The sequence below is a fragment of the Streptomyces sp. CNB091 genome (assembly GCF_000377965.1).
Window position 1 is genome coordinate 114,864 of sequence record NZ_KB899009.1, and the last position, 53,527, is coordinate 168,390.

Below are 53,527 nucleotides of genomic sequence, written 5' to 3' on the forward strand. Positions count from 1 at the left end.
CTGCGCGGCAGGCTGCGGGTCATGCTGGCGTGGGGCCAGCCGACTCCGGAGGCGCTGATGGCCCGTGTGCAGCAGGACCCCAGCCAGGAGAGCCTGCTCGTCGCGTACTTCGGCACCCTTTCCGCGCACGCCCGGACATTGCTGGCAGCGCTCAGTGTCGGCCGTCGGCCCATGGTGGTGCTGGACGACGCGGCCCTCGCCTATCTCGCAGCCCGGGGGAATCAGTTGCTCGACCCGGCGATGCGGGTGTTGCTGCCGTTCTCGGCCGTGAATCCGTACGTCAGTGAGAAACGCGGCCGGGTGGCCGAGGAAATGTTCTTCGGACGCCTGGAAGAACTCGGCTCCGTACAGGACCCGGTGGGCAACCAGGTGGTGTTCGGGGGCCGGGGGCTCGGCAAGTCGGCGCTGCTGAAGGAAGCGGGCCGGAAGTTCACCGCGCAGGCGCCCACGGCTCACATCAGCATGGCTATCAGCCTGGACTCCACCTACAACGGCACCAGTGCCCAGTCCTCGGCCGTGTGGAATCTCATCGGGCGCAGGCTGCTGGAGGAGGACGCCCTTCCGCTGCCCAAGCGTGTACGGGCCGACGCCACCCTCACCTACGACAACGTGCTGACCGGCATCAGGACCTGGCTGAAGGCCGACAGCAGCCGACGGATGCTCATCATGCTGGATGAGGCGGACGGATTCTTCGAGTCGGACTCGCCGAGGTTCACCGAGACCAGGCGGCTGCGTGATCTCAGTTCCGAGACCAACGACGGTGTCAAGATCGTCTTTGCCGGGCTCCACTCGGTGCAGCGATACGCCACCCTCGCGGCGAACAATCCGTTCAGCCACCTCTCGCAGCACCCGACGGTCATCGGCCCGCTCCAGCCCCAGGACGCGGCGAACCTGCTGCTCAAACCGCTGGCCGCCCTGGGATACCAGTTCCTGGAGCCGCAGTTGGTGCACCGCATCCTGGGCCACTGTTCGTACCAGCCGTTCCTGCTCCAGATGTTCGCGCACCGGCTGGTGCAGACCATGCACGCCAAGAGGCGGGAGGCGAAGTCGGGGCCGCTGCACTTCATCGCCCGCGACGACGTCGAACGCGTACAGTCCGACAAGGACCTCCAGCGGAGCATCACCGCAGCCTTCCATGACACCCTGCGGCTCGATTCCCGGTACAACATGATCGCCAACGTGGTGGCGCACCACGCTCATCACCACGGGATCGACGCCCGGATGACCCACGCCGAACTGCGCGACGAGTGCACCTATTGGTGGGCGGAGGGTTTCAGGGACCTGGACCCGGACCAGTTCCGCGCCTACCTCACGGAGATGGAGGGCCTCGGCGTCCTCGCCCCCGACCCGGACCACCGGGGCTGGCATCTGCGGAGCGCCAACGCCCTCAGCATGATCGGGACGTTGGAGGACGTGGACGCGCAGTTGGAGAACACCTCCAGTCGGCAGGTCACCGAGCGGCTGACAGCCCTGGAGACACGGCACAAGTCCGCGAAGTCGCACTCCCACTGTCCGCTGACCGCCGCACAGATCGCGGACATCCTGCCAGGCAGGCAGGTCTCCGGTTCGGAACCGGGACGCCGGAACCTGGCTCGGGTCGTACTCGGCTCTCCCGCCACCGGCGTGAACCGGGTCACCACCGCGCTGCGCGAGATCGCTGAGACCACCGGCTGGAAGATGCCGCATGTGGCCCGAAGGGCCGACTTCGAGCGTGAGCTCGTCGGCGGCGAGCCGGGGATGGGCAGGCTCGTGGTCTCCGACCTGACCGTCAAGTCCCCCGGCGAGCAGTCCTGCCTCATCTCCCCGGAGCTGGCGACCACCCGACTGCCGGACGGCCCGGGGGTCACTCGCTCCGCCGTGGTCGTGGCAGGTCTGGAGCAGCTCACCCTGTGGGCCTCGTTGCTGTCGGACGACCAGACGTCCGGCGTGGGAGTCGTCCCACTGCGACGCTTCACCCGACACGGGCTGCGCACCTGGTCCCTCGACCAGAACTCCTTCACGTCGGAGGCGGCGCTGCAGCGGGTGGCGGAGACCACGGGCGGCTGGCCGCTGCTCGTCGACCAACTCTCCGAACAGGTATCCCGCGGCGACTCGGAGGGCGCTGCCCTGAAGTCCGTCCGCGGTCGGCTGGAGAGTATCGAGGGCGCGGCCGACTTCCTGGCCCAGGTGGGTCTCGTACCGGAGACGTTCCGATCGTCGGCGTTCACCGCTGTGATGGAGTTCATGACAGAGCAGGGCCTGCCGTTCGAGGACCTGGAAGCAGCCGTCGGCGCCGCCGGCCTGGACCCTGGGCCGGAAGCCACCGATGCCATCCGGATCCTTCGCGCCCTCCAGGTCTTCGACGTGGACGCGACCGGTCTGCACAGCCCTGAACCGGTGCTGCTCTCCTGTTGGTCGAGGGTTACTAACTCCTAATTGGGTCTACACGACGATGAGGTCCCAGGCCGACGACCTGGGACCTCACATGAGAGCGGCTGACGAAAATCAAATTGGCGTTCTAAGCTTGGGAATCGACGCAATTCCAGCTAGTTGCACAGCTGTGGCGAGCAATTGACGGCGCCACCTCGGAGGCGCCGTGGTGACCCCGCGGGCTCAGTTCTCGGCTCATGCCCGTCTTGTCTACCGACTGCTGGCAGGTGTTGATGGCGGCAGCGCCGAGGGGACCGAAGGCAGGAGCCCGGGCCCAACCAGAGCCGGGTGCCTTCATGGAGTAGGGAAAGTTCTACCGCGCTGGGAGCACGTGCCTGCCGCAACTTGTGTGTCTGATGTGGCCGTCGACCGCGTTCACCGGGAGCGGTCGACGACCACGTCCGAAGGTCGTCAGGCCGCCGCAGCGGCCTCGCGGCCCCTGTGCGTCCGGCGGTGGAGGATCTCGTCGAAGGTGGCGCGGGCGCCTGTGGGGTCGATGTAGTGCATTGCCAGGAGGACTGCGATAACGGCGCCGACCAGGTCGTTCTGGACCTCGGACCAGGTGTGGTCGTCGCCGCAGGTGGTGAGGCCCTTCAAGCCGTGGAGGGCGTGCATGGCCTCGCCAGCTTCCTCGGCGACCTTGCCGACCTGGAGGGCTTTCAGCTCCTCGTCGGGGAGATGGGCGCCGGCCGCTCGGCAGACGGCAGAGAGCTTCTCGATGTTGTCCCACAGGGTGTCCACGTCGGACCTCCGGTCGATGGGTTCGGCTATTCCTGTGCGGGGCGTCCGAGCTGGCGTACGGTCCATCCGGCCATGCGCCAGGCGTCGGCGTCGATGAGGTTGCGGAGGTCGACGAGGACCTGGTCCGCGACCAGTGGGGCGAGGGCCTTGGGGTCGGCCTCGCGGAAGTGGGGCCATTCGGTGGCCAGGACGATCAGCTCGGCTGCCGCGAGGGAGTCTTCGAGGGTTTCGCAGTAGTCGAGTTCGGGGTGGCGGCGCAGTGCTGTGGGCACGGCGTGCGGGTCGTGGACGGTGACGGTCGCGCCGCGTTGGTGCATGAGCGCTGCGATCGCCAGGGCCGGGGATTCCCGGACGTCGTCGGTTCCGGCTTTGAAGGAAGCGCCCCAGACGGTGATGCGTACGCCGTCGACGGGTCGGCCGAGGGTCTGCTCGATGAGCTTCAGTGCGGCGGTGGGGCGGGATTCGTTGACCTCCTCCGCGCGCGCAGCATGGTCGCGGCCTCGGTGGCGCCGAGGGTGCGGGCGGAGGCGGTGAAGGCGCGGACGTCCTTCGGGAGGCAGCCGCCGCCGTAGCCGGGGCCGGCGTTCAGGCCGCCGCGGCCGATGCGGGGGTCCAGGCCGATGGCCTCGGTGAGCTGCTGGACGTCGGCTCCGGCGGCGGTGCACATGTCGGCGACGCCGTTGATGAAGGAGATCTTCATGCCGAGGTAGGCGTTGGCGGCGCCCTTGATGAGTTCGGCCGTGGCGGGATCGGTCACGAACAGCGGGATGCCGTTCGCGAGAAGTGGTGCGTAGACCTGGCGTACCGCGTCCTCAGCGCGGGCCGAGGGCACGCCCACGACGATGCGGTCGGGGCGCAGGGTGTCGTCGATGGCGTGGCCCTCGCGCAGGAACTCGGGGTTCCAGACGACCTCCACGTCCTCACCGGCCGGGGAGAGGCGGGCGAGCAGAGCACCGAGGTCGCGGGAGGTGCCAACGGTGACCGTGGACTTGCCGATGACGAGCGTGGGGCGGGTCAGGTGCGGGGCAAGGGCGCGGGCTGCGCCGAAGACCTGCCCGGTGTCGTAGCTCCGTCCGTCCGCGTCGATGGGCGTGCCCACGGCGAGGAAGTGGATGTCGGCGAACTCGGCCGCCTCTGCGAGGCTGGTGGTGAACCGCAGGCGTCCAGTGGCGGTGTGGGTGCTGAGGAATTCGGGCAGGCCGTCCTCGTAGATGGGGCACTCGCCGGTGTTGAGGCGGTCGATCTTCGCCTGGTCCAGGTCCACGCCGATGACCTCGTGGCCGATCTCGGCCATGGCAGCGGCGTGGGGGATGCCCAGGTGACCACAGCCGATGACGGATACGCGCATGGGTCGACGCTCCTTTCCTTGCCTCTCGCCCGCCCAGGGGAGTCCGGGCCGGCCGGGTGCGTCACGCTAGCGCCAACACCCGGCGCGGCCCTCTTCGTGCAGGTGGATCAACCGGCGCGCTGTTTCAGCAGATTGACGAGGGCGGGCAGTGACTCGGCGGCGGTCGCCCGGCACACCATGTCGCCGTCCTGGGGGCCTTCCAGCGGGTACGGCATGAACTGGCCGTCGTGCCAGAAGCCCTCCGGGTCCAGGTAGATGACCTGCATGCCGCGCGCGCGGGCGCGGGCCTGGACCTTGCGGCGGTCGGCGTGCAGGCCGACGACGAGGAGGGCCTTGGCGCCGTCGACCCACTCGACGTCGGGCACGGCCTGGTCGTAGCGGCGCATGAAGCACTCGTCGAGCCCGGCGCGCGCCGCGAGCACGTCGAAGTTGTTGGTGATGACCGGGCCGACGAGGTGACCGGCGTCCTTCAGTTCCTTCAGCGCCCACATGGCCGGGGTCGGTTCAGCCAGGAAGCAGGCGCGGAACATCTCCACGAATTCCGCCGTCTTTTTCTCCGGTTCCGTTAGTACCTCGTGGAGGAGCGTGTCCGCTGTCGGAGAGAGGGTGAAGCGGTGTTCCCGAGGCTCGTGGCCTTGGCGGTCGGTGACCCGGTAGATCTCGTGGAGCCGGTGCAGGGGCGGGATGCCCGCCTCCACCGACGTACCGCATCCGATCTCCACCTGGAACGGCAGCAGGTCCGCGAGGACGGACAGGTCCGGGACGCGGGTCGGCATACCAGGGCGGTCCTTGCACCTGATCCCGGTGGATAGGACGTTCCACGGCAGCTGTCGGACAGCGGGCGGCGGCGCGTAGGACACCGAGGCGATCTGCACGTCCAGGCTCCGGTAGCCGACGGGGAGGGTACGCCCCACTGCCGCGTCCTGGGGGTGGATGTCGTGCTCGGTGATCCGGCACTTCAGATCCCGACGTGTCCATAAGAATCCACCGGGAGCCTCCTTCCAGCCGCCGGTGGCCAGCGAGTCCCACAGGGCGTCGTGGTGCGCGTCGATCTCGGACGCGGGAGCGGTAGCGGAGTGGTAGAGGTACAGGTCGGTCAGGCCGATGGCCGGCGCGGCGGTGGTGGGGACCAGGCCGTACCGGTAGCGGTAGTGGATGATCCGCCGCCGGGCGTCGTCGGCGGCCGTCCAGCCGCTCTGGTCAGCCGTGGCCTTCTCCTGCGTACGGCGCCAGATACCTTCCTCGATGTAGCGGGGTCGGTCGGCGTCGCCGAAGTAGGTCTTCCAGACCTGCTGTTGGTCGGGGGTGAGCTGGTCGATGACGATGTACGGGATGTCCATGATCTCTCCCTGGAGAATCACGCCTGGATGCTCCGGGTGCATGGCGCAGGCTCCGTTGGCCGGGAAGGTGGGGGGGTGAACGACCCGGACAGCGGAGCGGAGTCAGCGGTCGGAGGGCGGGCTCGCGTCCGTTGAGACTGCGGCGGGCTGGTGACCGAGGCCGTTGAGGAGCGGGACGGCCTGGTCACGCAGTGCCCAGGCCGGGCCCACCAGGCCGGCGACCGCCAGAAGCGTGAGCGCGATGCCTCCGCCTTCGGGGCGTACGGAGCGCGGCGCGGCTTTTCGGGCGTGGCGTCGCCGAGGCCCGGTCACGGGGTGCCGCCGAGGGCCCGTCCGTGTGCGTCGACGAGGCGGCTGGTCTGCTGGTGCAGCCACTCCAGCTCGACAGAGGTGAGGATGAGCGCGCCATCGAGGGTCGAGCCGTCATCCAAGTGGAACTCGATGGGAACCGATCCCTGCCGGGCCCGCGGGTCGTAGACCGCGTCTCGTCCGGCCGAGAGCGTGGCGTGGGTGGCCCTCACCGGCACGGGCCTGAGCGTCGTCCCGTCGGCGGGCGCGGACCACGGGGCCCCGCCCCCGGGCGGACGCAGGTGGTACGTCGTAGCAGAGCCCTCACCAGGGAGAGCGACTACGACACCCACACGGCCATCGCGAGCGTTGTCCGTGGCGAGGTCGCCGAGCAGTGGGCGGAAGGGTGCTGCCGTACCTAACTCGGTTCCCTGCGAAGGAAGATGAGAAGAACGTCGTCGCGTCATGCCCCGAAGTTAGGGACAGGACGAGCCTCGAATATGAGCCGGAGGAATACGACCCCTATCCGTCCAGGTGAAAGCGGTCGGACATGTGCCGCAGCTTTTCCCTTGTGGCTGCTCGTTCGGCGTAGACGATGCTGCGGAGCGTTGAACGGGCGATGGGGTGGTTACGTACGAGCTGCGGCGCGATCCGTTCAGCCGCCTCCAGCTCGGCCAGGGCCTTTGCCCGGTTCCCGTCCCACAGCCAGGCCCGCGCCACGTCCATGTGGTGGTGTCCCTGACGGGAGTTGGGCAGTGAACCGATCAAGCTCGGGCTAGTGCGGCGGTTTATCTCCAGAGCTTTGCCCTGCTTGCCCATTTCCAGGGCCACGCTGATCGCGTGGATCTGCACGTTTCCGGCGGAGAACGTCAGCGAATGCCGGTCGTACACTGGTGCGCCGACGTACGCGTCCATGCGTTCCGCCGCGTCCTTCGCGTGTCCGATCCGGTCCTCCGCTTCCGATGGACGGTTGGCCCGAGCGGCGGAAATGGCCGCCCGAAGCTGAAGCGTGCCCCAAGCCCGCACGGCCAGCGGATCACCATGTTCGTACGGCTGTTGCACCGAGGCGATCGCCTTGTCCGAGAGGGTCAGAGCGTCGGTCCAGTCAGCGGTCGCCCACATGTCCCAGACGCGCATCCAGTCGGCGACGGCAGGCAGCACCGGATCTCCCGACAACCTGGCAGACCACGCCGCCCGCTCGCATGCCATGGCCACCAGCTCCGGGTGCCCGAGGGCGTGCGCGGCGGTGTGCGCGAACTTGCAGCACACGGCGTAGACGGCGTACGCCTCTTCCCGCTCGTGCCCGTCCGAGTCCTCCGCCAGGGCGCGCGCTTCCCGGAACAGGTCCGGGAGAACTCGGAGAATCGCGACGTTGGAGGCGGTGTCCCGCAGGCGGTGCAGCCGGGTCACCTCACGCCATAGCTGTGAGGCCGGTCGGGGATCCCCGTCGAAGACGGGAACGAGGTCGTAGCGACGCAGCTCGCGCAGGATCGACGAGGCGGCGATCTGCCACTGGCTGTCGTCGGGGGAACTGCTGTAAGGGCGTCCGATCAGGTCGTTCGGATGGACGTGCAGCTCTGCGGCGACCTGGTTGAGCAGGCCGACCCGGTCCAGCTCGATCAGGCCACGCTCCATCTTCGACACCCAGCCCTGCGACTTCCCGAGGGACGTCGCCAGGTCGGCCTGCGGCATGCCCAGTCGCAGCCTCGCCCTGCGAGCGCGCTTGCCGATCTCCTCGGCTTCCTCCAGCATCAGGACACCTCCCGGCCGCCGGACGATCCGGCGCGACCGCCGGTCTGTCCGTACAGAGTTCGTCTCCTGCACGGTACCCATGACGCGGCTTCAGCGTGAGACGAGCTGCAAGGACAGTCGGGGCCGCGGCCCGTGTACCGCTGTCCCGTCCTGAACGGCGAGTCCGAGACCGGAGACACTTCTGTCCGCCATCAGTGCCCGGACTGCCACCAGGCATTGATCCTGAAGCCGCCGGTGCCGAGCGACAGCGGATCATGGAGATGAGGAACACTCCACGTCGCACACCGCCGGAGGCAGCCAGTGATCACCGTGACCGTCCTCCACCCTGGAACCATGGGCGCGGCGATCACCGCCGAGCTCGTCGCCGGCGGCCATGAGGCGCTGTCGGTGACCAAGGGCCGCAGTGAGAACACCTTGCTCCGTGGGAGGGAAGCCGGTGCCACGGCGTACGACTCGCTCGCGGAAGCTCTGTCCCGAAGCGCGGTCGTTCTTTCAGTCTGCCCACCACAGGCGGCGGAGGACGTTGCGGCGGCGGTGGCCGCGCACGGCTTCGCGGGGGTGTATGCCGATGTCAACGCCATCAGCCCTCAACGCGTACGGCGCATCGCTGACGAGATCCGCCCCGGCTCCGCAGTCGTCGACGGTGCCGTATTCGGTCAGCCGCCAGGCGAGGGGCGTGCCACACGGCTCTATCTCGCAGGGGTCGGCTCTGCCGTCGAGCTGGTGGCGTCGCTGTTCACGGACTCTGCGCTGCACGTATGCCGCGTCGGGGACACAGTCGGTTCCGCTTCCGCTCTGAAGATGGCCTTCTCCAGCTACCAGAAGGCCGCCCGCACCCTCGCCGGCGTCGCTCACGCGCTCGCCGACGCCCATGGAGTCGGTGATCAGCTCACAGCCGAAGCCGAGGTCATGATCTCCGCGATCCTCTCCGATCCGGAGTATCTACCGAGCGTGGCAGCCCGAGCCTGGCGCTGGGCGCCCGAGATGGAAGAGGTCGCCGATACTCTCCGCGCGGCTGACCTGCCCACGGACATGGCCGAAGCCACGGCTCGGGTGCTCGCTTTCTGGGAGCAGGACAAGGACCAGTACGACTTGCCGGTCGCGCATGCCCTCTCCCAGCTCCGGTCGGGAAGAAGCAGTCGATTCCTCCAGGCTGGGAGCGTCGCTTGGTCGACGCCGCAGGCTCCGGCGAAGCCACGGGCACAGGAGGAGCAGACCAAGCAGCGATCGGGCACGGAAGGGGCACGCGACACCTAGGCCGGTCCAGACAACAAACAAGGCCCGGGTCGATGACCTGGGCCTTAGTCGTGGAGCGGGTGACGAGAATCGAACTCGCGCTCTGAGCTTGGGAAGCTCATGTTCTACCATTAAACTACACCCGCGAAGCGTGCCGATCACCGGCGCTGCATCGTTCCACACTCTACCCCATGCCAGGCCCTCGGCGGATGAGCCGTGGGGCCTCCATGTTGTGTGTCCGGTGGGGGAGGGAGTGTGGACGCGGGTGTGATGGGCGGGAGTTGGGGGCGTAGCGTGGGTGGTCGGAGTGCCGTGTGGAGTGGCGTCCCGTTCATCCCCTAATGTGGCTTTCTCGTCCATATGTGGTTGGGGAAGGGACTTGATGGATCCGATGGAGCGCACCGTCGTCCGCTGTGCCGAAGGGCATGTTTTCACTACCTCGTCGTTCCCGCTGCAGCAGCTCGGGGCCGGCCGGATCGGGCCCGGGCGGTTGATCCGCTGTCCTCGGTGTGCCCGGTTGCGGCAGGCCGTGCCGGTGGCGTTGGAGAAGTGGTAGGGCGCAGGGGTTCAGTAACGGTAGTGACAGCGGGGGAGTAAGCGGCGGTAGGTCGTGGCGGGTAGCACGTGGCGGTGGCAGTAGTCGCGGGACAGCCGGCTCGGGAAGTGGTGGCGGTAGCCGTTGTGGGCACGTGTGTCGTGGTCGGCAGCTGTGGCGGCGGGCGCGCGGGGGCGCGTAGGTAGCGGGGCGGTGGTGTTCTGCAGGCGCGCGGGTGGTCCGGTTGGGGCGGGCTCGCGCGTTCTGCGTATCCTCGGGACGTGCTTCTCTCAGACAAGGACATCCGGGCCGAGATCGACACCGGCCGAGTCCGTATTGATCCGTACGACCCTTCGATGGTGCAGCCGTCGAGCATCGACGTGCGGCTGGACCGCTACTTCCGGGTGTTCGAGAACCACCGGTACCCGCACATCGATCCGGCCGTCGAGCAGCCCGATCTGACCCGTACGGTCGAGCCGGAGGGCGACGAGGCGTTCATCCTGCACCCCGGGGAGTTCGTGCTGGCGTCCACGTACGAGGTGATCTCGCTCCCCGACGATCTGGCCTCGCGGCTGGAGGGCAAGAGTTCGCTCGGGCGGCTCGGGCTGGTGACGCACTCGACGGCCGGGTTCATCGACCCCGGGTTCTCCGGGCACGTGACCCTGGAGCTGTCGAATCTCGCGACCCTGCCGATAAAGCTCTGGCCGGGCATGAAGATCGGGCAGCTCTGCCTGTTCAAGCTGACCTCGTCCTCCGAGTTCCCGTACGGCTCCGAGCGGTACGAGTCGCGGTACCAGGGGCAGCGGGGGCCGACGGCCTCGCGGTCGTTCCAGAACTTCCATCGGACCCAGGTGTGATCAACCATGGCTAGTGATGTGCGGGAGAACCTGACCTACGAGGGCTTCGGGCGCGCCGTGCGCGAGTTGGCGCAGGCCGTCGCCGACGACGGGTACGAGCCCGACGTCGTCCTCAGCATCGCTCGGGGCGGCGTCTTCGTCGCCGGTGGGCTCGCCTACGCGCTCGACTGCAAGAACATCCATCTGGTCAACGTCGAGTTCTACACGGGGGTGGGCACCACTCTGGACATGCCCGTCATGCTGGCGCCCGTGCCCAACGCGATCGACTTCTCGAAGAAGAAGGTCCTGATCGCGGATGATGTCGCCGATACGGGCAAGACGCTCAAGCTCGTCCATGACTTCTGCGTCGACCATGTCGCCGAGGTGCGCAGCGCCGTCATCTACGAGAAGTCCCACTCCCTCGTGAAGTGCGAGTACGTGTGGAAGAAGACCGATCAGTGGATCAACTTCCCCTGGAGCGTGGAGAAGCCCGTCGTGCGGCGGGACGGGCAGGTTCTCGACGCGTAGGCCCCCCTAGGGTCCCCCCGGTGGGCCGGTGGGTAGGTGGGCCGGTGGTCATACAGGCCTGTGTATCCGTTTACGGAGAAGGCCCCCGAGTGCGTGTGCGTCCTGCGCCGCTCCGGGGGCCTTCTCGTGCGTGACGAGGCCTACTAGATCGTGCCCAGCTTGATGATCGACAGCAGCGCGATCAGCTGGATCGCCGATGCCCCCAGCGCCTTCGGCCACGGCAGGTCGTGCGACTTGCTGACCATCGACGTGAACAGCGCCCCGGCCGCCAGCCAGGTCAGCCAGCCCACGATCTGGACCAGGGAGTTCTCGCCGCCCAGGAAGAGGGCGAAGATGAGGCGCGGGGCGTCGGTCATCGACATGATCAGCATCGACAGGCCCACCGTCGGCTGCCACGAGCCCGTGCCGCCGAGCTGGCGGGCCAGGGTGTGGGTCACCGCGCCGAGGACCAGGCCGCCGATGACGAAGCCGACGCCGGTGAACAGGACGTACGGGATGGCCGTCGAGATCGTCGCGTTGATCGCTTCTTCGCGCGCCTGGTCGAAGCCGAACAGCGCCAGCAGGCCGTAGACGAACGTGACGACCAGCGCCGGGCCCCAGACCGGGTAGTCCCGCATCTGCCAGAACGTCGGCCCCGGGCGCGCCACGATGCCGGTCAGCAGTTCCTTCCAGCGCAGGCGCGGGCCCGGCGGCGGGACGGGGGCGGAGCCGGCCTGGTAGGTGTTGCCGCCGTTGTACGGGTCCTCGTCGACGCGGAACGCCTGCGTGTGACCCGGGTTGTTGGCGTACGGGTCATGGGGCGCGGGGTCCGCGTACGGGTCGCCGAAGTACTCCGGCTCGCCGTGTCCGCCGTGGCCGTGGGGGCCCCGGCCGTGTCCGGCCTGTCCGCCGTGTCCGCCCGGCCCGGGGCCCGCGTAGCCGCCGGCCGCGTTGTACGGGGCGCCTTGCGGCGGGCCGTACGGCGGTGGCGCTCCGCCGTTGCCGGGGGCTCCTGCCGTCGGCCACGGCTGAGCACCGTACGGCGGCTGTGGTGCCTGCCCTCCGTACGGCTGCTGCCGCTGCTGCTGCGGTTGTTGCGGGGTGCGGTTGTCCCGGCCGCGTCCGATCCTGAATCCAGCCACCCGTCGAACGTACCTGGTCCCCGGGGGCGGGGGGTGGGGGCCGGGGGAACACGTCCGCCTTTGCGGCCGAGCTGTGACATCCCCTAGGGGCCCCTGGGGGCCGTACCCCGGGCCCGGGGAGGGGGAGCTCAGGGGGAGTTCAGGGGAGGAACAGCGCCGTGGAGAAGGTGAGGACCGGCCTGTCCGTGTTACCCGCCGGGTAGAGGGCGATCAGGTCCTGGTGCTCGCCCCGGTACGTCCGCACCACCGTGTCCTGCTTCTTGTCGGCGTTGTAGTCGCCGTGGTCCAGGAGGGTGGTGCGGGTGGTGCCCGTCGCGTTCAGCGGCGCGCCGGGGAGTTCCTCCGCCCGGAACGCGTAGGCGCCGCCCGGCCGGGCCGGGCCCTTCGCGGAGCCGAGCAGCAGGGTGCCCCTGGCCGCCTGGCCGGGGGCGTGCGGGCGGGCGGCGGCGACGAGGTCGTCGTAGCCGTCCCCGTCGGTGTCGGGCCTGGGCTCGGGGGCGTAGAGGTACGGGCCGCCGTCGGGGAGCAGTTCCGCGCTGCGCGGGGCCCCGGTGCGGGTGAAGGGGCCGTGCAGGAAGGTGACCTGGCCGGCGCCGGCGGTGACCGCGAGGTCGGCCTTGCCGTCGCCGTCGAAGTCGCCGCAGACCGGCTGCTCGGGCCACTGGTCGCCGGACCGAGCCTGCTGCGGGATGCGTACCGTGACCGCCTTGCCCGTCAGGCCCTGCGGGGAGCCGAAGAGGATCTGGAGGGGGACGGGCGGGGCGCCGATGCCGTTGTACGGGGGGTCGGTGGAGACGATCAGGTCGGTGTAGCCGTCCCGGTCCAGGTCGCAGGCCGACTCGGCGTCGAACGCGGCGGGCAGGGTGTCGCCGGACTTCGCCGCGTTCGCCCGGGCGCTCAGCAGTTGCCGGGCGGCCGGGTCCAGGGGGCGGTCGGCGGAGCCGTAGACGACGCCGATGCCCGCGTCGTCGCCGTGGCTGTCCTCGGGGGCCTTCACCAGGTCGTCGATGACCAGGTCGCGGTGGCCGTCGCCGTTGAAGTCGTACGGGACTCGGCTGCCGGTGCCGTGCGGTACGGGGATGCGCGCCGTGCCCGCCCTGGTCCTGGACTGTGCCTTCGGCGGGGTGTCGCCGTTCTTGGCCCCGGTGCCGGCGGACGGGGGTGCGTCGGCGGCCGAAGGGCTCCCGCAGCCGGTGAGGGCGAGCAGCAGACCGGCGCAGCCCGCGGCGAGGGCGGCCGTCGCCCTGGTGGTGACCGCTGGCTTCGGGTGCGTGATGCGTGGGCGCACGGGGCCTCGTTCGTCGCTCGTTCGGTGTTCGTTGTCCGTCGTGTGCTGCTGCCCGCCGCCGCTGTCCGCTGCCGCTGTCCGCTGTCCGCCTTGGGCGTTCGTTGTCCGTCTTCGGTGTTCGCTGTCCGTCTTCGGCCGGCGCGCGGTCCCCGATCCGTTACCGGGCGGCTCCGGGGCACATGATGCTCCGGATACGTCGTCGCGTACATGTCCGAGTTCACAGTTCGCCTGCGGCGGTCGTCACGTCCGGCGGGCGGGGCCGCCGTGCCCCACGAAGAAGCGGCCGGTCCTGCCCCCGAGGCAGGTCCGGCCGCTCATCGCGTCGACGCGTTACGTCACTGTGCAGGTTCGGGCTCCGGCGCGTCCACCTGCTCCGACTCGCCGGCCGGATCGGCCGGGGTCTTCACGGACTCCAGGAGGAGCTGCGAGACGTCCACGACCTGGATGGACTCCTTGGCCTGGCCGTCGTTCTTCTTGCCGTTGACCGAGTCGGTCAGCATGACGAGGCAGAACGGGCAGGCGGTGGAGACGATGTCCGGGTTGAGGGCGAGGGCTTCCTCGACGCGCTCGTTGTTGACGCGCTTGCCGATCCGCTCCTCCATCCACATCCTGGCGCCACCGGCGCCGCAGCAGAAGCCGCGCTCCTTGTGGCGGTGCATCTCCTCGTTCCGCAGCCCCGGGACCTTCGCGATGATCTCGCGCGGCGGGGTGTAGATCTTGTTGTGACGGCCCAGGTAGCACGGGTCGTGGTACGTGATCAGGCCCTCGACGGGGGTCACCGGGATCAGCTTGCCCTCGTCGATGAGGTGCTGGAGCAGCTGCGTGTGGTGGATGACCTCGTACTCGCCGCCGAGCTGCGGGTACTCGTTCGCGATCGTGTTGAAGCAGTGCGGGCAGGTCGCGACGATCTTCTTCGACGACTTGGGCTTCTTCGTCGTCGTGTCACCTTCCTCGCCTTCGGCGGAGTCCTCGCCAAACGCCATGTTCAGCATGGCCACGTTCTCCTGGCCGAGCTGCTGGAACAGCGGCTCGTTGCCCAGGCGGCGGGCGGAGTCACCGGTGCACTTCTCGTCGCCGCCCATGATCGCGAACTTGACGCCCGCGATGTGCAGCAGCTCCGCGAAGGCCTTCGTCGTCTTCTTGGCCCGGTCCTCCAGGGCGCCCGCGCAGCCGACCCAGTACAGGTAGTCGACCTCGGTGAGGTCCTCGACGTCCTTCCCGACGATCGGGACCTCGAAGTCGACCTCCTTGGTCCACTCGACGCGCGCCTTCTTGGCCAGCCCCCAGGGGTTGCCCTTCTTCTCCAGGTTCTTGAGCATCGTGCCCGCCTCGGACGGGAACGCGGACTCGATCATCACCTGGTAGCGGCGCATGTCGACGATGTGGTCGATGTGCTCGATGTCGACCGGGCACTGCTCGACGCAGGCGCCGCAGGTGGTGCAGGACCACAGGACGTCCGGGTCGATGACGCCGTTCTCCTCGGCGGTGCCGATGAGGGGGCGCTCGGCCTCGGCGAGGGCGGCGGCGGGAACGTCCTTGAGCTGCTCCTCGGTGGCCTTCTCGTTGCCCTCCATGTCCTTGCCGCCGCCGGCCAGGAGGTAGGGGGCCTTGGCGTGCGCGTGGTCGCGCAGCGACATGATCAGGAGCTTGGGGGAGAGGGGCTTGCCGGTGTTCCACGCGGGGCACTGGGACTGGCAGCGGCCGCACTCGGTGCAGGTGGAGAAGTCGAGGATGCCCTTCCAGGAGAACTGCTCGACCTGGGAGACGCCGAAGACCGCGTCCTCGGCCGGGTCCTCCCAGTCGATCTCCTTGCCGCCCGACGTCATCGGCTGGAGCGCGCCGAGCGCGACGTCGCCGTCGGCGTTCCGCTTGAACCAGATGTTCGGGAAGCCGAGGAAGCGGTGCCAGGCGACACCCATGTTGGTGTTGAGCGAGACCGTGATCATCCAGATCAGCGAGGTGCCGATCTTGATCATCGCGGTGAAGTAGATGAGCGTCTGGAGCGTGCCGAGGCTCAGCCCCTCGAAGGCGAGGACCAGCGGGTACGACACGAAGTACGCGGCGTCGTAGCTCTCGACGTGGTGGATCGCGCCCTCTAGGCCGCGCAGCACCAGGATCGCGAGGCCGATGATCAGGATGATGTACTCGACGAAGTACGCCTGCCAGGCCTTCGAGCCCGCGAAGCGCGACTTGCGGCCGGCCCGGGAGGGCAGGTTCAGCAGCCGGATCGCCATCAGGGCCACGATGCCGACGACCGTCATCAGGCCGATGAACTCGATGTACATCTCGAACGGCAGCCAGCCGCCGATGATCGGCAGCACCCAGTCCGCCTGGAAGAGCTGTCCGTACGCCTGGAGCAGCGTCGGCGGCAGCGTCAGGAAGCCGATGGCGACGAACCAGTGGGCGAAGCCGACGATTCCCCACCGGTTCATCCGGGTGTGGCCGAGGAACTCCTTGACCAGGGTGATCGTCCGCTGCTTGGGGTCGTCGGTGCGGCTGCCTGCGGGTACCGGCTGTCCGAGACGGACGAAGCGGTAGATCTGCGCGACGGCTCGGGTGATGAGCGCAACGCCGACGACCGTCAGCACCAGCGACACAATGATCGCGGCGAGTTGCATTTCGGGGCTCCTCGGGCCTGCGAGAGCGGGGTCCAGTTACTACTGCCCACTACTACTAAGCAGTAACTTAATTAGTCTGTGCTGACACTATCCACTTATTCCACCGTGCTGTAGCCGGGTCGTCGGTGATCTGCGTCGCTCAGGTGTGCCTTGGTCCGACGGGCCTTCCGGAGCCGCGTCCGCAGGGGTCCGCGTGCGGCTTCGGCGAGGATCGCCAGGTCGAGCACCACTCCATGGTGCTCTGCGTAGTGCTGGTCCAGCAGAGCGGGGTCGTCCCACGGCATGCCGGAGCGGGCGCGCACCTGCGCGAGACCGGTCAGTCCCGGTCGCAGCTCCTGTCGCCACTGCCGGGCGCCGGATCTGGTGGCCCGTGGGTCGCCCGGGGCCAGTGGTGCGGGGCCGACCAGGGAGAGGTCGCCGCGTACGACGTGGGGCAGGCGGGAGAGCAGGTCCAGCCGGAGCCTCCGGGTGCGCAGGGTCCGCAGCTCGAAGACCCGGCCGCCCAGGCCGGTCCGGGGCCGGCGGTCCCAGGCGCCGCCCGGGGCGCGCCGCACGCTCAGGGCGAGGGCCGCCACGGCGACGGCGGGGGCGGTCAGGACCAGCAGGGCGGTGCCGAGGGTCAGGTCCAGGACGCGTTCGGCGGGTGTGCGCGGGAGGAAGCGGTCCGCGAGCCGCCCGGCCCGGTCGGCGAGGCCGGCCAGATGCGCCACGGGGGGCGAGGGGAACTGGCCCCTGGCCGTCCCCGTCACTGGCCGGTGCGGGGACGGGCGCGGGTGTGGGGGCGCGTGGGGCTGGGTGGGGAGGGGGAGCGGCTGTCGCCGTTGCTCGACCTGCTGGTCCTGCTCGGCCTGCCGGGCCTGCTGGTCCTGCTCGGCCTGCCGGGTCTGCTCGACCTGCTGGGCCTGGTTGCCTTGCTGGCTCTTCCGGCTCCGGCTCTGCTGGCTCTTCTCGCTTCTCTGGCTTCTCTGGTTCTTCCGCCGTACGCGCGGCTTCCTCGCGTTCTGCATCGCGCCCGCCCGGGGTTCGAGGTTCGATGGTGTGACGATCCACGGTGAAATCTGCCGGTTGGTGACGTTTGCATCCGTCTCACGGCAATTTGTGACAGAACGATCCCACGGTGAGACGGTGGGGCGGGTGGTGCGCGCGGGGTGTGGCGTGCGCGGGTGCGGTCGTGGGGTGGCTGAGGGGGCGGGCGGAGGGCGGACGTGCCCTGGGTGTGCTCTATGTGAGCACTTAAGTTGAGCGTAAGAGACTCAGGTCTGTTGACTCCGGCGTGGGCGTCATGCATTCTTGAGTCAGATCCACTCAAGTAGTCAGTTGGAGGAATTGAAATGGCACGTGCGGTCGGCATCGACCTGGGCACGACTAACTCCGTCGTCAGCGTTCTCGAAGGCGGCGAGCCCACCGTCATCACCAACGCCGAAGGCGCCAGGACCACGCCGTCCGTCGTCGCCTTCGCCAAGAACGGCGAGGTGCTCGTCGGCGAGGTCGCGAAGCGCCAGGCGGTCACCAACGTCGACAGGACCATCCGCTCCGTCAAGCGCCACATGGGCACTGACTGGAAGATCGACCTGGACGGCAAGAGCTTCAACCCGCAGCAGATGAGCGCCTTCATCCTGCAGAAGCTGAAGCGCGACGCCGAGTCCTACCTGGGCGAGAAGGTGACCGACGCGGTCATCACCGTCCCGGCGTACTTCAACGACTCCGAGCGTCAGGCGACGAAGGAGGCCGGCGAGATCGCGGGCCTGAACGTCCTGCGCATCGTCAACGAGCCGACCGCCGCCGCGCTGGCGTACGGCCTCGACAAGGACGACCAGACGATCCTCGTCTTCGACCTCGGTGGCGGCACCTTCGACGTGTCCCTCCTGGAGATCGGCGACGGCGTCGTCGAGGTGAAGGCCACCAACGGTGACAACCACCTCGGTGGTGACGACTGGGACCAGCGCGTCGTCGACTACCTGGTGAAGCAGTTCGCCAACGGGCACGGCGTGGACCTGTCCAAGGACAAGATGGCTCTCCAGCGTCTCCGCGAGGCCGCGGAGAAGGCGAAGATCGAGCTCTCGTCCTCGACCGAGACCACGATCAACCTGCCCTACATCACGGCCTCCGCCGAGGGCCCGCTGCACCTGGACGAGAAGCTCACGCGCTCGCAGTTCCAGCAGCTGACCTCGGATCTCCTGGACCGCTGCAAGACCCCGTTCCACAACGTCATCAAGGACGCGGGCATCCAGCTCTCCGAGATCGACCACGTCGTTCTCGTCGGTGGCTCCACCCGTATGCCCGCCGTCGCCGAGCTCGTCAAGGAGCTGACCGGCGGCCAGGACGCCAACAAGGGTGTGAACCCGGACGAGGTCGTCGCCATCGGCGCCTCGCTCCAGGCCGGTGTCCTCAAGGGCGAGGTCAAGGACGTCCTGCTCCTCGACGTCACCCCGCTCTCCCTCGGCATCGAGACCAAGGGAGGGATCATGACCAAGCTCATCGAGCGCAACACCACGATCCCGACCAAGCGTTCCGAGATCTTCACGACGGCCGAGGACAACCAGCCGTCCGTGCAGATCCAGGTCTACCAGGGCGAGCGCGAGATCGCGGCGTACAACAAGAAGCTCGGGATGTTCGAGCTGACCGGTCTGCCGCCGGCCCCGCGCGGCGTCCCGCAGATCGAGGTCGCCTTCGACATCGACGCCAACGGCATCATGCACGTCGCCGCCAAGGACCTCGGCACCGGCAAGGAGCAGAAGATGACCGTCACCGGCGGCTCCTCGCTGCCGAAGGACGAGGTCAACCGGATGCGCGAAGAGGCCGAGAAGTACGCGGAGGAGGACCACGCCCGCCGCGAGGCCGCCGAGTCGCGCAACCAGGGCGAGCAGCTCGTCTACCAGACGGAGAAGTTCCTCAAGGACAATGAGGACAAGGTCCCGGCTGACGTGAAGACGGAGGTGGAGACCGCCGTCGGCGAGCTGAAGGAGAAGCTCAAGGGCGAGGACTCCGCCGAGATCCGCACGGCCACCGAGAAGGTCGCGGCCGTCTCCCAGAAGCTGGGCCAGGCGATGTACGCCAACGCGCAGGCCGAGGGCGCGACCCCGGGCGCCGACGCCCCGGGCGACGGTCAGGCCAAGGCCGACGACGATGTCGTCGACGCCGAGATCGTGGACGACGAGAAGGACACCAAGGGCGGTGCGGCGTGACCGAGGAGACCCCGGGCTTCGAGGAGAAGCCCGACGTCCCCTCCGGCGCCACCCCTGATGACGCCGAGCCGAAGGCTGCCGCCTCCTCCGAGGAGGAGGCGGCAGCCCCGGCCGGGGACCTCGACCCGACCGTCGGTCTGACCGCAGAGCTGGACCAGGCACGCACCGCGCTCGGTGAGCGCACCGCGGACCTCCAGCGGCTCCAGGCCGAGTACCAGAACTACCGCCGCCGCGTCGAGCGGGACCGGGTCACGGTCAAGGAGATCGCTGTCGCGAACCTCCTGTCCGAGCTCCTGCCCGTCCTCGACGACGTCGGCCGCGCGCGGGAACACGGCGAGCTCGTCGGCGGCTTCAAGTCGGTGGCCGAATCGCTGGAGACCACCGTCGCGAAGCTGGGCCTTCAGCAGTTCGGCAAGGAGGGCGAGCCCTTCGACCCGACGATCCACGAGGCCCTGATGCACAGCTACGCGCCGGACGTCACCGAGACGACCTGCGTGGCGATCCTGCAGCCGGGGTATCGCATCGGCGAGCGCACCATCCGCCCCGCGCGGGTGGCCGTCGCCGAGCCGCAGCCGGGCGCCACGCCCGCCGCGGCCAAGGAAGAGAAGACAGACGACGAGGAGAGCGGTGGCACCGAGGAGGTCTGACGGCAACGCGTCTGACCACCACGGTGCCCACCGACCGGCCCGGCGGCCGGCCCACGGGCCGGCCGCTCGGCCGATCGTCCGGAAGGAGGGACGTCGATGAGCACGAAGGACTTCGTCGAGAAGGACTACTACAAGGTCCTCGGCGTCCCCAAGGACGCCACCGACGCCGAGGTCAAGAAGGCGTACCGGAAGCTCGCCCGCGAGTTCCACCCGGACGCCAACAAGAGCGACGCCAAGGCGGAGGAGCGGTTCAAGGAGATCTCCGAGGCGAACGACGTCCTCGGTGACCCCAAGAAGCGCAAGGAGTACGACGAGGCGCGCGCCCTCTTCGGCAACGGCGGCTTCCGCCCCGGCCCCGGTGGTGCCGGCGGCAACTTCAACTTCGACCTGGGCGACCTCTTCGGAGGCGGCGCCCCGGGCGGCGGCGGACAGGGCGGCGCGGGCGGCGGCTTCGGCGGCGGGGGCGGTCTCGGCGACGTCTTCGGCGGGCTGTTCAACCGCGGCGGCACGGGCACCCGTGTCCAGCCCAAGCGCGGCCAGGACATCGAGTCCGAGGTGACGCTCAGCTTCACCGAGGCGGTCGACGGGGCCACGGTCCCGCTGCGGATGTCCAGCCAGGCGCCCTGCAAGGCGTGCTCCGGCACCGGCGACAAGAACGGCACCCCCAGGGTCTGCCCGACCTGCGTCGGCACCGGCCAGGTCTCGCGCGGCAGCGGCGGCGGCTTCTCGCTCACCGACCCCTGTGTGGACTGCAAGGGCCGGGGCCTCATCGCCCAGGACCCCTGCGACGTCTGCAAGGGAAGCGGCCGGGCGAAGTCGGCGCACACCATGCAGGTGAGGATCCCGGCGGGCGTCTCCGACGGCCAGCGGATCCGGCTGCGCGGCAAGGGCGGCGCGGGCGAACGCGGCGGTCCGGCCGGTGATCTGTACGTCGTCGTCCACGTCGACGCCCACCCGGTCTTCGGCCGCAAGGGCGACAACCTCACGGTCACCGTGCCCGTCACCTATCCGGAGGCGACGCTCGGCGGCGAGGTGAAGGTCCCCACCCTCGGCGGCCCCCCGGTCACCCTTAAGCTTCCCGCCGGCACCCCCAACGGGCGTACGATGCGCGCCCGGGGCAAGGGCGCGGTGCGCAAGGACGGCACCCGCGGCGACCTGTTGGTCACCGTGGAGGTCGCGGTCCCCAGGGAGCTGGGCCAGGAGGCCAGGGACGCCCTGGAGGCCTACCGGAAGGCGACCGCGGACGAGGACCCGCGGGCGGAACTGTTCCAGGCTGCGAAGGGAGCTTGAGATGGACGGCCGTCGACGCAATCCGTACCAGCTGACCGATGAGACACCGGTGTACGTGATCTCGATCGCGGCCCAGCTCTCGGGCCTGCACCCGCAGACACTGCGCCAGTACGACCGTCTCGGCCTGGTCTCCCCGGACCGTACGGCCGGGCGCGGCCGGCGCTACTCGGCCCGCGACATCGAGCTGCTGCGCACCGTGCAGCAGCTGTCGCAGGACGAGGGCATCAACCTCGCGGGCATCAAGCGGATCATCGAGCTGGAGAACCAGGTCGCGGCCCTCCAGCAGCGCGTCGCCGAGCTCTCGGCGGCGGTCGACGGCGCGGCGGTCGCCCTCCAGCAGCGCGAGGCCCAGGTGCACGCCTCGTACCGCCGGGACCTCGTGCCGTACCAGGACGTGCAGCAGACCAGCGCGCTGGTGGTCTGGCGGCCTAAGCCGAAGCGGCCGACGGACTGAAGCGGCCGACGGACTGACGGACACGGCTGACGGACACGGCTGACGGACGCGGCTGACGGACGCGGCTGACGTGAGTCGGCCGGACCCTGTGAGTCATGGGGCCGGGAGAGCGGATGACGCTCTCCCGGCCCCGTCGTCGTGTGCCCCCGCGCCGTCTGGTCGCCGGGCAGGCTCAGGTGGCCGAAAACCTCCGGAGCGTTCCGGCGGAATACGGTTGGCACCAAGTAGCCCGGCATATGCAGCAAGTTGACAGTGATCACCCCTGTCATGGGCACGTGTCACTGGCAAGCTTATGGGCGTCGGCGAGGGAAGCCGGCAGGACACATGACGTACGGGGAGGAACACATGGGCGTCTGCGCGTTCACCGGGAGGATGGTCGGTACCGGGGGAATGATCCTGGGGCTGGTCGTCGGGGCGGCCGCGATCCCGGCCCACGCCGGTGCGGGGTCGGGGGGTGTGTCCCCGCACGGCGGGTCGGCCACGCTGACCGGTGCGATCTCGCAAGCGGCGGCGGACGGGAGCGCCGCGGTCTCCGGGCTTCTCTGCGGCGTACCGCTGCCGAAGGCGCACGGACCGGGCAGGGGCAAGGCCACGTGCGTCAACGGCTGGCAGTAGACGACCCCGTCGAGGTCGTGGTGGTCCGGGTCGCCGCGCACGCCGCGCCCGCCGGGACCGCGGTGCTCCGGCTCCTCGGGATGCTGCCCGCGCACTGGGAGTGCGCCCAGCGCATCGAGGAGGACCGGATCACGGTCCTGGTCCGGGGCGGCGGGGGGCAGGAGGTGCGGGAACGCTGCGCCGAGGCGTTGAGGGGCCGGACGCTGGAGGGGTGGACGCTGGAGGGACGGCAGGCCCTGTAGAGCGGCCTCCGGACCGACGGTCCCGTACTTTTCCGTGTGCCGGGCCTCAGATCCAGCCTCGCTCGCGGGCCAGCAGGGCCGCGTGCGGGCGGCTGGTCGCGTCCAGGATGCGGAGGACGTCGGCGACGTGACGGCGGTACGTCCGTACCGAGATGTCCAGGTTCCGGGCGCCCGTCTCGTCCTTCGCGACCCGGCACATCTCCTCCATGACACGCTGCTCCATCTCCGAGAGCACGCCTGTCGGCGCGGGGCCGGTGTCGATGAGGGCGGCGAGGTCCGTGGCCTCGGTCCAGATCTTCTCGAACAGGGCCAGGATGTTGGAGACCAGGCCGGCTTGCTGGGTGACCAGTGCGCCGCTCGACGTGTCGGCCGGGTCCACGGGCACCAGGGCCGTCCGGCGGTCGTAGACGAGGATGCGCTCGGACAGGTCGTCCGCGGCCCGGATCGACGCGCCCTGGGCCCTGAGCTCACGGAGGTAGGCGACGGTGGGCGGGTGGTCGAGCGCCTCCCGCAGCACCACGCTGCGGATCCGCACGCCGCGGCGCAGGCACCGGGTGTCGAGCGGGCGCGCGTGCGCGATGTTCTCGGGGGTGAGGGCGGTGTACGGCTCGACGGAGAGGATCTCCTGCCGGGCGAAGAAGGCCAGGTCGTCGATCCGGTCGCGGATGTGCCGCAGGACTTCGAGCCGCTCCACGCCCTGTCCGGCGAGGGGGCGGGCCTGTTGTTCGGCCGTCAGGTCGGCCACCAGATGCCGGGACCTGGTGACCTGGTGGAGCTGTTCGTGCAGCTCGCGCAGCCGTATCTCCGTGAGCCGCTCGATCGCGGTCTCCGGGTCGGTCGCCGTCGCCCCGCCGTGTTCGTCGGTCCGCAGGAGGCACAGCTCGTCGAGCCGGGCGAGGGCCTTCTCCACCTCCTCACGCGGGCGGTGGAGGAGGATGTCGATGTCCTCGGTGCTGGTCCCTGGATTGCGCAGGAAGTACCGATAGACGCGTTCCTCCGTCGCGTCGATACCGAGTATCGACAGACTTCCGTCGTTCACTGCCGCCGCCCCCCGCGTGCCGCACAACAACTGCCGGCGCGCCTGCATGGGTCAGATGCCGGGCGCCCGTCGAACTGATGGCTGGGGCATGGGTCAGATGCCACGCAGCCGTCGAACTGATGAGGGAAAGGGTAATCGAAGGGTAAAGGTGCAGGCAGTCCCGGTCGGTCGGTCGAGGAACGGACGCGGGGCGGACAGCAGACAGCAGATGGAGAACAGCGGACAGCAGACGGACAACAGCGGACAACAGACGGATAACAGTGGATGATCACAACTAGGGGGCTGCTGTGACGACGATGATGGACCGACAGGTACTGGATTTCACCACGCTCACGGAACGCGAGCGCGAGGTGCTCGCGCTGCTGGCCGGCGGAGAGCAGAACCGCTGGCTCGCCCGGAGGCTCGGCATCACGGAACGGACGGTCCGGGCGCACACGTCGAGCATCGTGCGGAAGCTGAATCTGAAGTCCAGGTTCGAGGCCGCGATCGTGTCGAACCTGTACGCGGAGGACATCAGGGGGCTGCGTCCGTGACCTGACCTTCTCCGGTGCCCGGCCTCCGGGCGGAGCACGACGGCCGAAGTCCCCTGCGGGAGGTATCGCTTCCCGCAGGGGACTTCTCGTGTGCCCGGCGTCGGCCGGGAAGCCGTGAACGGGGCCGCCCCGGGGCCCGGCCCGGGCCGGGCCCGGGAAACCGTGAACGGGCCGGGCCCGGGAAACCGTGAACGGCCCGGCCCCGGAAGCGGCCGGTCCGCCGGCCGTGTCCGGGCCCGGCCCCGTAAGCGGCCGGGCCGCCGGCCGTGTCCTCAGCCGGGCAGGGCGGTGCTGACCGCGTCGACCAGCATCATCCACATCGGCTGGCCGCCGGTGCCGAACGCCGCGGACAGCGCGTAGCCGATGGCCGCGTCGAGCGGTTCGATGGTCCCGGCGTCCTCCCGCCACTCGGCGATCACCCGGCGGTCGCCGTCCGACGAGAAGTCCCCGAGGTGCTTCCCGTCCCGGGTCAGCCGGCTGCCGGGGATCGAGTCCGGGACGAGCCGGAAGCGGGTGCCCGCGCAGCTGACGTCGACCCGGTAGGACTGCCTCCGCAGCCTGCCCTTGGCGGGCGTGATCGTCGCCGGCTCGCCGTCCACGGTGATCGTGAGGTGCCGGGGGTCCCGGGTGCCGATGACGATGTGGTCGTCGACCTCGGCCTCGGGCGCGCGGACGATGGTGATCGTGGGAATCCGCTCGCCGCTCACGACGAGCTTCTCCCGCTGTTCGCCGAGAAGTTCGACGGCGATCTCGCCGTAGTGGTCGTCCTCCGTCGCGGCGGGCAGAGGCAGGGGAGTGGTGTCGGTCATCTGGATCCTTGAACCCTTCGGTCGTGCTGAGGGGGGTGTTCGGTGAGGAGGTGTTCGGCGTGCGGATGTTCGTTCCGCCGGAAGCCGCGCACGGAATTTTCGCAGGGCGCGGCAGTGGCCCGAGAGGCTCGTGCTCAGTGCGGTCCGGCCGAGCCGGCGGGGGTCAACTGCGTCGCGGTGAGGTCCTGGTAGAGGGCGCTGCGCTCCAGCAGCTCCTCGTGCCGTCCGTGATCGCTGACCCGGCCGTTCTCGAACAGGACCAGTCGGTCCGCCGAGGTGACCGTCGAGAGCCGGTGGGCGATGAGCAGCACCGTGCAGTCACGCGCCGCCTCCTCCACCGTCCTGCGCAGCGCCGTCTCGCTGAGTCCGTCGAGATGAGCGGTGACCTCGTCCAGGAGAAGGACCTGAGGGCGGCGCAGCAACGCCCGTGCGATAGCCAGCCGTTGACGCTCGCCGCCGGAGAGCGCCAGGCCGCGGGAGCCGACAGCCGTGTCGAGTCCGGCCGGGAGCGAGGAGACGAAGTCGTCGAGCAGGGTCCTGCGGAGCACGTCGGCGACGGCCTCGTCGCTCGCGTCGGGCGCGGAGTAGAGGAGGTTCTCCCGGAGCGTGCCGGCCAGCATCGGCGAGTCCTGCTCGACGTACGCGATGCGGCGGCGGAGTTCGGCCCGGCCGAGGGTGCGGATGTCGGTGCCGTCCAGCAGGATGCGGCCGGTCTCGCTGTCGTAGAACCGCTGGATCAGGGAGAACACCGTCGTCTTGCCGCTGCCGGACGGGCCGACGATCGCGGTGACCTTCCCCGCCGGTGCGACGAAGCTGGTGTCGTCCAGGACGGGGGTGCGCCCCTCGTAGGCGAAGGTCAGGCCGTCGACCGTGACCCGGGGCGGCGGGCCGGACGGCACCGGCGGCGTACCGTCCACGTCGTCCTCCGCCGCCATGGACCGTACCTCCTCGATCCTGGCCAGGGCGCCGAGCCCCTGCTGGAGGGCCGTGGTCCCGCCGACGAGCGAGAGGACCGGGCCGCCCAGGTTGAACAGGTAGAGCAGGAAGCCGATCAGCGCGGCCAGTTCGAGGGTGCCCATGGCGACCAGCGCGCCGCCGAAGCCGATGACGGCGAGGAAGGACGCCTGGACGATCAGCCCGGCGAGCACGGCGATCAGCGCGTGGTAACGGGCACCCTTGAGACCGGCCCGGTAGGCGCGTTCGGCGGCGTCGGTCGCCCGCTCGGTCTCCTTCGCCTCGGCGCCGTTGGCCTTCACGGTCCGGGCCGCTCCTAGCGACCGGTCGAGTGCGGCGCCGATCTCGCCGACGGAGGTCTGCGCCTCGGTGGTCACCCGCTTGATGCGGGGCATGACGACGCCCATCGCGATGCCCACGACCACCAGCACGGCGGAGGTGATGCCGAGCAGCGGCAGGCTGACGATGCCCATCAGCACGATCGTGGCCAGGAGATGGATCGATCCGTCCACGAGCTGGATGAGACCGCCCGTGGCCGCGTGCTGGACGAGCGTGCTGTCGGACGTGACGCGGGTCGTCAGGCCACCCGGTTCGACGCGGTCCAACTCCGCGGTGCGCAGGCGTATGAGGCGCGCTATGAGGCCGCGGCGGACCTGGAGCACGACCCGCTCGGCGGTCCGTTCGCTGAGCCAGGCCTGTACCCAGGTCAGCCCGATGGAGGCGACCAGCAGGCCGAAGAGCAGGAGGAGGTCGTCGCGCAGTCCCTCACCCGTCATGAGCTTCGCCAGGACCGACTGGATGACCAGCGGCTGGGCGAGACCGGCGGCGCTGCCCAGGAGGGTCAGTGCCAGAACGGTGAGGAGGACGCCGCGGTGCGGACGCGCGTACGAGAGCAGCGCCCGCAGCGCGGGCCGCTCTGCCGGAGGCTGTTCTGCGTCAGGTGGGTTCACCCTCGTAGTTCTATCCCCTCCTTCGTGTGCGGGGGAACTGTCGCTTGCGGCAATGCCGCAAGAGTCAATGGCGCGGGCCCGGCGTCGCGGTCCATTGTTCTTCCTGTCCGCAACGGACGCCGGGCATCGCCGAGATGATCGGTCGTCAATTCCCTTTCATGGAGAGAAAACTGATGCAGAACGTCACCGAGCAGGACCTGTTCGACGGTTACACCGCCTACACCTCCGCCGAGGAGCTGGGCCTGCACGACGGCAAGGACGCCGCGCCGGCCTTCAGCCCCACCATCCCGTGGGCGATCCGCGCCACGATCATCAGTGCGCGTTCCTCGCAGCAGTGCGCCGCCGCTCTCGGCTCGCTGGCCGCGAAGACCGTCGAGAACAAGTGCTGACCAGGCTCTCTTCGGAGTGAGCCGCGGGGCCCGGCCGGAGCGCACGCTCCGGCCGGACCCCGGCCCCAACGCGCACAGGAGGCGTCGTGGAGGAACAGCAACGGGACTTCGAGCGCGTTCTCGTCGTGGGGACGGGAGCCCTCGGCGTCGCCTTCCTGCCGTTCTGGATCAACTGGCTCGGGAATTCCTTTCCCGAGGTGGAGAAGAGAGTGGCACTGACCCGTTCCGCGTGCCGGTTCGTCTCGCGGGACGCGGTGGCCGTGCTCTCCGGGAAAGAGGTATTCATCGACGACTGGAACGCGTTCTCCGGCGTCGACGTGCCGCATGTCGATCTCGCGGAATGGGCGGACCTGATTCTGGTCCATCCCGCCACACTGAATTTCGTCGGCCGGTACGCCCTCGGTGTCGCCGACACACCGCTGATGGTCGCGCTGCACACCACCCGGGCGCTGGTGGGCGTCGCGCCGTCGCTCCCGCCCGGTGCGCTCGGCAGCCCGGTCGTCCGGGAACACCTGGCGGTGCTGCGGGAGCGGCCCGGTGTGGTGCTCGCGCCGACGATCCCCGCGCGGAGCGCGCGCACGGGTGAGGTGGCGGACGGTGGCTCCGCCCCGCTGAACGAGCTGTACGACCTCTGCGTCGCGCGCCGGAAGAAGAGCCGGCAGGAGAGCGGGGGCGGCGGCGCTCCGGGTGACGCGCGCGGCGACGGGGCTGGGACCGGGACCGGGCCGGGTCCGGGTCCGGGGCCGGGCTGCCCCGACGCGGCCGGGGACGCCGGGGGCCTGGACCGGGAGCGGGCGGCGTGACCGGGACGGACCCCTTGGCCGAAACGGACCCCCTGGCCGGAGCGGCTGTCCTCGTGGCGGAGCACCGTACGGGCCTCCAGGTCACCCGTGTGTACGAGGGCCAGGACGAGGGCGGCTTCCTGTGGTGGCACGGCCCGGGGCACCGTCACGCCGGTCCGCTGCGCGCACCCCGCGAACTGGCCCCGCTCGTGCCCGGCCGGGAAGCCGGCGCGGGGGCCGCACTGCTGTCCACCGGGCAGCCGCACGGAACCGGGCTGCTCCACCGGGCCGCCGGTTCCGTCTCGGCCGCCGCCTGGCTGCGGGACCCCCGCCCGCAGGCCGGGCGGCTCGTCGCCCACTCCCTCACCGCCGCCGCCCGCGCCCTGCGGGCCCTGCACGGCCTCCCCCTGCCGCAGGGCCTGGAGCCGGCCCCGCCGCCGGGCCTGCGGCGGCTGCGGGAGTGGGCGGGCGGGACGGTTCCGCTCGTCCCCGCCGCGGAACGGCTCCGGCGCCATGCGCTGGAGGTGTGGGGCGGCGCCCGCACGGCGCGGCTGCTCGACTGGGCGGACGACGCCGAACGGCCCACGGGCACCGGGGCGTCGGCCGTGCTGCTCCACGGCTGGGCCTCGACCGGTGCGCTCGTGCCGCCGAGGAGCCGCGGCCGGGTGGCGCTGCTGACCGGCCAGGACCTCGGCACCGGGCGGCGGGAGCTGGACCTGGGCTGGATGCTCGGCGACCTCGTCGAGCTGGCGTGGTCGTCGCCGCTCTACCGCGTCGCGCACGACGGTGCCGGGGCCCCGGAGGAGGAGGGCGCGGGGCTGCCGTCCGCGGCCGTCCTCCAGCAGGTGTTCCTGGGCGTGTACGGCGAGGGCGCGGGGGGCGACGTCAGGGGCGACGGCAGTGGCGACGGCGACAGCGGCGACCGCACCGGCGACGGCAGCGGCGACGGCGACAGCCGCGACCGCACCGGCGGCGGAGGTCCGGTGTACGACCCCGCGACCGTGGGGCGCTGCGCCGTGCTCCGCGTCGTCACGCACATGCGGGACTTCGCCACGTACTGCGAGTGGAGCGACGAATTGCTGGACTACCTCGCCTTCACCGCCGAGTTGATCGATGAGGAGGGCCGCCGGGCGGTCCCCCGAGGAGTGTCATGACGACCACGACGAACGAAGCGCCCGCGCTGATCCGCTACCGGCCGACCGGCCTCGACGCCGCGCCGGAGGTGAACGCGCTGCTGGAACGGCTGGGCCTCGGCCCCTTCGCGCCGGACGGGCTGACCGCCTTCGGCGGCCGCAACGACAACTGGGCCGGGACGACGACCGGCGGTCAGCAGGTCTTCGTCAAGACGGTCGCCCGGTCCCCCGACGGCAGCCGTCCCGAGATCGACCGCGCGCTCGCCTTCGAGGCGTCGGCCGCACGGCTCCCGGCCGGCTCGCCGCTGCGTACGCCCGAACACCTCGGGACCGACCGGGCCGCCGCCGTCAGCGCGTTCCGGCTGCTGCCCGGGGCCCGCTCGGGCTCGGAGGTCGCGCTGGACGGCGACTTCGACGCGGAGCTGTGCCGGGAGGCGGGGCGAGCCGTCGCCACCCTGCACGCCATGGAGCCGGCGGGCGGCCCGGCGAGCACGGGGCAGGCCGAGCCCGTCGGCGTGCCCGGGCCGGCCGACCCGTCCGGCGGCGCGGCAGAGGTGGTGATCGACACGGGTGAGGCGCCCCTGCCGCCGACGCGCTGGCTGCGGGCGTTCCCGTGGAGCGAGGTCCAGGACCGCAGCATGGCGCAGATCGCCGCCTGGAAGCTGGTCCAGGACGACACCGAGGTCGTCGCCGCGCTCCACCGGCTGCGGGAGCGGGAACGTACGGCGCCGCACACCCCGGCCCACTGCGATCTGCGTTTCGACCAGTTCATCGTCCACGGGGGCTCGCTCTACCTCTGCGACTGGGAGGAGTTCAGGTGGGCCGATCCGGCCCGGGACGTCGGAGCGTTCGTCGGCGAGTGGCTCTTCCAGGCCACCTACTCCGTCTTCGCGCCGACCGGCGAGGCCGCCGCCGGGGACACCGTCGCGCTCGGGTTCGACCTCACCCACCAGGAGATCGTCGAACGCGGCACTGCCGGGCTGCGCCGCCACCTTCCCCGTGTCGCGGCCTTCTGGGAGGGGTACACCGGCTGCCGGACCCCGGACCCGGAGCTGGCGGAGAGGGCCGTCGGGTTCGCGGGATGGCACCTGTTCGACCGGCTCATCGCCACCGCGCAGGCGCACGCCGTCCTCAACCCGGTCGCGCGCGCCGCCGCCGGGATCGGACGGACCCTGCTGCTGAATCCGGCCGGGGCCGTCCCCACCCTCCGTCTGACCGCCCCCGCCGCACCCCGCCGCACCGCCGCCACGTCTCGGAGCCCCCGATGATCCCCGACCGTCCGCTGCCCCTCTCCGCCGGGCCGTCCCCGGCCCCGCGTCTCACCGCCGCGCTCGGCCTCGTCTCCGTACGGGCCGACGGTCTCGCGGCGGAGGTCGCCGAGCGGAAGCTGACCGCCGACAGCCCGCGCGACCTGCGCGGCCGGCTCACCAACGCGCTGTACGAGGAGTTCCACGCCGGAAACGGAGCGCACCGCCGGGACGCGGACGCCCCGCCCCGCCGGTCGCTGCGCGACGCCGCGCTGGAGCGCCGCCTCACCGAGGCCGTGCCGCACGCCAGGACCCCGGTCACGGGGCGGCTGGTCGAGGTCACGGACGGCGGCGAACTGGTCGTACGGCTGCCGGAGATCACCGCCCGGCTCGGCGCCGACCGGCTCGTCACCCCCGGCACGCCCGCCCCCGGCGAGCTGGTCGAGGTCGCGCTGGAGGCGGCGCGGCCCGCTCTCTCGCCCGGCTTCTTCTACGTCATGGGGTCGCGGGCCCTGCCGTCGCCCGCGGGCCCGGTCCGCCGCCTCTTCCTGCACGCCCGCGACGCGGACGGGGCCGTCGCGCTGTGGGCCGCCGCGCTGGCCGCGCTGGAGAGGGCGGGGGCGCGCTACCACGCCAAGGTCCTGTCCGACGAGGACGACTACCCGCGCCGCGACAGCGTCGTCGTCTATCTGCACGGCGACCACGCACCGGCGGAACGGGCCGTGGTGGCCGCCGTCCGGGACCTGCCGGGGCTGGGCGCCGACACCTCGCTCTTCACCGCCCGGCTCGCCCCCGGCGTCGCCGCCGCGTGGGACCCGAGGGACCCGCGCCCCGGACACGACGGCATGAGCTTCGGGCAGCACCGCAGCTTCGCGTTGGCCACCGCGCTCGTCGACCACGCCCTGGAAGGGACCGACGGGGCCGACGGGACCGACGGCCTCGCCGGCCACGTCGTACGGGCCTTCCGCGCGGCGGGCATCGACCCCGCGCACCCCGAGAACAACCTGGCCGCGGACCCCGCGCACGCCATGAACAGCCTTGCCGCGGACCCCGAGCGTCCCGAGGGCGACCTCGCCGCGGACACCACGACCAGGACCACGACCACGACCACGACCACGACCGCTGGAGTGTGAGCCCGATGACCACCGCCGGAACCACGGACACGACGACCACCACGGACGCGACGACCACCGCCGACGCGTCGGAAGCGGCCGGCGACGCCGGACCCCTCGCCGGGGCGGGCGGTTTCGGGGCGGCGATCACCACCGCCTACAGCGACGCCCTCGCCGGGGTGTACGACGAGATCTACCCGAGCACGCCCGACCTCGACGACATCGGTACGTACCTGCTGACCCTCACCACGCCCGGCGCGAGCGTCCTCGAACTCGGCGTCGGCACCGGCCGGGTGGCGCTCCCGCTCGCGGAGCGCGGCTTCGACGTCCACGGCGTCGAGTCCTCGGAGGGGATGCTGGCCCGCCTCGCGGAGAAGGACCCCGAAGGCCGGGTCACCCCGGTCCACGGCGACTTCTCCGGTCTCGATCTCGGTCGCACCTTCGACGTCGTCCTCGCCCCCTTCAACGTGCTGTGCTGCGCGATGGCGGTCGACGAGCAGATCGCGCTGACGCACGCGATGGCGCGGCACGTGGCGGCGGACGGGCACGTGGTGATCGAGACGTTCGACCCGAGCGACTACCACGTACAGAAGAAGAACGAGGTCAACACCTACCCGATCGGCGGGCGCGGGGCGCTCATCGAGTCCGTGGGCGTGCTGCCCGCCTCGCAGAACATGATGTTGCAGAGCACGCTCTTCATGGACGGCGACGCCCCCCGGTCCGCCACCACCGTGATGCGCTACCTGTGGCCGGGGGAGCTCGACCTGCTGGGCGCCATCGCAGGTCTGGAGCTCGTCGGCCGGTACGCGGGCTGGCGCGAGCAGCCCTTCGACGGGGGCGACAGCCGGAAGATGTGCGTGTCCGTGTTCCGGCCGCTGGCATGAGTCCGCGCGCCGCGACCGCCACCGGGCCGGACGCCGCCGCGGGGCGGGTGAGCGTGCTCGCCAACGGACTGCGGGTGTGCGCGGAGGCGGTCCCGCAGTACGGGCGCGGCCTCGCCGCCGTCGCCCTGACCGTGGCGGCCGGCGGAGACGACGACCCCGTCGGGCGGCACGGCACCGCGCATCTCGTCGAGCACCTGATGTTCCCCCGCTCCGGCCCGGCCGCCGGCGAAGGGGAGGGCCACGCGGCCCTGGTCGAGGGGGCGGGCGGGGTCTGCAACGCCGAGACCCACCGCGACCACACCGTCTTCCACACCACCGTCCCGGCCGACCTGCTGCCGGCCGTCCTGGCGGCGGAGGCGCGCCGCCTGCTCGGCTTCGCGCCCACCCGGGACGTGATCCGCACCGAGACCGCCGTCATCGCCGAGGAGATCCGCGGGGCGGGGACCGGCGGCCGGTACTGGGAGGCGGCGCTGGACGGGCTCTACCCGGGGAGCAGGGACAGCTTCGGTACGGCCGCCGAGCTCGACGGCATCGGCGCCGACGAGGCCGAACGCTTCCAGCGCACCTATTACACGCCCCGGCGGATGGTCCTGTCGGTCGTCGGGGACATCGACCCCGTACGCGTCACCGCGGCGGCGCACGAACTCTTCGCCCCGCTCGGGGCGTCGGCCCCGCACAGCGCCGGAGCACCCCCCGCGCGGCTCCGGCCGCCCGCTCCGGCCCCCGGCCCGCTCCCGGAGATCCGTACCGCGCCCCTGCCCGCCCCCGCGCCCGGCGTGGCGGTCGGGCACCGGCTCCCCGACCCGGTCGCCGAACGCCCCGCGTACCTCGCCCACGTCGTCCTGGCGCAGGTGCTCGGCCGGTCCCGGCTGCCGGCGGTGGCGCGGTCGGCGCGGGACGGGCACCGCCTCACCTCCGCGACCGTCACCTGCGGCTACCACGGCCAGTGGCTCGCCTCGGCCGCCCCCGACCTGGCCCTCGCGGTGCTCGGCCGGGCGCCCGGCACCGACGTCGACGCGGCGGCCGGCGTCTGGCGGTCCGTCCTGCGGACGCTCGCGGACCGGCCGCCCTCCGAGGCCGAGCACCGGCGGGCGGTGAACTCCCTGCTGGTCGCCGTCCACCGGCAGACCGACTCGCTCCCCACCCGCGCCGTCGCCCTCGGCCGCGCCGCCCTGCTCCTGCCGGGATCCGCCGGGCCCGACGGGCTCCCCGAGGAGCTGCGGGCGACCACCCCCGCCGAGGTGGCGGACGCGGCCCGCGCCCTGCTGGACGGGCCCACCACCGTGACCGAACTCGTCGCCCGGGAAGGCACCGCCGGATGAACCGCACCACCGCAGCCGTCCTGCCCACCGGGCTGCGCGTCCTCGCGACGCACGCCCCCGGCGCCCCGCTCGCGGAGCTGCGCCTCGTCATCCCCTACGCGCGCACCGAACCGGGCCTCGCCGCCGCCCAGGAGCTCCTCGCCGCCTGCCTCGGGACGGGCAGCCGGGACCGTACCCGTCAGGAGATCGCCGACCGGGCCGCCGACCTCGGCGCCGAGTTCAGCACCGTCGTCACCGCCGAGTCCCTGATCCTCTCGGTCAGCGTGCTCGCGCCGGGCCTCCGCGGTGCGCTCGACCTGCTGGCCGAGCTGCTGACGCGCCCGCGGTACGAGGCGGGGGAGGTGGCCCTCGCCCAGCGCCGGGCGGCCGCCGCTCCCCGTGCCCCCGCGAGCCGCGTACGGCTGCGTCGTGCCGCGCTCGCGCACGGTTTCGGGCCGCACCCGCTGTCGTCCCGCTCCGGTGGTACGGCACCGCTTCTGGACGTCGTCTCCCTGCCGCCCGATGCCCTCGGGGCCCTTCACACGCGTGCCGTCGTGCCCGGCGGGTCGTCGCTCGTCGTGCTGGCGGGCGCCGAACCGGACACCGTGCTGCGCCTGGCCGGCGAGCGGCTCGGGCCCTGGACGGGTGGCCCGTCGGGCCTCACCCTCCCGCGCTTCACGCGTCAGGACCCCCGGCCGGGGCGGGTCGTGCTCGACGTCGCCGAAGGCGGCGGCCCCGGGAGCGGTGGCGATGGCGGGAGCGGCGGCGCCTTTACGCCCGGACCCGGTGACCAGGCGCTCGTCCTGGCCGTCGGGCCCGCCGTCCCCACCGCAGACCCGGATCATGCCCCGTTTCACCTCGCCCAGTTGCTGCTGGGCGGCTACGCCTCCGCCCGGCTCGGCCGTCGTATCCGGGACCGGCACGGGCTCGCGTACGCGGTCTCCGCCCGCGTCCGCGAGAACGGGGCCGGCGGCTGGCTGGAGATCGAGTGCGCGGGGGCACCGGGCAGCGCGGACCGGATCGCCGGCGAGATCACCGGGTGCCTCCGGGAGCTCGCCGCCCGGGGCCCGTCCCCGGCGGAGGTGGACCGCGCCCGCGCCTACGCGACCGGCTTCACCCGCTTCGCCCTGGCGACGCGCGCCGAGGAGGCGAGCGCGCTGGCGGGCTTCGCCGCGGCGGGGCTGGAGCCGGACTGGCTCGACGGCTACCGGGACCGCCTCGCCGCCGTCACCCCCGCGCAGGTGGTGGCGGCCGCGCGCCGGCTGGACCCCGGTGGGGCTGTCCTGGCGACGTACGAGCCGGATGCCGTCCCGGCTCCGGCTTCGGCTTCGGCTCCGGCCGGGTCCCCGTACGGCCTGCCTGCGTCCGCTCGGGGCCTGTCCGCTTCCGCCCGGGGCTTGCCCGCCGAGGCCGACGGTCCTGCGACGCCCGGCGGGTTCAGGTCCCCGTACGGCCTGCCTGCGTCCGCTCGGGGCCTGTCCGCCTCCGCCCGGGGCTTGCCCGCCGAGGCTGACGGTCCTGCGACGCCCGGCGGGTTCAGGTCCCCGTACGGCCTGCCTGCGTCCGCTCGGGGCCTGTCCGCCTCCGCCCGGGGCCTGTCCGCCGAGGCCGACGGTCCTGCGACGCCCGGCGGGACCCGCGAGGCGCCCGGTGGGTTCCGCGAGGCGCCCGGTGGGTTCCGCGAGGCGCCCGGTGGGTCCGGTGAGATGCCCAGCGGGTCGCGCGAGACGCCTGATGGGTTCCGGGAGATGCCCGGCGGGTCCCGCGAGATGCCCGGACTCCGACGCGATCAGAAGGGTGACCCCCGGTGAACCCGGCCGTTCTCTACCCGCTCCAGCCCGACCACCCCGAACTGGTCGCCCCCTTCGCGGCGCTCGTCCGGCGCTCGGGGGCCCGACGCCTGTGGATGTGCCAGTCCTTCCAGGCCGAGACCCACCAGACGCTGGCCTATCTGGCGGGCGCGGGCCACACGGTCCCGGTCGGGACGAGCGTGACGTTGCTTCCGCTGCGTCATCCCTACGAGGCGGCGCTCCAGGCCCGGTCGCTGGCGCTGCTCACCGGCGAACCGGTCGTCGCGGGTTTCGGCATCGGCGACCCGGGCTTCGTGGCCGGGCTGACGGGGCGCGCCTACGACAGCCCGCGCACCGCGGTCCGCGACTACCTGAGGTCGGTACGCGCTCTCCTGGACGGCGAGCCGGTCGCGACCAGCGGCCCGTACCACCACCTCCACGGCATGTTGCCGGAGCTTCCGCATGCTCCGCGGGTCGAGGTGGGTGCGGGGGTGCTCCGGCCCGGCATGGCGCGTACCGCCGGTGAGGTGGCGGACGTCGCCGTCACGTGGATGACGCCACCCGCCTATGTGGCGGGCACGCTGCGCCCGGCGCTCCAGGAGGGCGCGGCGGTGGCGGGCAGGCCACGGGCCCCCCGCCTCGCGACCTCCGTCCACGTCGTCGTCGACCGGCCCGGCCGCGACGTCCGGGGCATGGCGCTCGCCGCGACCGCCGGCCATGTGGCGACGCCGCACTACGCGGCGATGCTCCGTGCCGCCGGACTGGACCTGGACCCGCACGACCCGGCGGGCACCGTGGACGCCCTGCTGCGCGACCGGGTGGTGGTGGCGGGGAGTCCCGAGGAGATCGCCGGCGCGCTCGACGCGTACCGGCGCGCCGGCGTGGACGAGGTGCTGCTCAACCCCACCGGGGTCCTGCTCGGCGAGGGCGTGCACGCGGCCGTGGCGGATCTTGAGGAGATCATCGAGTCCTGCCGCAGCTTCCTGCCGGACAGCCAGCAGGAAGCTGCGTCCGCCGGGCCGCCGGAGCGGCCCGGCGGCTGATTGGCTGAAGCCCCGCGGCGGAGACCCGGCAGGCGCGGGTGCGATGCCGCCCGGCAGGCCGGCGGCTCCGGTCCGTGGCCACCGGGTTCCGTGGCCGCCGTGTCCCGTGGCCGCCCGGTCCATGGCCGCGCTCGGTGGCCGCGTGATCCGTATGGGCTCTCCCGCCTCCCCCTCCCCCCCGCCTCCTCCCTCCTCACGACGACGGAACCCCCATGACCGAACAGCAGGACAGGACAGAACACGTGCGACCAGAACATCCGCCCCGGGCAGGCGGCAGCGTCGTCTTCTCCAACGTGACGAAGACGTTCGGCGGCCAGAGGGCACTCGACGACGTCAGCTTCGCGCTGCGGCCGGGCAAGGTCACCGGTCTGCTCGGCCCCAACGGCGCGGGCAAGAGCACGCTGCTGCGGATCCTGCTCGGGCTGGCCCGCCCCGACGCGGGGACCGCGCAGGTCCTGGGCGGGCAGCCGCTGTCCGCTCCGGAGCGGGCGCAGCGGGTCGGCGTGGTCATGGACGCGATCGGCTTCCACCCGCGCGTGACGGTCCGCCGCCAGCTGGAGATCTCGGCCCGCTCCCTGGGGCTGTCGTCCTCGCGCATCGCCGAGGTGATCGAGCAGGTCGGTCTTGACGGCGCGGAGCGCAAGAGGGTGAAGGCGTGCTCCACCGGTATGCGACAGCGGCTCGCGCTCGCCGTCGCGCTGCTTCCCGATCCCGGGCTCCTCATCCTGGACGAGCCGTTGAACGGTCTCGATCCGGACGGAATTCGCTGGATGCGCCGCCTCGTCGAGCGCTCCGCCGCCGAGGGGCGGACCGTGCTGATCGCCAGTCACCTGCTGTCCGAGGTCGAGCAGAGCGTCGATGACGTGGTCGTGCTGCGCCGCTCGGTGCTGTTCACGGGGTCCCTCCAGGAGCTGGTGCGGCGCGGCGGGGGACGGCTGGAGGACGCCTACTTCGCACTCGTCGAGGGCACGGGCGCGGGCGCCGCGTCCCGTTCGGAGGTCACCCATGCCTGAGGTCCTGCGTAACCAGCTCTCCGCGGAACTGCTCAAACTCCGCTCGGGCGTGGCGCTCACCGTGCTGCTTCTGGTCGCCCTGGTCTTCTGCGCACTGGGGCAGTTCGGCCTCGTGTACGCGGAGGCCGACCCCGCGTCCGCCGGGGCCGGGCTCACCGGGAGCATCGTCGGCCTCGGCGCGTCCGCCGCCCTCTTCGCGGGGCTCTTCGGCGCCCTGCACGTCACCAACGAGTTCAGTTCCGGTGCGATCGGCCGCACGGTCCTGTACGCGCCCGGACGTTCCTCGGTCGTCACCGCCAAGCTGCTGGCCACGGCCCTGTCCGGCCTGCTCTTCGGCGTCGCGGCGGTCGTGGGGGCCTTCGCCGTCGGCCGTACGGCCCTCGCGGCGAGGGGCGCCGATCTCGCCGTGGACGGGGCGACCTGGACGACCGCCGCCGCCGTCCTGACCATCTGCACCCTGGCTGGCCCGTGGGGCGCGGCGGTCGGGTTCGTCGTGCGCAGCCGGCTCGCCGCGGTTCTCGGCCTGGTCGTGTGGGGCACCCTCGGCCAGGTGCTGGTCCTCGGTCAGCTCCCGGAGGTGGGCCGGTTCCTTCCCGAGGGGGCGCAGTACGCCCTGCTCGGTGACACGTCGGCCTTCCCGGAGGCCCTGGCGGCCCCGTTCGGTCTGCTGCTGATCGTGGGGTGGACGGCGGCCGCGTCCCTCGTGGGCGGCCGGCTCTTCATCCGCCGCGACGTCTGAGGCTGCGGCACGCGTACGGCCGGACGCACCCCCGGCCGTGCCCCCGGGCGGTCGTGACGCACCCCCGGCCGTGCCCCGGGCGGGGGTGGCGCGCCCCTGCCCGTGCCCCCTGGTGGTCGTGGCGGGCGCGGTCAGGCTCCCGGCTCGGGGGTGAGCGCGTGATCGGGGCCTGATTCCAGGATTCCGGATCGTGCGATCAGGTAGCCGAGCTGGGCCCGGCTGTTGCTGCCGAGCGCGACGCTGAGTTTGGCGATGTGCGACCGGCAGGTGCGGACGTTCATGCCGAGGCGGCGGGCGATGGCCTCGTCGACGTGGCCCTCGACGAGCAGCTTGGCGATCGAATGTCTCACTCCGGAGATGCCGTCCGTCGTGGAGTCGTACGGAATCTGCTCCTGGAGGGGTACCGCGCGGTGCCAGAACTGTTCGAAGACCTTGGCGAGGTACTCCACGATGCCGGGGTGTCGCAGCTCAAGGGCTACGGTGCGGTCGTCGGTCGCCGGTATGAAGGCGACGGTGCGGTCGAAGATCATGAGGCGCTCTATCAGCTCCTCGAGTGTTCGGATCTCCACCTTGCTCTCGGCCATTCGGGCCGCGTAATTGAGGGTTCCATGGCTGTGGCGGACGGTGTGCTGGTACAGAGTGCGCATGCCGACGCCACGTTCCGTGAGCATCTGGCCGCGTTCCATGGCGATGGTGAGCGCGTTCTCGCTGCGCCCGCCGCCCGGCTGAATGGTGAGGACTTCCGAACGGCACTCGGCGAGGGCGAGTTCGATCGAGGCGTTGATGCGGCCGATGCCTTCGAGGACCGTGATGGCGTGTGTGGTCGGCGGAGCCTGGGCACTGATCGCCATGAAGGGTTCGAACGCCTCGGTGAGCTCCACCGAGAGCCGCCTTCGGTCCTGGATCTCCCGCTCGATCGGGTGGAGCCGCTGCGTGAGCGCCGCGGACGGCGGCACCGGCCGTAGCCAGGTGGGGTCGTCGGGATCGGGATGGAGCAGGGCGAATTCCAGCAGGCACGGAGCGTCTTCCGCCTCGACGCGAGCTATTTTGCCCACACTCAGCGCACTGGCGTAGACCCGTGCTCCCTCGTCACACAAGGCACTAACCGAGTGGGGATGTACCGCTTTAGTACTGTCTGTGGTCAATTCTCCACCCCCCAGGAACATGAATCAGCAGGAACATGATGCATCGCTTCTGTGGCGTTGACGTGCCTGGATGGGTCATCGTCTTGTTCTGCGGGGGAGAGGAAACCTTGGAAGTGAGGACGAAGCCCATCATGAGTAACAAAACGCTTCGCTCGGTGCTTGCTGTTGCCTTCTCCGTTGGGCTGACGACCGGGGCGCTGAGTGTTCTTGACCTCGTTGAGGGCGGCGTGACCCACGGTACGGCCGGCGCACAGGTGCAGGCCGCTCCGCCTCCGGACCTGGCCTGGGACTCCATGCCCGCACGGGCGACGGGGGCGGAAGCAGCCCCCGCGTCGCTGTCGGAGGACGCCCCTGCCGCACGGGGCCGGGTATGAGCACCCCGCCGGACGATCGGACCTTCCGGCGCGAGATGGCGACCGCCTATCGCTCAGGGTGGCATTTCATCGATCTGCTCACGGCCCTCCCCCGCCGTGGCGACTCGTTGATGGTCACCCTGTTCGGAGAGCCGATCGTCGTGGTGATGGAAGAGGACGAGGACGTCCGCGCCTATCGCTGTCTCCGTCGGCCGCGCGGTGCGCCGCAGCCGGTCCGCTGTGCCGTCAGGTACGGCATGATCTTCGTCAATCTCGATCAGCGGGACCATGAGCTGTTCGACGCAGAACCACTTTCCGCCACCCCCCGCAGTGCCTGAGCGATTCCCCCGTCGTCACCTATCGCTCCGGCGCTTCCCCCACACAGCGGCGCCACCGTGACCTGAACACGGTGGCGCCGTTGTGCTGTTCCCGTACGGGGGCGGCGTCCGGGGAACCGTGGGTCAGGCCTTGCCGAGCGCCCGGTCGAGGGTGATCTCGATGACGACCCGGGTCGGGTTGATGCGCGGGGCGCGGCCGTAGCGCGCCTCGTGACGGGCTTCCGCGTCCGCGACGGCCTCCGGCTCCGTACGGATGACCGCGAGGCCCTCCAGGGTCGCCCAGCGGGCCCTGTCGATCTGGCAGACGGCCACGCGCGCCCCGCCGGGACCGGCGGCCCGGATGTTGGCGACCTTGCGGCTGCCCCCGTCGGTGATCACGCGCGCCACCCCGGCCTCCGGGTCGTACGTCACGCACACCGGCACCACGTGAGGCGTGCCGTCCGGGCGGGGGGTCGTCAGGGTGGAGAGGTGACTCTCGCGCCAGAACGCGGCGTATGCGGGAGTGGGGTGGTGTACGTCTGCCATGGGGGCAGCGTACGAGGCCGGTCTTCGGGTGCCCGCAGCGCGTGCGCGCAACGCCTTGAGTGGAATAGACTCAACTTTGTGTACGTTAATTGAGTCAACGAAGCACGTACGACCCACCAGCTGCGAGGAGGAGTGACCACACGTGGACGCCGAGCTGACCAACAAGAGCCGGGACGCCATCAACGCGGCCACCAGCAGGGCCGTGAAGGACGGACACGCGGATCTGACCCCGGGGCACCTGCTCCTCGCGCTGCTGGAGGGCCAGGACAACGAGAACGTCATCGACCTGCTGGCCGCCGTCGAGGCCGACCAGGCCGCGGTGCGGGGCGGGACCGAGCGGCTGCTCGGGGGCCTGCCCAGCGTCACCGGCTCCACCGTCGCCCCGCCGGCGCCCAACCGCGAGCTGCTGGCCGTCATCCAGGACGCCGCCCAGCGGGCCCAGGAGCTGGGCGACGACTACATCTCCACCGAGCACCTGCTGATCGGCATCGCGGCCAAGGGCGGCCGTGCCGGTGAGATCCTCGACGGGCAGGGCGCCAGTGCGAAGAAGCTGCTGGCCGCTTTCGAGACGAGCAGGGGAGGGCGCCGGGTGACCACACCCGACCCGGAGGGCCAGTACAAGGCCCTGGAGAAGTTCGGCACCGACTTCACGGCCGCCGCGCGCGAGGGCAAGCTGGACCCGGTCATCGGCCGCGACCAGGAGATCCGCCGCGTCGTGCAGGTGCTGTCGCGCCGGACGAAGAACAACCCCGTGCTCATCGGGGAGCCCGGCGTCGGCAAGACCGCCGTCGTCGAGGGGCTCGCCCAGCGCATCGTCAAGGGCGACGTTCCCGAGAGCCTGAAGAACAAGCGGCTCGTCTCGCTGGACCTCGGCGCGATGGTCGCCGGCGCGAAGTACCGCGGCGAGTTCGAGGAGCGCCTGAAGACCGTCCTCTCCGAGATCAAGGAGAGCGACGGCCGGATCATCACGTTCATCGACGAACTGCACACCGTCGTCGGCGCGGGCGCCGGCGGCGACTCCGCCATGGACGCGGGCAACATGCTCAAGCCGATGCTGGCCCGCGGCGAGCTGCGCATGGTCGGCGCGACCACGCTCGACGAGTACCGCGAGCGCATCGAGAAGGACCCCGCCCTGGAGCGGCGCTTCCAGCAGGTGCTGGTCGCCGAGCCCTCCGTCGAGGACACCATCGCGATCCTGCGCGGGCTCAAGGGCCGCTACGAGGCCCACCACAAGGTGCAGATCGCGGACTCGGCGCTGGTGGCCGCCGCCACCCTCTCCGACCGCTACATCACCTCCCGCTTCCTCCCCGACAAGGCCATCGACCTCGTCGACGAGGCGGCCTCCCGGCTCCGGATGGAGATCGACTCCTCGCCGCTGGAGATCGACGAACTCCAGCGCTCCGTCGACCGGTTGCGCATGGAGGAGCTGGCTCTCAAGAACGAGTCCGACGCCGCCTCCAAGGAGCGGCTGGAGAAGCTGCGCCGCGACCTCGCCGACAAGGAGGAGGAGCTGCGCGGCCTCAACGCCCGCTGGGAGAAGGAGAAGCAGGGCCTCAACCGGGTCGGTGAGCTGAAGGAGCGCCTCGACGAGCTGCGGGGCCAGGCCGAACGCGCCCAGCGCGACGGTGACTTCGACGCTGCCTCCAAGCTGCTGTACGGGGAGATCCCGGGCCTGGAGCGGGAGCTGGAGGAGGCCGCCGAGGCGGAGCAGGAGGCCTCCAAGGACACCATGGTCAAGGAGGAGGTCGGCCCGGACGACATCGCGGACGTCGTCGGCGCCTGGACCGGCATCCCGGCCGGGCGGCTGCTGGAGGGCGAGACCCAGAAGCTGCTGCGGATGGAGTCCGAGCTGGGCAAGCGGCTGATCGGGCAGAGCGAGGCCGTGCAGGCCGTCTCCGACGCCGTACGCCGCACGCGGGCCGGGATCGCGGATCCCGACCGGCCCACCGGATCGTTCCTCTTCCTCGGGCCCACCGGCGTCGGCAAGACCGAGCTGGCCAAGGCGCTCGCGGACTTCCTGTTCGACGACGAGCGGGCCATGATCCGCATCGACATGAGCGAGTACGGCGAGAAGCACAGCGTCGCCCGTCTCGTCGGCGCCCCGCCCGGCTACGTCGGCTACGAGGAGGGCGGCCAGCTCACCGAGGCCGTCCGCCGCCGCCCGTACAGCGTCGTGCTGCTGGACGAGGTCGAGAAGGCCCACCCCGAGGTCTTCGACGTCCTGCTCCAGGTCCTCGACGACGGCCGGCTCACCGACGGCCAGGGCCGCACGGTCGACTTCCGCAACACCATCCTCGTCCTCACCTCCAACCTCGGCTCCCAGTTCCTGATGGACCCCCTGGTCAAGCCCGAGGTCAAGAAGCAGCAGGTGCTGGACGTGGTGCGGGCCTCCTTCAAGCCGGAGTTCATCAACCGGCTCGACGACCTGGTGGTCTTCTCCGCCCTGTCCGGCGACGAGCTCACGCACATCGCCGGGCTCCAGATCGACCGGCTGGCGAAGCGCCTCGCCGACCGCAGGCTCACCCTGGAGGTCACGCCGGAGGCGCTGGCCTGGCTCGCCGAGGAGGGCAACGACCCGGCGTACGGGGCGCGGCCGCTGCGCCGGCTCATCCAGAGCGCGATCGGCGACCGGCTCGCCAAGGAGATCCTGTCCGGCGAGGTCCGCGACGGTGACACCGTACGGGTGGAGCGGACGGAGGACGGGCTGATCGTCGGCCCCGCCGCGTAACGGCCTCCCGGGCGGGACCGTAACCGCCGGTCACGGAGTGTAGCGGCCCGTCGGTGGAGGGGAGGAGTGGAGGTCCGGCCCCTCCCCGGCCGACGCCCGGCGGATCGCGGCCGTCCCCACGCGCTGTCTGTCAGCTTGTGGCGGATCGGGGCCGCCCGGGCTTGCCATGCCCCGCCCGCCATGGGAGAGGATGGCCGTACTCGTCACGAAGGGAAATAACGGTGAGCATCGATCCGTCCTCGATTCCTAATTTCGGGGGCCAGCCCGAACCGCAGGCGGCAGGACCGGAGGGCCCCGTCGTCCCTGACCAGGACCTCGTCAAGCAGCTCCTCGACCAGATGGAGCTGAAGTACGTCGTCGACGACGAGGGCGACCTCGCGGCGCCGTGGGAAGAGTTCCGGACGTACTTCATGTTCCGGGGCGAGGACGAGCAGCAGGTCTTCTCGGTCCGCACGTTCTACGACCGCCCCCACGACCTCGACCAGCGTCCCGTCCTGCTGGACGCCATCGACGACTGGAACCGCCGCACCCTGTGGCCCAAGGTCTACACCCACGCCCACGAGGGCGAGGAGGGCGAGGCGGGTTCCGTCCGGCTGATCGGTGAGGCGCAGATGCTCATCGGCACCGGCGTCAGCCTGGAGCACTTCGTCTCCTCGACGGTGAGCTGGGTCCGCGCCTCGATCGAGTTCGACAAGTGGCTCGTCGAGCGCCTCGGCATCCAGCCCGCCGAGGACAAGCCGGAGGGCGAGGAGCCCGCGGGCGCCTGAACCACGGCCCACGGCAGCGGCCCGGGCAAGCGGTCACCATGACCGCCGCCCGGGCCGTCTCCGTGCTCAGCCCAGCCGGGCCAGGCGCTCCACCGCCTCCTCCAGGACCTCGTCCTTCTTGCAGAAGGTGAAGCGGACCTGGCTGCGGCCCGCCTCCGGATCGTCGTAGAAGACCGAGACCGGCACGGCCGCCACCCCGCAGCGTTCCGGGAGCGCGCGGCAGAAGGCGCCCGCGTCCTCGTCGCCGAACGGGGAGATGTCGGTGGTGATGAAGTACGTCCCCTCCGGCTCGTACACCCGGAAGCCCGCGGCGCGCAGCCCCTTCGCCAGCAGGTCCCGCTTGCGGCGCATGCCCTCCCGGAAGTCGGTGAAGAAGGCGTCGGGCAGGGCGAGCGCCTCGGCGATCGCGTACTGGAACGGGCCCCCGCTGACGAAGGTCAGATACTGCTTCGCCGCGCGGACGGCGGCCACCAGCGGCGCGTCCCCGGTGACCCAGCCGATCTTCCAGCCGGTGTACGAGAACGTCTTGCCCGAGGAGGAGATCGACACCGTGCGCCCGCGCATCCCGGGGAGCGCGGCGATCGGGTGGTGCGCCCCCGCGAAGATCAGGTGCTCGTACACCTCGTCGGTGATCACCAGCAGATCGTGTTCCACCGCGAGGGCCGCGATCCCGGCCAGCTCGTCGGGGGTGAGCACCGTGCCGGTCGGGTTGTGCGGGGTGTTCAGGAGCAGCAGGCGGGTGCGCGGGGTGATCAGGGTGCGCAGTTCGTCGAGGTCCGGGCGGAAGTCCGGGGCGCGCAGGGTGAGCGGTACGCGCTGTGCGCCCGCCATGGCGATGCAGGCGGCGTACGAGTCGTAGTACGGCTCAAAGGCGATGACCTCGTCGCCCGGTTCGAGGAGGGCGAGCAGCGAGGCGGCGATCGCCTCGGTGGCGCCGGTCGTCACCAGGACCTCCGTCTCCGGGGACCAGGTCAGGCCGTAGAAGCGTTCCTGGTGGGCGGCGACGGCGGTGCGCAGCTCCGGGACGCCGGGGCCCGGCGGGTACTGGTTGCCGTGCCCGGCGCGCAGCGCCCGGACCGCCGCCTCCCGGATCTCCTCGGGGCCGTCGGTGTCGGGGAAGCCCTGGCCGAGGTTGATGGAGCCGGTCCGCACAGCCAGCGCGGACATCTCCGCGAAAATCGTCGTGCCGAATGAGGCGAGGTGGCGGTTGAGCAGTGGCCGCCCCTCTGCCGGGGTTCCCTGGGTCGCTCGTCCCTGTGTCATGGGTGCCATCCTGGGCCGAAGCTCTGGAGTTGCTCAAGTCCGCTTTGGCGCGCGGAGGACCGGGGAATCCCCCTGTCACTACAACGGGGAAGCGGTGGGGGACCCCGCTTCGGGGGAAGGAAAGGCGGGTGGGGAGCATGAGCGTCTTCAGCGCGGTGCTGGTCGCCGTGGTCGTCATCGGAGCGCTGCTGGCCGGTCTGCGGGTCACCGGCGGGCGCGGACCGGCCAAGCCGCGCGTCGGGCGCCGGCGCTCCGCGAGCGGGGCCTCCGCCGACGGTGGAGGCGGCTCCGGCGGCTGGTGGTCGGGGGGCGACTCCGGCGGCGACGGCTCCGGCGGGCACTCCTGCGGCGGCGGCTCGTCGTGCGGCGGAGGCGGAGGCGGCGGGGGCGGTTGCGGTGGGGGCGGCAGCTGAGCGGGCCGTCGGTGCACAGTCACCGAAAGTGACATGACGCCGGGCGTCCGGGGGGTGAACTCCCTCCGGGCGCTCTTTTGTTGAGCGACGCGGATCTGTTGGACGACGCGGATCTGTTGGACGACGCGGATCTGTTGGGCGACGCGGGTCTGTTGAGCGACGCGGACATTTTTGGTTGAACAAGTGAACCGGTGGGCCCCCGGGGGGATGGAAACCACGGCAAGTTGGGCGAAAGCGCTGTGAGTGGGCGTACTTCGTGATTCCCTCGTTGAAGAGAACAATCAGCCCTCGGACCCCAGTTGGACCAGATCGGGCGCTCCCCACCTCCCACGTGCGGCAACTCGGGGCGTCCTGCTGTCCATGCGTCCATGTGTGTTTGCGGAGCCCACCCATGCTCACCACTCTCCAGACGGCCTATTCCGATACCCGCGCCGCCGACCTGGCCTGGATGCTGGGGCGGGAGCCGCTGCCCGCCCTGGCGGTCCTCGATCTCCAGCTCGGCGGCGCCGAACTCCAGTTGAGGCTGCTCGGCGCCTCCCATCAGGTCCTCCTCCAGGAGGACCGCGGCGTCTGCTCCGAGACCGTGGCCTGTATGCCCGGCAGCAGCACCCCCCTGCCCCTCGGCGTCGCGAAGCGGCTCGGGGAGTGGGAGTACGAATTCGCGGCGCGCGTCGAGACCCTGACGCAGGGCCAGTTCGCCGGACGGGCACAGGAGTTGCTCGCCCTGGTGAGCGACCATCCGCACGGTCTGGTGGGCACCTTCCCCGGCAGCCCGTACGCCTTCACCGCGATGCTCGCCCAGCGCACCGAGGGCCAGGTGCGGTGGCGCACCTGGCACGCGTACCCGCAGGAAGGGCAGTTGGTGATGACCCGGACCAGGGTGGGGGTGCGCATTCCCGCGCCCGCGGCCTGACCAGCAGGGGCACTTACACCCGTGTGGGTGACAGGCTGCGCTGGTGCGGTGACGTAGCGTTCGCATCATGATCGACCAGCAGATGTCGCTGCGAGGGGGCGCGGCGCGGCTTCCCGTACGGCCGAGGACCGGCCGGTTCCTCGTGCTGGCCGCGGTCTTCGTCTGCGCCGCCTGCGGTCTCGTCTACGAGCTCGAACTGGTCGCCCTAGCCTCTTACTTGATCGGCGATTCGGTCACCCAGGCCTCCGTCGTGCTCTCCGTGATGGTGTTCGCCATGGGTATCGGGTCCCTTCTCGCGAAACGTTTGCGCTGCCGCGCCGCCGTCGGTTTCGGGATGGTCGAGGCGGCCCTCGCGCTGATCGGCGGCTCCTCCGCGCTGGTGCTCTACGCCTCGTTCGCCTGGCTCGGCGACTCGCAGTACGCGCTGGTCGGGTTCTCGCTGGCGATCGGGGTGCTGATCGGCGCGGAGATCCCGCTGCTGATGACGTTGATCCAGCGCGTCGACCGGCAGGACGCGGGCGGCGCCGTCGCCGATCTCTTCGCCGCCGACTACGTGGGCGCGCTGGTCGGCGGGCTCGCGTTCCCGTTCCTGCTGCTGCCGGTGCTGGGGCAGCTGACCGGTGCGCTGTTCACCGGCGCGGTCAACGCGGCGGCGGGCGGCGCGCTGGTCCTGTGGGTGTTCCGGCGCGACCTCACCTCCCGTTCCCGGTGGCTCCTCGTCCTGGTCAACGGCGCGGTGATCGCGGTGCTGGCCACGGCCACGGTGCTGGTCGACGACTTCGAGCGGGCGGCGCGGCGCGCGGTCTACGGGGACCAGGTGCGCGTCGCCGTGCAGACCGGGGTGCAGGAGGTCGTCCTGACCGGCACCGACCGCGATTCCCTCGACCTCTATCTGGACGGCCGGCTGCGGGTCAGCGCCCGCGACGAGTACCGCTACCACGAGGCGCTGGTGCACCCCGCCATGAACGGGCCCCGCGCCCGCGTGCTCATCCTGGGCGGCGGCGACGGTCTGGCCGCCCGCGAGATGCTGCGTTACGAGGACGTCCGCTCGGTCACCGTCGTCGAGCCGGACCCGGCCGTCACCCGTCTGGCCCGTACGGACCCCGCGCTCTCCGAGCTGAACGACCACGCCTTCCGCGACCCCCGCGTCTCGGTGGTCGGGGCGGACGCGTTCACCTGGCTCCGGGCCGACCGGGGACGCTACGACGTGGTGATCTCCGACCTTCCGGACCCGGGCATCACCGCCAGTACGAAGCTGTACTCCGCCGAGTTCTACGGGCTGGTCGCGGAGGCCCTGGTCCCGGACGGGCGGCTCGTGGTGCACGCCGGGCCGCTGGGCGCCCGGCCGGGGACCTTCTGGACGGTGGAGGCCTCGGTGCGCGCGGGCGGCCTCGCGACCCGCCCGTACCGCGTCACCGGCCGGTACACGGGCCTCGCCGCGGGCCCGGACCGGGGCGGCGGCGAGGGCCGGGAGCGGGAGGACTGGGGCTTCCTCCTCGCCGGACCGGGCGTGGCTCCGCGGCTCGCCCTGGCCGCCGACGGGCCCGTACCGCGGTCGCTGGGCGGCCGGGAGCTGCGCGAGGGGGCGCGGGCGGCGGACGAAGCCCGGCTTCCCGGACTGGTTCCGTCGACGCTGACCCACCCGCGGTACTGGGAGGACGTGTGAGCGCGCCCAGAGGCACGGCCGGGGGCACGCCGAGGGGCGCGCCCGGGAGCACGCCGAGGGGTACGCCCGGGGCCTCCCCGGCGTGCGGCCCGGCGTGCGGCCGGCGTGCGGGCCCGGCTTTCGGTGGGCGGAACCGCTGACGTCCGGGCCGGGGCCGATTAGGCTCGGTTGCCATGGAGCATGAGGTGTTCGTTCCGGTTCCCGTCCCGACCCTGCTGCGCACGCTGAGCGATCCCGCCCGGGTCGCTCGCTGCGTCCCCGGCCTCCAGCAGGACGCCGACGCGTCGGCGTCGCCCCTGGCGGGCCGGCTGAAGCTGCGGGCCGGCGGCCACACCATCACCTACCGGGGCGAGCTGCGGCTCACCGGCCCGGAGGAGCCCGGCGGTTCGGGCGGGGCGCGCTTCTCGGTGACCGGGCGGGGTGTCGAGGCCCGGGGCGCCGGTGCGGTCGAGCTGGCTCTGACCATCGGGCTCACGGAGGCGGACGGCGGGACGGCGCTCGCCTACAGCGGCACCGCGAGCGGGGACGGGCGGCTGGTCGAGCTGGCGGAGGGCGCCGCGCTCGCGGCCGCCCACCGGCTCCTGGACCGTTTCACCCAGCAGCTGGTGACGGAGTCGCTGGCGGTGCGGGACGAGGACGCGGACGCGGGTGAGGCCGAGGCCGAGGCTGAGGCTGAGGCTGAGGGCCTGGACGGCGACGGCGACGGCGCGGTGGTCGCCGAGGGGCTCTCGGGCGATGAGGACGCGGCCGAGGGGGACGGAGGCGTCGGGAACGGAGGCGTCGGGAACGGAGGCGTCGGGAACGGAGGCGTCGGGAACGGAGGCGTCGGGAATGAAGGCGGTTCTTCCGGGGCCGGGACTGGGGCGGAGGCCGAGGGGGGCGAGCCCGGGGTGGAGGAGCCCGGGGTGGAGGAGTCCGGGTCCGTGTTCGACTCGCCCGTGCCGCCGCCCTCCCTCGACCCCGTCGCCGGCGTGGAGTTCACCGTTCCGGACGAACCGCCCGCCGAGGCCGCCCACGCCCGCCGCACCATGATCGGGCGCAGCGCCGAGGAGGTCGACCACGCGCCCCCTCGGGGCCGCTATGCCCCCGTGCCCTCCCCGGAGGCCGGCGGTGCGAGCACCACCCTGCGGTGGGTCGCCCCCGCCGCCGCCCTCGCGCTCGCCTCCGCCGTGGTGCTGAGCCGGGTGCTGCGACGCCGGAGGTAGCGGTCGCCGGTGGCGACGGTCACCGGTGGCATGGTGCCCGGTGGGATGGTCACCGGTGGCGACGGACGCCGGAGGCATGGTCCCCGGTGGCGGCGGGTGCCGGAGGCGGAGCGGGCCAGTAGGGTCGTCGGGTGAGCAGGAGCGAAGAGAACGTCAGGCTGACCGTCGGCGAAGCCGAGTTGACCGTCGACCCCGGGCACGGCTGCCGGATCAGCAGCCTGCGGATCGGGGGCGCCGAACTGCTCCGCCAGGGCGAGCGGTACGGCTGCTTCCCGATGGTGCCCTGGTGCGGGCGGACCGGGAACGGGGAGTTCCGCAACGGCGACGAGCTCCACCGGCTGCCGCTGAACTCCCCGCCGCACGCCATCCACGGCACCGGCCGCGACACCTCCTGGGAGCCGGCGTTCACGGCCGCCGACCTGGAGGAGGGGCGGGCCGCGTTCTACTACGACCTCGCCGAGCCCTGGCCGTACCGGGGCAGGGTGACGCAGACCTTCGAGCTGACCGGGGACGCGCTGACGCTGGGCCTCGCCGTCGAGACGTCACGCGACTCCTTCCCGGCCCAGGCCGGCTGGCATCCCTGGTTCCGCCGCACCCTCGACGGCGTGGCCGCCGAGCTCTCCTTCGACGCCGCCTGGCAGGAGGAACGCGGCGCGGACCATCTGCCCACCGGCCGTCGCATCGACCCCCTGCCCGGTCCGTGGGACGACTGCTTCGGCATGCCCGACGGTGTGGACGTGAAGCTCACCTGGCCGGAGCGGCTGGAGCTGACCGTGAAGAGCCGCAGCGAGTGGGTGGTCGTCTACGACGAGCAGGACGAGGCCGTCTGCGTCGAGCCGCAGTCCGGGCCGCCGAACGGGCTGAACACCGCGCCCCGGCTGGTGACCCCGATCGACCCGCTGGAGATGACGACGACCTGGAGCTGGACGCGGCTCTGAGCCGGTGCCCGGCGGTGGGCCGGTGCGGTACCGCTTACCCTCGTGGTCATGACTGACGTACGCGCTGACCTGCTCCAGCAGATCAAGGACAAGGCCGTGGTGCACGGCAAGGTGACCCTCTCCTCGGGGCTGGAAGCCGACTGGTACATCGACCTGCGCCGGATCACGCTGGACGGCAGGGCCGCGCCGCTGGTCGGCCAGGTCATGCTCGACGCCACCGCCGAGCTGGACTACGACTGCGTCGGCGGGCTGACCCTGGGCGCCGACCCGGTCGCCACGTCGATGCTGCACGCCTCCGCCGCCCGCGGCGAGAGCCTGGACGCGTTCGTCGTCCGCAAGGCGCAGAAGGCGCACGGGATGCAGCGCCGGATCGAGGGCGCCGACGTGAAGGGCCGCCGCTGCCTGGTCGTCGAGGACACCTCGACGACGGGCGGTTCGCCGCTGACCGCCGTCGAGGCGGTGCGCGAGGCGGGCGGCGAGGTCGTCGCCGTCGCCGTGATCGTCGAGCGCGGTGCCGCCCCGGCCATCGCCGAGGCCGGTCTGCCGTACATCCACGTCTACTCGGTGGCCGACCTCGACCTGGGCTGAGCGGCCGCCCGGCAGCCTCTGAGCCCGTGGCGGACGGTTTCACGTGAAACAGGGTCCGCCGAGTGGAGCCGGATGAGGAGTCTGGGAAGATGGGGGCGACGATGACGTCGCCCCCAGGTCAGGGACTCACAGCCTGCACACCCGCACATCCCAAGGAGCGGTCAGATGCCCATCGCAACCCCCGAGGCGTACGCCGAGATGCTCGACCGGGCAAAGGCGGGCAAGTTCGCCTACCCGGCCATCAACGTCACCTCGACCCAGACCCTGCACGCCGCCCTGCGCGGTTTCGCGGAGGCCGAGAGCGACGGCATCGTCCAGATCTCCACCGGCGGTGCGGAGTTCCTGGGCGGCCAGTACAACAAGGACATGGTCACGGGCGCGGTCGCCCTGGCGGAGTTCGCGCACATCGTCGCCGCGAAGTACGACGTCACCATCGCGCTGCACACCGACCACTGCCCCAAGGACAAGCTGGACGGTTACGTACGTCCGCTGCTCGACGTCTCCGCGGAGCGCGTCGCCAAGGGTCTGAACCCGCTGTTCCAGTCCCACATGTGGGACGGCTCGGCCGAGACCCTCGCCGACAACCTGGCCATCGGCCAGGAGCTGCTGGCCAAGGCCGCCGCCGCCAGGATCATCCTTGAGGTCGAGATCACCCCGACCGGCGGTGAGGAGGACGGCGTCACGCACGAGATCAACGACGAGCTGTACACGACCGTCGACGACGCGCTGCGCACCGCCGAGGCGCTCGGCCTGGGTGAGAAGGGCCGCTACCTGCTGGCCGCCTCCTTCGGCAACGTCCACGGCGTCTACAAGCCGGGCAACGTCGTGCTCCGTCCCGAGCTGCTGAAGGACCTCCAGGCGGGCGTCTCCGAGAAGTACGGCAAGCCGGCCGGCAGCCAGCCGTTCGACTTCGTCTTCCACGGCGGCTCGGGCTCCACCGCCGAGGAGATCGCCACCGCGCTGGAGAACGGCGTCGTGAAGATGAACCTCGACACCGACACCCAGTACGCCTTCACCCGCCCGGTCGTGGACCACGTGTTCCGCAACTACGACGGTGTCCTGAAGGTCGACGGCGAGGTCGGCAACAAGAAGACCTACGACCCCCGTACCTGGGGCAAGGCCGCCGAGGCGGGCATGGCCAAGCGCGTCACCGAGGCGTGCGGCCACCTGCGCTCCACGGGCACGAAGCTGAAGTAATCACCCGTCCGCACGGATGCACGGACGTACGGACGCACGTGTCGGGCCCGGTCCTCCTTCAGGGGGCCGGGCCCGCTGCCGTGCCAGGCCGTGCCGTGCCGTAAGAGACCAGAAGAGAGAAGAGGCGCCGCTGTGGGTGCGACTTACGATTTCGACACCGTCGTCGACCGCCGGGGCACCTGGTGCGTCCAGTGGGACGGGGTCGCTGACCGGTTCGGGGTCGACGGGCTGCTGCCGTTCACCATCTCCGACATGGACTTCGCCACGGCTCCCGAGGTCCTGGCCGCGCTCCGGGACCGTCTGGAACACGGGGTGTTCGGCTACACCACCTGGCAGCAGGACGACTTCCGCTCCGCGATAGCCCACTGGTACGCGACCCGGTACGACACCACGATCGACACCGGGCAGCTGGTCTACGGTCCGTCCGTGCTCAACCAGCTCTCCCAGCTGCTCCGGATGTGGACGGGAGAAGGGGACGGCGTCGTCGTCCACACCCCCACGTACGACGGCTTCCGCAAGGCGATCACCGGGCTCGGGCGCGAGCTGCGGGGGGTGCCGGTGGGGGACGAGGAGGCGCTGGAGCGCGAGCTGGCGCGGGCGGACGCGAAGGTGCTGGTCCTGTGCTCGCCGCACAACCCGACGGGGCGGGTGTGGACGGCCGACGAGCTGGCCCGGACGGCGGAGCTCGCGGAGCGGCACGGGGTCGCGGTGATCAGCGACGAGATCCACGCGGACTTCGTGCACGAGGAGCGGGTGGGGCGTGGCCATGTGCCGTGGACGCGGGTGGCGGGCGCCGGGCGCTGGGCCCTCATCTCCTCCGGGTCGAAGGCGTTCAACTTTCCGGCGCTGACCGGTTCGTACGGGCTGATCGGCGATCCGGCGGACCGGGCGGAGTACGTGCGCCGGATGGAGACGGGGGAGGGGCTGGCGTCGCCGGCCGTTCTGTCGTTGACCGCGCACATCGCGGCGTACCGGGAGGGAGCGGCGTGGCTGGACGCGGTACGGGCGTATGTGGCGGGGAACCTCGGTTACGTCGCGGAGCGGCTGGGCGAGGCCTTCCCCGAGCTGGGGTGGGCGCCGCCGCAGGCGGGGTACCTGGCCTGGATCGACCTGCGGCCGCTGGGAGTGGACGACGAGGCGTTGCAGCGGGTGCTGGTGGAGCGGGAAGGGGTGGCGATCATGGGGGGTGCCGTTTACGGGGCGCCCGGGTTCGTCCGGCTGAACGTGGGGTGTCCTCGGGAGAAGGTGGTGCGGGGGGTGTCGGCGTTGGTGCGGGCGGTGGGGGCCGTGCGGTAGG

The 53,527-nt window shown here is 71.4% G+C and carries 48 protein-coding genes, 1 tRNA gene and 1 pseudogene (1 of these 50 running past the window's edge); 34 read left to right on the forward strand and 16 right to left on the reverse strand.

Annotated elements, in window-relative coordinates:
- Positions 1-2,415, forward strand: the 3' portion of a protein-coding gene (locus D581_RS0130255) for a hypothetical protein (RefSeq protein ID WP_018960874.1). Its footprint begins 3,744 nt before the window's first position; 2,415 of the gene's 6,159 nt are visible here — the last part of the coding sequence; its start codon lies off the left edge, out of view; its stop codon occupies positions 2,413-2,415.
- A 405-nt stretch (positions 2,416-2,820) separates the two neighbouring features.
- Here D581_RS0130255 and D581_RS0130260 read toward each other — a convergent pair whose 3' ends face one another.
- From D581_RS0130260 to D581_RS0130280, 5 genes and pseudogenes are all read right to left on the reverse strand, one after another.
- Positions 2,821-3,150: a MazG-like family protein gene (locus D581_RS0130260; RefSeq protein WP_018960875.1), complete on the reverse strand. Its 330-nt coding sequence runs from the start codon at positions 3,148-3,150 to the stop codon at positions 2,821-2,823.
- Between the two features lie 26 nt (positions 3,151-3,176).
- A pseudogene (locus D581_RS1000000138725) lies at positions 3,177-4,498 on the reverse strand (UDP-glucose dehydrogenase family protein).
- Between the two features lie 107 nt (positions 4,499-4,605).
- Positions 4,606-5,838 carry a hypothetical protein gene (locus tag D581_RS0130270; RefSeq protein ID WP_026291048.1) on the reverse strand — a complete coding sequence of 411 codons (1,233 nt, stop codon included), beginning with the start codon at positions 5,836-5,838 and terminating at the stop codon, positions 4,606-4,608.
- Positions 5,839-6,146: 308 nt separating this feature from the next.
- Complete coding sequence (locus D581_RS01000000137935) at positions 6,147-6,365, reverse strand: hypothetical protein (protein ID WP_007457738.1); 219 nt, start codon at positions 6,363-6,365, stop codon at positions 6,147-6,149.
- A 283-nt stretch (positions 6,366-6,648) separates the two neighbouring features.
- Entirely contained in the window at positions 6,649-7,878 is a 1,230-nt protein-coding gene (locus D581_RS0130280) for a helix-turn-helix domain-containing protein (protein WP_018960878.1), read from the reverse strand.
- A 300-nt stretch (positions 7,879-8,178) separates the two neighbouring features.
- Here D581_RS0130280 and D581_RS01000000137940 point away from each other — a divergent pair, with 300 nt between their 5' ends.
- Positions 8,179-9,135, forward strand: a complete 957-nt coding sequence (locus D581_RS01000000137940) for an NAD(P)-dependent oxidoreductase (RefSeq protein ID WP_018960879.1) — start codon at positions 8,179-8,181, stop codon at positions 9,133-9,135.
- A 51-nt stretch (positions 9,136-9,186) separates the two neighbouring features.
- Here the strand turns inward: D581_RS01000000137940 and D581_RS0130290 are convergent.
- A tRNA-Gly gene (locus D581_RS0130290) sits at positions 9,187-9,260 on the reverse strand.
- Between the two features lie 670 nt (positions 9,261-9,930).
- Here D581_RS0130290 and dcd point away from each other — a divergent pair.
- Positions 9,931-10,506 (forward strand): dCTP deaminase, encoded by a 576-nt coding sequence (gene dcd / locus D581_RS0130300; protein ID WP_007452873.1) that lies wholly within the window; start codon positions 9,931-9,933, stop codon positions 10,504-10,506.
- 6 nt (positions 10,507-10,512) lie between these two features.
- Positions 10,513-11,013 carry a phosphoribosyltransferase gene (locus tag D581_RS0130305; RefSeq protein WP_026291049.1) on the forward strand — a complete coding sequence of 167 codons (501 nt, stop codon included), beginning with the start codon at positions 10,513-10,515 and terminating at the stop codon, positions 11,011-11,013.
- Between the two features lie 143 nt (positions 11,014-11,156).
- Here D581_RS0130305 and D581_RS0130310 read toward each other — a convergent pair whose 3' ends face one another.
- The 4 genes from D581_RS0130310 to D581_RS01000000137945 form a co-directional block, all read right to left on the reverse strand.
- A complete protein-coding gene (locus tag D581_RS0130310) occupies positions 11,157-12,134 on the reverse strand; it encodes a Yip1 family protein (RefSeq protein WP_018960882.1) in 978 nt (325 codons plus the stop codon).
- 139 nt (positions 12,135-12,273) lie between these two features.
- A complete protein-coding gene (locus D581_RS0130315; RefSeq protein WP_018960883.1) occupies positions 12,274-13,422 on the reverse strand; it encodes an FG-GAP repeat domain-containing protein in 1,149 nt (382 codons plus the stop codon).
- Between the two features lie 335 nt (positions 13,423-13,757).
- On the reverse strand, positions 13,758-16,040 hold the full coding sequence (locus D581_RS0130320; protein ID WP_018960884.1) for a (Fe-S)-binding protein: 2,283 nt from the start codon (positions 16,038-16,040) through the stop codon (positions 13,758-13,760).
- A 95-nt stretch (positions 16,041-16,135) separates the two neighbouring features.
- Positions 16,136-16,750 carry a sugar transferase gene (locus D581_RS01000000137945; protein ID WP_018960885.1) on the reverse strand — a complete coding sequence of 205 codons (615 nt, stop codon included), beginning with the start codon at positions 16,748-16,750 and terminating at the stop codon, positions 16,136-16,138.
- A gap of 111 nt (positions 16,751-16,861) precedes the next feature.
- On the opposite strand from D581_RS01000000137945, the gene D581_RS1000000141750 reads away from it, so the two are divergent.
- From D581_RS1000000141750 to D581_RS0130355, 7 genes are all read left to right on the forward strand, one after another.
- A complete protein-coding gene (locus D581_RS1000000141750) occupies positions 16,862-17,095 on the forward strand; it encodes a hypothetical protein (protein WP_199787853.1) in 234 nt (77 codons plus the stop codon).
- A 276-nt stretch (positions 17,096-17,371) separates the two neighbouring features.
- The gene (dnaK, locus tag D581_RS0130330; protein WP_018960887.1) at positions 17,372-19,225 is read left to right on the forward strand and encodes a molecular chaperone DnaK; all 1,854 of its coding nucleotides are present in this window, start codon (positions 17,372-17,374) and stop codon (positions 19,223-19,225) included.
- Positions 19,222-19,872 carry a nucleotide exchange factor GrpE gene (grpE, locus tag D581_RS0130335; protein WP_018960888.1) on the forward strand — a complete coding sequence of 217 codons (651 nt, stop codon included), beginning with the start codon at positions 19,222-19,224 and terminating at the stop codon, positions 19,870-19,872. Before dnaK ends, grpE begins: the two co-directional genes overlap by 4 nt.
- A gap of 96 nt (positions 19,873-19,968) precedes the next feature.
- Positions 19,969-21,162 carry a molecular chaperone DnaJ gene (gene dnaJ, locus D581_RS0130340; protein ID WP_018960889.1) on the forward strand — a complete coding sequence of 398 codons (1,194 nt, stop codon included), beginning with the start codon at positions 19,969-19,971 and terminating at the stop codon, positions 21,160-21,162.
- 1 nt (position 21,163) lies between these two features.
- Positions 21,164-21,616, forward strand: coding sequence for a heat shock protein transcriptional repressor HspR (locus D581_RS0130345; RefSeq protein ID WP_018960890.1), 453 nt, complete (start codon positions 21,164-21,166; stop codon positions 21,614-21,616).
- A 324-nt stretch (positions 21,617-21,940) separates the two neighbouring features.
- Positions 21,941-22,231 (forward strand): hypothetical protein, encoded by a 291-nt coding sequence (locus tag D581_RS0130350; RefSeq protein ID WP_018960891.1) that lies wholly within the window; start codon positions 21,941-21,943, stop codon positions 22,229-22,231.
- Positions 22,210-22,473 carry a hypothetical protein gene (locus tag D581_RS0130355; RefSeq protein WP_020679256.1) on the forward strand — a complete coding sequence of 88 codons (264 nt, stop codon included), beginning with the start codon at positions 22,210-22,212 and terminating at the stop codon, positions 22,471-22,473. Before D581_RS0130350 ends, D581_RS0130355 begins: the two co-directional genes overlap by 22 nt.
- Before the next feature lie 46 nt (positions 22,474-22,519).
- Here the strand turns inward: D581_RS0130355 and D581_RS0130360 are convergent, their stop codons facing one another.
- A complete protein-coding gene (locus D581_RS0130360) occupies positions 22,520-23,512 on the reverse strand; it encodes a hypothetical protein (RefSeq protein WP_018960893.1) in 993 nt (330 codons plus the stop codon).
- 296 nt (positions 23,513-23,808) lie between these two features.
- Here D581_RS0130360 and D581_RS0130365 point away from each other — a divergent pair, with 296 nt between their 5' ends.
- A complete protein-coding gene (locus D581_RS0130365) occupies positions 23,809-24,045 on the forward strand; it encodes a helix-turn-helix domain-containing protein (RefSeq protein ID WP_051114662.1) in 237 nt (78 codons plus the stop codon).
- A gap of 272 nt (positions 24,046-24,317) precedes the next feature.
- On the opposite strand, the gene D581_RS0130370 is transcribed toward D581_RS0130365, so the two are convergent.
- Both D581_RS0130370 and D581_RS0130375 read right to left on the reverse strand, forming a co-directional pair.
- Positions 24,318-24,854, reverse strand: coding sequence for a hypothetical protein (locus tag D581_RS0130370; RefSeq protein ID WP_018960895.1), 537 nt, complete (start codon positions 24,852-24,854; stop codon positions 24,318-24,320).
- Positions 24,855-24,988: 134 nt separating this feature from the next.
- A complete protein-coding gene (locus tag D581_RS0130375; RefSeq protein ID WP_018960896.1) occupies positions 24,989-26,758 on the reverse strand; it encodes an ABC transporter ATP-binding protein in 1,770 nt (589 codons plus the stop codon).
- 173 nt (positions 26,759-26,931) lie between these two features.
- On the opposite strand from D581_RS0130375, the gene lxmA reads away from it, so the two are divergent.
- The 11 genes from lxmA to D581_RS0130430 all read left to right on the forward strand — a co-directional run bounded on the left by lxmA (position 26,932) and on the right by D581_RS0130430 (position 38,191).
- The gene (gene lxmA / locus D581_RS0130380; RefSeq protein ID WP_018960897.1) at positions 26,932-27,147 is read left to right on the forward strand and encodes a lexapeptide family class V lantibiotic; all 216 of its coding nucleotides are present in this window, start codon (positions 26,932-26,934) and stop codon (positions 27,145-27,147) included.
- Positions 27,148-27,233: 86 nt separating this feature from the next.
- Positions 27,234-27,950: a flavoprotein gene (locus tag D581_RS0130385; RefSeq protein ID WP_018960898.1), complete on the forward strand. Its 717-nt coding sequence runs from the start codon at positions 27,234-27,236 to the stop codon at positions 27,948-27,950.
- The gene (locus D581_RS0130390; RefSeq protein WP_018960899.1) at positions 27,947-29,083 is read left to right on the forward strand and encodes a hypothetical protein; all 1,137 of its coding nucleotides are present in this window, start codon (positions 27,947-27,949) and stop codon (positions 29,081-29,083) included. The genes D581_RS0130385 and D581_RS0130390 overlap by 4 nt, the downstream gene beginning before the upstream one ends.
- A complete protein-coding gene (locus tag D581_RS0130395) occupies positions 29,080-30,330 on the forward strand; it encodes a phosphotransferase (protein ID WP_018960900.1) in 1,251 nt (416 codons plus the stop codon). Before D581_RS0130390 ends, D581_RS0130395 begins: the two co-directional genes overlap by 4 nt.
- Positions 30,327-31,442: a T3SS effector HopA1 family protein gene (locus tag D581_RS01000000137955; protein WP_018960901.1), complete on the forward strand. Its 1,116-nt coding sequence runs from the start codon at positions 30,327-30,329 to the stop codon at positions 31,440-31,442. Before D581_RS0130395 ends, D581_RS01000000137955 begins: the two co-directional genes overlap by 4 nt.
- 5 nt (positions 31,443-31,447) lie before the next feature.
- Complete coding sequence (locus tag D581_RS0130405; protein WP_018960902.1) at positions 31,448-32,305, forward strand: class I SAM-dependent methyltransferase; 858 nt, start codon at positions 31,448-31,450, stop codon at positions 32,303-32,305.
- Positions 32,302-33,627, forward strand: coding sequence for an insulinase family protein (locus tag D581_RS0130410; RefSeq protein WP_018960903.1), 1,326 nt, complete (start codon positions 32,302-32,304; stop codon positions 33,625-33,627). The genes D581_RS0130405 and D581_RS0130410 overlap by 4 nt, the downstream gene beginning before the upstream one ends.
- The gene (locus tag D581_RS0130415) at positions 33,624-35,417 is read left to right on the forward strand and encodes a M16 family metallopeptidase (protein ID WP_018960904.1); all 1,794 of its coding nucleotides are present in this window, start codon (positions 33,624-33,626) and stop codon (positions 35,415-35,417) included. Before D581_RS0130410 ends, D581_RS0130415 begins: the two co-directional genes overlap by 4 nt.
- Positions 35,414-36,439, forward strand: a complete 1,026-nt coding sequence (gene lxmJ, locus D581_RS0130420; protein WP_018960905.1) for a F420-dependent peptide dehydroalanine reductase LxmJ — start codon at positions 35,414-35,416, stop codon at positions 36,437-36,439. The genes D581_RS0130415 and lxmJ overlap by 4 nt, the downstream gene beginning before the upstream one ends.
- Before the next feature lie 242 nt (positions 36,440-36,681).
- Positions 36,682-37,452, forward strand: coding sequence for an ABC transporter ATP-binding protein (locus tag D581_RS0130425; RefSeq protein WP_486585895.1), 771 nt, complete (start codon positions 36,682-36,684; stop codon positions 37,450-37,452).
- Entirely contained in the window at positions 37,445-38,191 is a 747-nt protein-coding gene (locus D581_RS0130430) for an ABC transporter permease (protein WP_018960907.1), read from the forward strand. Before D581_RS0130425 ends, D581_RS0130430 begins: the two co-directional genes overlap by 8 nt.
- 131 nt (positions 38,192-38,322) lie before the next feature.
- On the opposite strand, the gene D581_RS0130435 is transcribed toward D581_RS0130430, so the two are convergent.
- Positions 38,323-39,357: a hypothetical protein gene (locus D581_RS0130435; RefSeq protein WP_026291051.1), complete on the reverse strand. Its 1,035-nt coding sequence runs from the start codon at positions 39,355-39,357 to the stop codon at positions 38,323-38,325.
- 349 nt (positions 39,358-39,706) lie between these two features.
- Here D581_RS0130435 and D581_RS0130445 point away from each other — a divergent pair, with 349 nt between their 5' ends.
- Entirely contained in the window at positions 39,707-40,027 is a 321-nt protein-coding gene (locus D581_RS0130445; RefSeq protein WP_003967571.1) for a Rieske (2Fe-2S) protein, read from the forward strand.
- A 123-nt stretch (positions 40,028-40,150) separates the two neighbouring features.
- Here the strand turns inward: D581_RS0130445 and D581_RS0130450 are convergent, their stop codons facing one another.
- A complete protein-coding gene (locus D581_RS0130450; RefSeq protein WP_018960910.1) occupies positions 40,151-40,552 on the reverse strand; it encodes a pyridoxamine 5'-phosphate oxidase family protein in 402 nt (133 codons plus the stop codon).
- A 142-nt stretch (positions 40,553-40,694) separates the two neighbouring features.
- On the opposite strand from D581_RS0130450, the gene clpB reads away from it, so the two are divergent.
- Positions 40,695-43,280 (forward strand): ATP-dependent chaperone ClpB, encoded by a 2,586-nt coding sequence (clpB, locus tag D581_RS0130455; protein WP_018960911.1) that lies wholly within the window; start codon positions 40,695-40,697, stop codon positions 43,278-43,280.
- Positions 43,281-43,501: 221 nt separating this feature from the next.
- On the forward strand, positions 43,502-44,047 hold the full coding sequence (locus tag D581_RS0130460; protein WP_018960912.1) for a type III secretion system chaperone family protein: 546 nt from the start codon (positions 43,502-43,504) through the stop codon (positions 44,045-44,047).
- Between the two features lie 66 nt (positions 44,048-44,113).
- Here D581_RS0130460 and D581_RS0130465 read toward each other — a convergent pair whose 3' ends face one another.
- The gene (locus tag D581_RS0130465; protein WP_026291052.1) at positions 44,114-45,310 is read right to left on the reverse strand and encodes a pyridoxal phosphate-dependent aminotransferase; all 1,197 of its coding nucleotides are present in this window, start codon (positions 45,308-45,310) and stop codon (positions 44,114-44,116) included.
- 137 nt (positions 45,311-45,447) lie between these two features.
- On the opposite strand from D581_RS0130465, the gene D581_RS0130470 reads away from it, so the two are divergent.
- From D581_RS0130470 to D581_RS0130510, 8 genes are all read left to right on the forward strand, one after another.
- Entirely contained in the window at positions 45,448-45,723 is a 276-nt protein-coding gene (locus D581_RS0130470; protein WP_032753281.1) for a hypothetical protein, read from the forward strand.
- Between the two features lie 391 nt (positions 45,724-46,114).
- Positions 46,115-46,636: a DUF2617 family protein gene (locus tag D581_RS0130480; protein WP_018960916.1), complete on the forward strand. Its 522-nt coding sequence runs from the start codon at positions 46,115-46,117 to the stop codon at positions 46,634-46,636.
- A gap of 67 nt (positions 46,637-46,703) precedes the next feature.
- A complete protein-coding gene (locus D581_RS0130485) occupies positions 46,704-48,302 on the forward strand; it encodes a polyamine aminopropyltransferase (protein WP_018960917.1) in 1,599 nt (532 codons plus the stop codon).
- Between the two features lie 173 nt (positions 48,303-48,475).
- Positions 48,476-49,507 carry an SRPBCC domain-containing protein gene (locus D581_RS0130490; RefSeq protein WP_063738223.1) on the forward strand — a complete coding sequence of 344 codons (1,032 nt, stop codon included), beginning with the start codon at positions 48,476-48,478 and terminating at the stop codon, positions 49,505-49,507.
- A gap of 131 nt (positions 49,508-49,638) precedes the next feature.
- Positions 49,639-50,445: an aldose epimerase family protein gene (locus D581_RS0130495; protein ID WP_018960919.1), complete on the forward strand. Its 807-nt coding sequence runs from the start codon at positions 49,639-49,641 to the stop codon at positions 50,443-50,445.
- Between the two features lie 48 nt (positions 50,446-50,493).
- Positions 50,494-51,033, forward strand: a complete 540-nt coding sequence (gene pyrE / locus D581_RS0130500) for an orotate phosphoribosyltransferase (RefSeq protein ID WP_026291053.1) — start codon at positions 50,494-50,496, stop codon at positions 51,031-51,033.
- 165 nt (positions 51,034-51,198) lie between these two features.
- On the forward strand, positions 51,199-52,230 hold the full coding sequence (gene fbaA, locus D581_RS0130505) for a class II fructose-bisphosphate aldolase (RefSeq protein ID WP_018960921.1): 1,032 nt from the start codon (positions 51,199-51,201) through the stop codon (positions 52,228-52,230).
- Between the two features lie 132 nt (positions 52,231-52,362).
- A complete protein-coding gene (locus D581_RS0130510) occupies positions 52,363-53,526 on the forward strand; it encodes a MalY/PatB family protein (RefSeq protein ID WP_018960922.1) in 1,164 nt (387 codons plus the stop codon).
- Position 53,527: the final 1 nt, after the last annotated feature.

What these genes read in the sequence shown, in the direction of transcription:
- fbaA (WP_018960921.1), top strand. Translation starts at nt 51,199, where the DNA reads ATGCCCATCGCAACCCCCGAGGCGTACGCCGAGATGCTCGACCGGGCA.
- pyrE (WP_026291053.1), top strand. Translation starts at nt 50,494, where the DNA reads ATGACTGACGTACGCGCTGACCTGCTCCAGCAGATCAAGGACAAGGCC.
- D581_RS0130320 (WP_018960884.1), bottom strand. Translation starts at nt 16,040, where the DNA reads ATGCAACTCGCCGCGATCATTGTGTCGCTGGTGCTGACGGTCGTCGGC.
- D581_RS01000000137955 (WP_018960901.1), top strand. Translation starts at nt 30,327, where the DNA reads ATGATCCCCGACCGTCCGCTGCCCCTCTCCGCCGGGCCGTCCCCGGCC.
- D581_RS0130405 (WP_018960902.1), top strand. Translation starts at nt 31,448, where the DNA reads ATGACCACCGCCGGAACCACGGACACGACGACCACCACGGACGCGACG.
- dnaJ (WP_018960889.1), top strand. Translation starts at nt 19,969, where the DNA reads ATGAGCACGAAGGACTTCGTCGAGAAGGACTACTACAAGGTCCTCGGC.
- D581_RS0130350 (WP_018960891.1), top strand. Translation starts at nt 21,941, where the DNA reads ATGACGTACGGGGAGGAACACATGGGCGTCTGCGCGTTCACCGGGAGG.
- D581_RS0130395 (WP_018960900.1), top strand. Translation starts at nt 29,080, where the DNA reads ATGACGACCACGACGAACGAAGCGCCCGCGCTGATCCGCTACCGGCCG.
- D581_RS0130280 (WP_018960878.1), bottom strand. Translation starts at nt 7,878, where the DNA reads ATGCTGGAGGAAGCCGAGGAGATCGGCAAGCGCGCTCGCAGGGCGAGG.
- D581_RS0130430 (WP_018960907.1), top strand. Translation starts at nt 37,445, where the DNA reads ATGCCTGAGGTCCTGCGTAACCAGCTCTCCGCGGAACTGCTCAAACTC.
- D581_RS0130435 (WP_026291051.1), bottom strand. Translation starts at nt 39,357, where the DNA reads ATGTTCCTGGGGGGTGGAGAATTGACCACAGACAGTACTAAAGCGGTA.
- D581_RS0130490 (WP_063738223.1), top strand. Translation starts at nt 48,476, where the DNA reads ATGGAGCATGAGGTGTTCGTTCCGGTTCCCGTCCCGACCCTGCTGCGC.
- D581_RS0130480 (WP_018960916.1), top strand. Translation starts at nt 46,115, where the DNA reads ATGCTCACCACTCTCCAGACGGCCTATTCCGATACCCGCGCCGCCGAC.
- D581_RS0130485 (WP_018960917.1), top strand. Translation starts at nt 46,704, where the DNA reads ATGATCGACCAGCAGATGTCGCTGCGAGGGGGCGCGGCGCGGCTTCCC.
- D581_RS0130415 (WP_018960904.1), top strand. Translation starts at nt 33,624, where the DNA reads ATGAACCGCACCACCGCAGCCGTCCTGCCCACCGGGCTGCGCGTCCTC.
- D581_RS0130305 (WP_026291049.1), top strand. Translation starts at nt 10,513, where the DNA reads ATGGCTAGTGATGTGCGGGAGAACCTGACCTACGAGGGCTTCGGGCGC.
- D581_RS0130365 (WP_051114662.1), top strand. Translation starts at nt 23,809, where the DNA reads ATGATGGACCGACAGGTACTGGATTTCACCACGCTCACGGAACGCGAG.
- D581_RS0130370 (WP_018960895.1), bottom strand. Translation starts at nt 24,854, where the DNA reads ATGACCGACACCACTCCCCTGCCTCTGCCCGCCGCGACGGAGGACGAC.
- lxmA (WP_018960897.1), top strand. Translation starts at nt 26,932, where the DNA reads ATGCAGAACGTCACCGAGCAGGACCTGTTCGACGGTTACACCGCCTAC.
- dnaK (WP_018960887.1), top strand. Translation starts at nt 17,372, where the DNA reads ATGGCACGTGCGGTCGGCATCGACCTGGGCACGACTAACTCCGTCGTC.
- D581_RS0130345 (WP_018960890.1), top strand. Translation starts at nt 21,164, where the DNA reads ATGGACGGCCGTCGACGCAATCCGTACCAGCTGACCGATGAGACACCG.
- D581_RS0130450 (WP_018960910.1), bottom strand. Translation starts at nt 40,552, where the DNA reads ATGGCAGACGTACACCACCCCACTCCCGCATACGCCGCGTTCTGGCGC.
- D581_RS0130470 (WP_032753281.1), top strand. Translation starts at nt 45,448, where the DNA reads ATGAGCGTCTTCAGCGCGGTGCTGGTCGCCGTGGTCGTCATCGGAGCG.
- D581_RS0130410 (WP_018960903.1), top strand. Translation starts at nt 32,302, where the DNA reads ATGAGTCCGCGCGCCGCGACCGCCACCGGGCCGGACGCCGCCGCGGGG.
- D581_RS0130445 (WP_003967571.1), top strand. Translation starts at nt 39,707, where the DNA reads ATGAGCACCCCGCCGGACGATCGGACCTTCCGGCGCGAGATGGCGACC.
- D581_RS0130465 (WP_026291052.1), bottom strand. Translation starts at nt 45,310, where the DNA reads ATGACACAGGGACGAGCGACCCAGGGAACCCCGGCAGAGGGGCGGCCA.
- D581_RS0130270 (WP_026291048.1), bottom strand. Translation starts at nt 5,838, where the DNA reads ATGGACATCCCGTACATCGTCATCGACCAGCTCACCCCCGACCAACAG.